The sequence below is a fragment of the Micromonospora sp. DT229 genome (assembly GCF_049844505.1).
Classification (GTDB): Bacteria; Actinomycetota; Actinomycetes; order Mycobacteriales; family Micromonosporaceae; genus Micromonospora.
Genome location: NZ_JBNCLD010000009.1, coordinates 1 through 55,247 on the forward strand (window position 1 = coordinate 1; position 55,247 = coordinate 55,247).

56 protein-coding genes, 3 tRNA genes and 1 pseudogene (1 of these 60 running past the window's edge) are annotated in these 55,247 nt (G+C 70.8%); 28 read left to right on the forward strand and 32 right to left on the reverse strand.

Annotated elements, in window-relative coordinates:
- From ACLQ2T_RS16090 to ACLQ2T_RS16115, 6 genes are all read right to left on the reverse strand, one after another.
- Positions 1-548 (reverse strand): adenylosuccinate synthetase (locus ACLQ2T_RS16090; RefSeq protein WP_425766986.1); only part of this gene is annotated, 548 nt, incomplete at its 3' end.
- Positions 545-1,504: a hypothetical protein gene (locus ACLQ2T_RS16095; RefSeq protein ID WP_425766987.1), complete on the reverse strand. Its 960-nt coding sequence runs from the start codon at positions 1,502-1,504 to the stop codon at positions 545-547. The genes ACLQ2T_RS16095 and ACLQ2T_RS16090, both read right to left, overlap by 4 nt.
- A gap of 10 nt (positions 1,505-1,514) precedes the next feature.
- On the reverse strand, positions 1,515-2,489 hold the full coding sequence (locus ACLQ2T_RS16100) for a serine/threonine protein kinase (RefSeq protein WP_425766989.1): 975 nt from the start codon (positions 2,487-2,489) through the stop codon (positions 1,515-1,517).
- A complete protein-coding gene (locus ACLQ2T_RS16105; RefSeq protein WP_425766990.1) occupies positions 2,486-3,238 on the reverse strand; it encodes an NUDIX hydrolase in 753 nt (250 codons plus the stop codon). Before ACLQ2T_RS16105 ends, ACLQ2T_RS16100 begins: the two co-directional genes overlap by 4 nt.
- An 85-nt stretch (positions 3,239-3,323) precedes the next feature.
- Complete coding sequence (locus ACLQ2T_RS16110; protein WP_425766991.1) at positions 3,324-4,415, reverse strand: MaoC/PaaZ C-terminal domain-containing protein; 1,092 nt, start codon at positions 4,413-4,415, stop codon at positions 3,324-3,326.
- Entirely contained in the window at positions 4,415-5,788 is a 1,374-nt protein-coding gene (locus ACLQ2T_RS16115; RefSeq protein WP_425766992.1) for a 3-oxoacyl-ACP reductase, read from the reverse strand. The genes ACLQ2T_RS16110 and ACLQ2T_RS16115 overlap by 1 nt, the downstream gene beginning before the upstream one ends.
- Before the next feature lie 54 nt (positions 5,789-5,842).
- Between ACLQ2T_RS16115 and ACLQ2T_RS16120 the strand changes: the two genes are divergently transcribed.
- On the forward strand, positions 5,843-7,135 hold the full coding sequence (locus ACLQ2T_RS16120) for an acetyl-CoA C-acetyltransferase (RefSeq protein ID WP_425766993.1): 1,293 nt from the start codon (positions 5,843-5,845) through the stop codon (positions 7,133-7,135).
- Between the two features lie 13 nt (positions 7,136-7,148).
- Here the strand turns inward: ACLQ2T_RS16120 and ACLQ2T_RS16125 are convergent, their stop codons facing one another.
- Positions 7,149-7,646: a hypothetical protein gene (locus ACLQ2T_RS16125; RefSeq protein WP_425766994.1), complete on the reverse strand. Its 498-nt coding sequence runs from the start codon at positions 7,644-7,646 to the stop codon at positions 7,149-7,151.
- 455 nt (positions 7,647-8,101) lie between these two features.
- Here ACLQ2T_RS16125 and ACLQ2T_RS16130 point away from each other — a divergent pair, with 455 nt between their 5' ends.
- The 4 genes from ACLQ2T_RS16130 to purB all read left to right on the forward strand — a co-directional run bounded on the left by ACLQ2T_RS16130 (position 8,102) and on the right by purB (position 11,683).
- Positions 8,102-8,950 (forward strand): helix-turn-helix domain-containing protein, encoded by an 849-nt coding sequence (locus ACLQ2T_RS16130; RefSeq protein ID WP_425766995.1) that lies wholly within the window; start codon positions 8,102-8,104, stop codon positions 8,948-8,950.
- Positions 8,951-8,956: 6 nt separating this feature from the next.
- Positions 8,957-9,184 carry a DUF397 domain-containing protein gene (locus ACLQ2T_RS16135; RefSeq protein ID WP_425766997.1) on the forward strand — a complete coding sequence of 76 codons (228 nt, stop codon included), beginning with the start codon at positions 8,957-8,959 and terminating at the stop codon, positions 9,182-9,184.
- 121 nt (positions 9,185-9,305) lie between these two features.
- The gene (locus ACLQ2T_RS16140; RefSeq protein ID WP_425766998.1) at positions 9,306-9,929 is read left to right on the forward strand and encodes a hypothetical protein; all 624 of its coding nucleotides are present in this window, start codon (positions 9,306-9,308) and stop codon (positions 9,927-9,929) included.
- Positions 9,930-10,258: 329 nt separating this feature from the next.
- Entirely contained in the window at positions 10,259-11,683 is a 1,425-nt protein-coding gene (gene purB / locus ACLQ2T_RS16145; protein ID WP_425766999.1) for an adenylosuccinate lyase, read from the forward strand.
- 139 nt (positions 11,684-11,822) lie between these two features.
- Here purB and ACLQ2T_RS16150 read toward each other — a convergent pair.
- Positions 11,823-12,416: pseudogene (locus ACLQ2T_RS16150) on the reverse strand (YbjQ family protein).
- Positions 12,413-13,093: a S1 family peptidase gene (locus ACLQ2T_RS16155; RefSeq protein ID WP_425767000.1), complete on the reverse strand. Its 681-nt coding sequence runs from the start codon at positions 13,091-13,093 to the stop codon at positions 12,413-12,415. Before ACLQ2T_RS16155 ends, ACLQ2T_RS16150 begins: the two are co-directional and overlap by 4 nt.
- A 458-nt stretch (positions 13,094-13,551) precedes the next feature.
- Here ACLQ2T_RS16155 and purS point away from each other — a divergent pair, with 458 nt between their 5' ends.
- From purS to ACLQ2T_RS16175, 4 genes are all read left to right on the forward strand, one after another.
- Positions 13,552-13,815: a phosphoribosylformylglycinamidine synthase subunit PurS gene (gene purS, locus ACLQ2T_RS16160; RefSeq protein WP_425767001.1), complete on the forward strand. Its 264-nt coding sequence runs from the start codon at positions 13,552-13,554 to the stop codon at positions 13,813-13,815.
- Complete coding sequence (purQ, locus tag ACLQ2T_RS16165; RefSeq protein WP_425767002.1) at positions 13,812-14,495, forward strand: phosphoribosylformylglycinamidine synthase subunit PurQ; 684 nt, start codon at positions 13,812-13,814, stop codon at positions 14,493-14,495. The genes purS and purQ overlap by 4 nt, the downstream gene beginning before the upstream one ends.
- Positions 14,496-14,562: 67 nt before the next feature.
- The gene (gene purL / locus ACLQ2T_RS16170) at positions 14,563-17,247 is read left to right on the forward strand and encodes a phosphoribosylformylglycinamidine synthase subunit PurL (protein ID WP_425767003.1); all 2,685 of its coding nucleotides are present in this window, start codon (positions 14,563-14,565) and stop codon (positions 17,245-17,247) included.
- A gap of 1 nt (position 17,248) precedes the next feature.
- Positions 17,249-17,995 carry a 2-phosphosulfolactate phosphatase gene (locus tag ACLQ2T_RS16175; protein WP_425767004.1) on the forward strand — a complete coding sequence of 249 codons (747 nt, stop codon included), beginning with the start codon at positions 17,249-17,251 and terminating at the stop codon, positions 17,993-17,995.
- Positions 17,996-18,114: 119 nt separating this feature from the next.
- On the opposite strand, the gene ACLQ2T_RS16180 is transcribed toward ACLQ2T_RS16175, so the two are convergent.
- A complete protein-coding gene (locus ACLQ2T_RS16180; protein ID WP_425767005.1) occupies positions 18,115-20,418 on the reverse strand; it encodes a carboxypeptidase regulatory-like domain-containing protein in 2,304 nt (767 codons plus the stop codon).
- A gap of 206 nt (positions 20,419-20,624) precedes the next feature.
- Here ACLQ2T_RS16180 and ACLQ2T_RS16185 point away from each other — a divergent pair, with 206 nt between their 5' ends.
- The 5 genes from ACLQ2T_RS16185 to amcA all read left to right on the forward strand — a co-directional run bounded on the left by ACLQ2T_RS16185 (position 20,625) and on the right by amcA (position 25,445).
- Positions 20,625-20,987 (forward strand): sterol carrier family protein, encoded by a 363-nt coding sequence (locus tag ACLQ2T_RS16185; RefSeq protein WP_425767006.1) that lies wholly within the window; start codon positions 20,625-20,627, stop codon positions 20,985-20,987.
- A 160-nt stretch (positions 20,988-21,147) separates the two neighbouring features.
- Positions 21,148-22,749 carry an amidophosphoribosyltransferase gene (gene purF / locus ACLQ2T_RS16190; protein ID WP_425767007.1) on the forward strand — a complete coding sequence of 534 codons (1,602 nt, stop codon included), beginning with the start codon at positions 21,148-21,150 and terminating at the stop codon, positions 22,747-22,749.
- 61 nt (positions 22,750-22,810) lie between these two features.
- Positions 22,811-23,965: a phosphoribosylformylglycinamidine cyclo-ligase gene (gene purM, locus ACLQ2T_RS16195; protein ID WP_425767009.1), complete on the forward strand. Its 1,155-nt coding sequence runs from the start codon at positions 22,811-22,813 to the stop codon at positions 23,963-23,965.
- A gap of 168 nt (positions 23,966-24,133) precedes the next feature.
- The gene (amcB, locus tag ACLQ2T_RS16200; RefSeq protein ID WP_425767330.1) at positions 24,134-25,240 is read left to right on the forward strand and encodes a cyclophane-forming radical SAM peptide maturase AmcB; all 1,107 of its coding nucleotides are present in this window, start codon (positions 24,134-24,136) and stop codon (positions 25,238-25,240) included.
- Positions 25,209-25,445: a multiple cyclophane-containing RiPP AmcA gene (gene amcA / locus ACLQ2T_RS16205; RefSeq protein WP_425767011.1), complete on the forward strand. Its 237-nt coding sequence runs from the start codon at positions 25,209-25,211 to the stop codon at positions 25,443-25,445. Before amcB ends, amcA begins: the two co-directional genes overlap by 32 nt.
- A gap of 140 nt (positions 25,446-25,585) precedes the next feature.
- Here amcA and ACLQ2T_RS16210 read toward each other — a convergent pair whose 3' ends face one another.
- Both ACLQ2T_RS16210 and ACLQ2T_RS16215 read right to left on the reverse strand, forming a co-directional pair.
- Positions 25,586-25,798 (reverse strand): DUF3073 domain-containing protein, encoded by a 213-nt coding sequence (locus ACLQ2T_RS16210; RefSeq protein ID WP_425767013.1) that lies wholly within the window; start codon positions 25,796-25,798, stop codon positions 25,586-25,588.
- A gap of 297 nt (positions 25,799-26,095) precedes the next feature.
- Positions 26,096-27,178 carry a Glu/Leu/Phe/Val family dehydrogenase gene (locus ACLQ2T_RS16215; RefSeq protein WP_425767014.1) on the reverse strand — a complete coding sequence of 361 codons (1,083 nt, stop codon included), beginning with the start codon at positions 27,176-27,178 and terminating at the stop codon, positions 26,096-26,098.
- 205 nt (positions 27,179-27,383) lie between these two features.
- Between ACLQ2T_RS16215 and ACLQ2T_RS16220 the strand changes: the two genes are divergently transcribed.
- A complete protein-coding gene (locus ACLQ2T_RS16220; RefSeq protein ID WP_425767015.1) occupies positions 27,384-28,226 on the forward strand; it encodes a hypothetical protein in 843 nt (280 codons plus the stop codon).
- Positions 28,227-28,503: 277 nt separating this feature from the next.
- Positions 28,504-28,713, forward strand: a complete 210-nt coding sequence (locus ACLQ2T_RS16225; RefSeq protein WP_007073996.1) for a BldC family transcriptional regulator — start codon at positions 28,504-28,506, stop codon at positions 28,711-28,713.
- Between the two features lie 174 nt (positions 28,714-28,887).
- Here ACLQ2T_RS16225 and ACLQ2T_RS16230 read toward each other — a convergent pair whose 3' ends face one another.
- A complete protein-coding gene (locus ACLQ2T_RS16230; protein ID WP_425767017.1) occupies positions 28,888-29,274 on the reverse strand; it encodes a PPOX class F420-dependent oxidoreductase in 387 nt (128 codons plus the stop codon).
- A gap of 54 nt (positions 29,275-29,328) precedes the next feature.
- On the opposite strand from ACLQ2T_RS16230, the gene ACLQ2T_RS16235 reads away from it, so the two are divergent.
- On the forward strand, positions 29,329-30,108 hold the full coding sequence (locus tag ACLQ2T_RS16235) for a class I SAM-dependent methyltransferase (RefSeq protein ID WP_425767019.1): 780 nt from the start codon (positions 29,329-29,331) through the stop codon (positions 30,106-30,108).
- A 57-nt stretch (positions 30,109-30,165) separates the two neighbouring features.
- Here ACLQ2T_RS16235 and ACLQ2T_RS16240 read toward each other — a convergent pair whose 3' ends face one another.
- Positions 30,166-30,456, reverse strand: a complete 291-nt coding sequence (locus ACLQ2T_RS16240) for a hypothetical protein (protein ID WP_425767021.1) — start codon at positions 30,454-30,456, stop codon at positions 30,166-30,168.
- 193 nt (positions 30,457-30,649) lie between these two features.
- On the opposite strand from ACLQ2T_RS16240, the gene ACLQ2T_RS16245 reads away from it, so the two are divergent.
- A complete protein-coding gene (locus tag ACLQ2T_RS16245; protein ID WP_425767022.1) occupies positions 30,650-31,561 on the forward strand; it encodes a 3-hydroxyacyl-CoA dehydrogenase family protein in 912 nt (303 codons plus the stop codon).
- On the forward strand, positions 31,558-32,304 hold the full coding sequence (locus ACLQ2T_RS16250) for an enoyl-CoA hydratase/isomerase family protein (protein WP_425767023.1): 747 nt from the start codon (positions 31,558-31,560) through the stop codon (positions 32,302-32,304). Before ACLQ2T_RS16245 ends, ACLQ2T_RS16250 begins: the two co-directional genes overlap by 4 nt.
- A 75-nt stretch (positions 32,305-32,379) precedes the next feature.
- On the opposite strand, the gene ACLQ2T_RS16255 is transcribed toward ACLQ2T_RS16250, so the two are convergent.
- Positions 32,380-33,717 carry an ABC transporter substrate-binding protein gene (locus ACLQ2T_RS16255; protein ID WP_425767024.1) on the reverse strand — a complete coding sequence of 446 codons (1,338 nt, stop codon included), beginning with the start codon at positions 33,715-33,717 and terminating at the stop codon, positions 32,380-32,382.
- Positions 33,718-33,870: 153 nt separating this feature from the next.
- Here ACLQ2T_RS16255 and ACLQ2T_RS16260 point away from each other — a divergent pair, with 153 nt between their 5' ends.
- Entirely contained in the window at positions 33,871-34,260 is a 390-nt protein-coding gene (locus tag ACLQ2T_RS16260; protein ID WP_327023344.1) for a hypothetical protein, read from the forward strand.
- A gap of 139 nt (positions 34,261-34,399) precedes the next feature.
- Here the strand turns inward: ACLQ2T_RS16260 and ACLQ2T_RS16265 are convergent, their stop codons facing one another.
- Complete coding sequence (locus ACLQ2T_RS16265; RefSeq protein WP_425767026.1) at positions 34,400-35,077, reverse strand: class I SAM-dependent DNA methyltransferase; 678 nt, start codon at positions 35,075-35,077, stop codon at positions 34,400-34,402.
- A 26-nt stretch (positions 35,078-35,103) separates the two neighbouring features.
- On the opposite strand from ACLQ2T_RS16265, the gene ACLQ2T_RS16270 reads away from it, so the two are divergent.
- On the forward strand, positions 35,104-35,430 hold the full coding sequence (locus ACLQ2T_RS16270) for a hypothetical protein (RefSeq protein WP_425767027.1): 327 nt from the start codon (positions 35,104-35,106) through the stop codon (positions 35,428-35,430).
- Positions 35,431-35,540: 110 nt separating this feature from the next.
- Here ACLQ2T_RS16270 and ACLQ2T_RS16275 read toward each other — a convergent pair.
- The 8 genes from ACLQ2T_RS16275 to ACLQ2T_RS16310 all read right to left on the reverse strand — a co-directional run bounded on the left by ACLQ2T_RS16275 (position 35,541) and on the right by ACLQ2T_RS16310 (position 41,170).
- Positions 35,541-35,614, reverse strand: a tRNA-Phe gene (locus ACLQ2T_RS16275).
- A gap of 102 nt (positions 35,615-35,716) precedes the next feature.
- Positions 35,717-35,790, reverse strand: a tRNA-Asp gene (locus ACLQ2T_RS16280).
- Positions 35,791-35,823: 33 nt separating this feature from the next.
- A tRNA-Glu gene (locus ACLQ2T_RS16285) sits at positions 35,824-35,896 on the reverse strand.
- A gap of 154 nt (positions 35,897-36,050) precedes the next feature.
- Positions 36,051-36,833: a polysaccharide deacetylase family protein gene (locus ACLQ2T_RS16290; protein ID WP_425767028.1), complete on the reverse strand. Its 783-nt coding sequence runs from the start codon at positions 36,831-36,833 to the stop codon at positions 36,051-36,053.
- A gap of 94 nt (positions 36,834-36,927) precedes the next feature.
- The gene (locus ACLQ2T_RS16295; RefSeq protein ID WP_425767029.1) at positions 36,928-37,878 is read right to left on the reverse strand and encodes a MerR family transcriptional regulator; all 951 of its coding nucleotides are present in this window, start codon (positions 37,876-37,878) and stop codon (positions 36,928-36,930) included.
- Positions 37,868-38,458, reverse strand: a complete 591-nt coding sequence (gene idi / locus ACLQ2T_RS16300; protein ID WP_425767031.1) for an isopentenyl-diphosphate Delta-isomerase — start codon at positions 38,456-38,458, stop codon at positions 37,868-37,870. Before idi ends, ACLQ2T_RS16295 begins: the two co-directional genes overlap by 11 nt.
- Before the next feature lie 55 nt (positions 38,459-38,513).
- The gene (gene crtI, locus ACLQ2T_RS16305) at positions 38,514-40,016 is read right to left on the reverse strand and encodes a phytoene desaturase family protein (protein ID WP_425767032.1); all 1,503 of its coding nucleotides are present in this window, start codon (positions 40,014-40,016) and stop codon (positions 38,514-38,516) included.
- Complete coding sequence (locus tag ACLQ2T_RS16310; RefSeq protein WP_425767033.1) at positions 40,016-41,170, reverse strand: polyprenyl synthetase family protein; 1,155 nt, start codon at positions 41,168-41,170, stop codon at positions 40,016-40,018. The genes crtI and ACLQ2T_RS16310 overlap by 1 nt, the downstream gene beginning before the upstream one ends.
- 64 nt (positions 41,171-41,234) lie before the next feature.
- Here ACLQ2T_RS16310 and ACLQ2T_RS16315 point away from each other — a divergent pair, with 64 nt between their 5' ends.
- From ACLQ2T_RS16315 to ACLQ2T_RS16340, 6 genes are all read left to right on the forward strand, one after another.
- Entirely contained in the window at positions 41,235-42,146 is a 912-nt protein-coding gene (locus ACLQ2T_RS16315) for a phytoene/squalene synthase family protein (RefSeq protein ID WP_425767034.1), read from the forward strand.
- Between the two features lie 59 nt (positions 42,147-42,205).
- Positions 42,206-43,420, forward strand: a complete 1,215-nt coding sequence (locus ACLQ2T_RS16320) for a CapA family protein (RefSeq protein ID WP_425767035.1) — start codon at positions 42,206-42,208, stop codon at positions 43,418-43,420.
- A 168-nt stretch (positions 43,421-43,588) separates the two neighbouring features.
- A complete protein-coding gene (locus tag ACLQ2T_RS16325) occupies positions 43,589-45,751 on the forward strand; it encodes a HAMP domain-containing protein (protein ID WP_425767036.1) in 2,163 nt (720 codons plus the stop codon).
- Between the two features lies 1 nt (position 45,752).
- Positions 45,753-47,030 (forward strand): poly-gamma-glutamate synthase PgsB, encoded by a 1,278-nt coding sequence (gene pgsB / locus ACLQ2T_RS16330; RefSeq protein ID WP_425767037.1) that lies wholly within the window; start codon positions 45,753-45,755, stop codon positions 47,028-47,030.
- Positions 47,027-47,512, forward strand: coding sequence for a poly-gamma-glutamate biosynthesis protein PgsC/CapC (locus ACLQ2T_RS16335; RefSeq protein WP_327023332.1), 486 nt, complete (start codon positions 47,027-47,029; stop codon positions 47,510-47,512). The genes pgsB and ACLQ2T_RS16335 overlap by 4 nt, the downstream gene beginning before the upstream one ends.
- A 25-nt stretch (positions 47,513-47,537) precedes the next feature.
- The gene (locus tag ACLQ2T_RS16340) at positions 47,538-48,587 is read left to right on the forward strand and encodes a C40 family peptidase (protein ID WP_425767038.1); all 1,050 of its coding nucleotides are present in this window, start codon (positions 47,538-47,540) and stop codon (positions 48,585-48,587) included.
- A gap of 22 nt (positions 48,588-48,609) precedes the next feature.
- Here the strand turns inward: ACLQ2T_RS16340 and ACLQ2T_RS16345 are convergent, their stop codons facing one another.
- Positions 48,610-49,404 (reverse strand): hypothetical protein, encoded by a 795-nt coding sequence (locus ACLQ2T_RS16345; protein ID WP_425767039.1) that lies wholly within the window; start codon positions 49,402-49,404, stop codon positions 48,610-48,612.
- Between the two features lie 320 nt (positions 49,405-49,724).
- Here ACLQ2T_RS16345 and ACLQ2T_RS16350 point away from each other — a divergent pair, with 320 nt between their 5' ends.
- Positions 49,725-50,576 (forward strand): Rieske 2Fe-2S domain-containing protein, encoded by an 852-nt coding sequence (locus ACLQ2T_RS16350; RefSeq protein ID WP_425767040.1) that lies wholly within the window; start codon positions 49,725-49,727, stop codon positions 50,574-50,576.
- 93 nt (positions 50,577-50,669) lie between these two features.
- On the opposite strand, the gene ACLQ2T_RS16355 is transcribed toward ACLQ2T_RS16350, so the two are convergent.
- The 7 genes in view from ACLQ2T_RS16355 to ACLQ2T_RS16385 are tightly spaced (at most 36 nt apart) and all read right to left on the reverse strand, a layout consistent with a single transcriptional unit that may run on beyond the window.
- Positions 50,670-51,935: a LysM peptidoglycan-binding domain-containing protein gene (locus tag ACLQ2T_RS16355; protein ID WP_425767041.1), complete on the reverse strand. Its 1,266-nt coding sequence runs from the start codon at positions 51,933-51,935 to the stop codon at positions 50,670-50,672.
- Positions 51,936-51,950: 15 nt separating this feature from the next.
- Positions 51,951-52,376: a pilus assembly protein TadG-related protein gene (locus tag ACLQ2T_RS16360; protein ID WP_425767043.1), complete on the reverse strand. Its 426-nt coding sequence runs from the start codon at positions 52,374-52,376 to the stop codon at positions 51,951-51,953.
- Entirely contained in the window at positions 52,373-52,840 is a 468-nt protein-coding gene (locus ACLQ2T_RS16365; RefSeq protein ID WP_425767044.1) for a TadE/TadG family type IV pilus assembly protein, read from the reverse strand. The genes ACLQ2T_RS16360 and ACLQ2T_RS16365 overlap by 4 nt, the downstream gene beginning before the upstream one ends.
- Positions 52,825-53,235, reverse strand: a complete 411-nt coding sequence (locus tag ACLQ2T_RS16370) for a TadE family protein (RefSeq protein ID WP_425767046.1) — start codon at positions 53,233-53,235, stop codon at positions 52,825-52,827. Before ACLQ2T_RS16370 ends, ACLQ2T_RS16365 begins: the two co-directional genes overlap by 16 nt.
- A gap of 36 nt (positions 53,236-53,271) precedes the next feature.
- Positions 53,272-53,508 carry a hypothetical protein gene (locus ACLQ2T_RS16375; RefSeq protein WP_425767047.1) on the reverse strand — a complete coding sequence of 79 codons (237 nt, stop codon included), beginning with the start codon at positions 53,506-53,508 and terminating at the stop codon, positions 53,272-53,274.
- A 28-nt stretch (positions 53,509-53,536) separates the two neighbouring features.
- Entirely contained in the window at positions 53,537-54,400 is an 864-nt protein-coding gene (locus ACLQ2T_RS16380) for a type II secretion system F family protein (RefSeq protein ID WP_425767048.1), read from the reverse strand.
- Positions 54,397-55,247, reverse strand: the 3' portion of a protein-coding gene (locus tag ACLQ2T_RS16385) for a type II secretion system F family protein (RefSeq protein WP_425767050.1). 52 nt of this gene lie beyond the right edge of the window; only the last 851 of its 903 coding nucleotides appear in the window; its start codon lies beyond the right edge, outside the window; it ends in the stop codon at positions 54,397-54,399. Before ACLQ2T_RS16385 ends, ACLQ2T_RS16380 begins: the two co-directional genes overlap by 4 nt.

Consider the following 55,247-nt stretch of genomic DNA (forward strand, 5'->3'; position numbering starts at 1 on the left):
CCGCTACCCGGACCCCCTGGACTGGCTACTGGCCCCCCTGACCGCCAACGCCACCCTCGTCCTCTGCGCCCAACCCGCCCCCCCCCCCCCCCCCCCCCCCCCACCCCCAGCCCGCAGGAACCGTGCCGGTCGGCTCCCCGGGACAACTCCCGTGCCCGGTTGGCGGCCCGGTGGTACGGGGTGGCCAGCAGGGCCTCCCCGTCCACCGTCAGCCGGTCGAGGGCGTCGGGCACCCCGAGTTCGGCAAGGTGATCAGCCTCGGCGGCCAGGGCCAGCGGGTCGACCACGACGTGCCGGGACAGGTGGGTCCAGACCCCGGGGTGGAAGGTGCCGGCGCCGAACTGGGCGAAGGTGTGATGCCGTCCGTCGGGCAGGACGACATTGTGTGCCGCCTGCGCGCCCCCGTTGAACCGGACGACCATCTGCACCGGCCGGGTGGCGCAGAGCCAGTCCACGACCGTGCCCTTCCCGGCGTCGCCGTAGCCGAGGTCGACCACGATGGTGTGCTCGCCATCCGACCCGGGCAGCCCGGTGATCAGCTCGGTCATAGCCGTACCACCCCGCCGCGGTTGCGGATGGCCGGCAGCCGGCTCGCCTCGGTGCGTCGGCCGGTGTCGCCGATGCGGGCCAGCGCCTTCGACACCGTGCCGGTGGCCGTCGAACCGGCCCGGTCCAGGTCACGAAGGCCGGTGTCGAGGTCGATGGCCTGCTCGCCGAGACCGACGGTGAGGGCGATGGTCTCGCAGACCGCGTCCAGGTCGTCGAGTTCCAGGGTGTTCTGCCCGAGCAGATCGCGCCAGAAGTCGAGCACCTTGCGGTTGCCGGCGTAGTGGCTGCCGGCCGGGAGCAGGTAGTACGTGTCCCAGCGGCTGGTCACCTCCTCGACGATCTGCTTCAGCGGCACGTCCTCGCGCAGGTTGCCGCCGAGCAGCCGGGTCACCTCGGCCGCCTTCACCTTCGGGTACGCCAGTTCGTCGCCGATGATGAACAGGTAGCCGCGCCGACCGCGCTTGGACCAACTGTCCGTGACGGTGTGCCGGGCCATGAAGTACAGCGCCAGTTCGTACGACTCCATCATCTGGCCGCCACCGCCGCCCTCCAGCACGATCCGGCCGAGGTCGTCGTCCATCCGGTTGTCGGACTCGAACTGGCCCACCTGCAAGGGCACCCGGTCACAGGTGGCGTCGCCGATCGCACCGAACATGATCTGGGGATCGCGGGCGTACCCCTGGCGCAGCAGCAGCCCCAGCAGTTTCGGCAGCTTGGCCTGGAGGGTGCGGGGCACGTGCCCCATCGAGCCGGTCACGTCGAAGAGCACCGCGACCGGGGTCGACTGCGGGTGCTCGTCGGAGTCGCGGCTCTCCCGCATCGCGTCGCGGGGGTCCAGCGCCGGGTGCACCTTCCGGGCACCGCTGTCGCTGTAGGCGAACGCGCTGGTGCCGGTGGCCCGGCGGTACCGGTCGGCGGCGTCGTACACGTCGGTGGACCACATTCCGCTGCCCATGGCAGCCTCCTTACGGGTTGAGGGTGAAGGGTCGGAAGGTGCGGGGGCCGTAGAGGCGTTCCAGCACCTCGTCGAGTTCGCCGAGCAGTCGCCAGGCGTCGTCCGGGCGAGCGGCCAGGTGGGGCTGACGGCAGCCCTTGATGAAGGCCCGCAGCTCCGCTGGGGCGTGTCCGTCCATCAGCCAGGCCATGCAGTGGGCGGCCATGGCGATGTCGGTGCCGGGTCCGGCGGGCTGGCCACCGGTGACCTCGGGCGGGTACCAGTCCTGGTAGTCGGGCACCATCGCCGGCACGACCCCGCCGGGCTCGGTGGAGAAGCACCAGTCGACCAGGACGACACCGTGCGCCTCCGGCTCGATCAGCACGTGCGGCGGAAGTACCGCGCCGTGCACCACCCCGGCCCGGTGGGCCAGGCCCAGCGCCACCAGCAGCCGTCGCCACATCCAGGCCACGTCGCGGGCGTCCAACCCGTCCGGGTACGCCTGGCGCACCTCGACCAGGCTGTGCAGGCCGGGTGCGGTGGCCAGGACGTTGATCCGCCGCTCGGCCCCGGTGGCGGTGTCCTGGTGGGCGAAGCTGTCGACCAGCCGGGGCACGTACGGCAGCCAGCGCGGGTCGCCGCGCTCGGCGAGCTGACGCAGTGCGCGTTCCTCGCGGAGCATCAGGTCGTTGTCGTGCGGGGCCCGGGGGAGCTTGAGCAGCCGGTCCTCCCCGACGTCGTACAGGTCGGCCAGGTCGCCGGAGTGCACCGGTTGGCCGCAGCGGTAGCCGCGCAGCTCGGTCACCTGGCGGTTGCGCCAACGGGTGGTGACCTCGACGAAGGCCGCGGTGGCCTCGGCCCGTACCGCGGGCCCGGTCGAGCCGAGCCGGTCGGGGTGCAGGGCGGCGACCAGTTCCCGGTAGCGGCTCTGCGGCGCGTCCAGGCCGAACAGTTCGTCATCGTCGCGGGCCCCGCCGACCAGGCGGATCGCCTCGTCGGTCCTCATCGCACCGCGTCCTCTCGGGTCGGCCGCAGCAGGGCCGGGTGCAGCAGTTGGGCGTCACCGGCCCGGTAGAGCCGGGCCCGTGGGCCGCCTCGGCTGCCGCCGCGCTCGGTGCTCGTGCCGGTGCTCTCCACGAACCCGGGCACCGAGAGCACCTTGCGGTGGAAGTTGCCGGCGTGCAGGGGTTGCCCCCAGACCGTCTCGTAGACCGACCGCAGCTCACCGATGGTGAACTCGGGCGCCAGGAAGCGGGTGGCCAGCGGGGTGTATTCCAGCTTCGACCGGGCCCGCTCCAACCCGTCGGCGACGATCTGGCGGTGGTCGAAGGCGAGGTCCCGGTTCGGCAGCTCGGCGACCGGTAGCCAGAGGGCCTCCTCGGCGTCCGTGCCGGGGGTCGCGTCGGGCAGGTCCGGGGCGAAGGCGAGGTGCGCCACCGAGAAGACCCGCATCCTGGGGTCCCGCTCGGGGGCGCCGTAGCTGGCCAACTGCTCCAGGTGGACCCGGCGCAACCGGTCACCGCCCAGGCCGGTCTCCTCGGCCAACTCCCGCTGGGCGGCGGCGGCCAGGTCCTCGTCGGGTCGGACGAAGCCGCCGGGCAGCGCCCAGTGGCCCGCGTAGGGCTGCTCGGCGCGGCGGATCAGCAGCAGGTGCAGCGCGTTGTCCCGGATGGTGAGGGCGACCACGTCGACGGTGACCGCGGTGGCGGGGTAGGCCGTCGGGTCGTACGCGGCGAGGAAGTCCTGCTCGTTCATCGACAATCACTCTCACTTTGAGAACATCTCTATGTGAGAACAACTTAGCGCGAAAACGAGGGCCGGGCAAGTGCCCGGCCCTGGTTCAGCGGATGGAGCCCACCAACTGCGGGCGTCCCCGCTGGTCGTGCAGGGAGAAGTCCCAGTCGTCGCCGGAGCGCTCGGCGTGGAAGGCGACAGTGCTGGGCAACGGCACCGGAAGTTTGAACGCCACCTGCACCGTGTACCCCTGCGGCAGCCGGTTCTCCAAGGCGGCCAGGCACCGGGCCTTGCTCCACATGCCATGTGCGATCGGCCGGGGGAAACCGAACAGCCGGGCACCCAGCCGGGAGGTGTGGATCGGGTTGTGGTCCCCGGAGACGCGGGCGTACTCCGTACCGATGCGGGGTTCGACCCGCCAACGGGCGGAAGTGGCTGGCGGTGCGGGCCGTTCCGGCCGGTCGCGCCGCTCACCGTCGCCCGGAGTGCGCTGCCTCCCCAGGTACGTCGAGACGCCGCGCCACACCTCCTCCCCGTCGACCGACCCGACGAGTACGACATCCACCTGCCGCCCACGATCGTGCGGCCGCAGGTTCTCCGCCCATGCGGTGAAGTCCAGCCGATCCGCCACGGTGACCGGCCGATGCACCGTGATCCGGTTGCCGACGTGCACCACCCCGGTCAGCGGGATCGGGAACTCCGAGGCGGTGATCAGGCGCAGGGCCAGGGGGAAGCCCATGACGTGCGGGAAGGTCGCCGGCAGGGTGTCGGCTAACCGGAACCCGCACACCCGGTCGTAATCGGCCAGGCGCTGCGGATCCACCGCCACACCCCTGACCGCCAGTTCGACCGCCGGCAGGTCCGCACCCCGCCGACCGCCCAGCCCCGGCACCGCCCCCAGCAGCGCCCGGCGGTACAACGGCCCCGGCGCGGGCAGTTGGGACAGTTCAACCCGCTCCCGACCCGCAGGCCCCACGACCGAGGCGGCGGCACTGGTCAGATCCTGGGTGACCCCGGCATCGTGGCCCTCCCCGACGCGCGCGGCGGCGCTGGTCAGGTCCTGGGTGGCCGCCGGATCGCGGCCCTCACCGGCGAGCGCGGCGGCCAGGACCTCCCGGTTCAGGATCTCCGTGGGCCCGTCGATCAACTCCCCGACGGAAAGGTCGTCGGGCTCCTCGTGCGGACTGCGTCGGACCATCACGCCCCCAGCAGGCTCTGGCCGCAGACCCGGACCACGTTGCCGCTGATCGCGCCGGAGGACGGCCAGGCCAGCCAACCGATCGTCTCGGCCACGTCCACCGGCAGCCCGCCCTGGGCCAGACTGTTCATCCGCCGACCGGCCTCCCGCACCACCAGCGGGATCCGGGCGGTCAGCCGGGTCTCGATGAACCCGGGAGCCACCGCGTTCACGCTGATCCCTCGCTCCCGCAGCACCGGGGCCAGCGAGTCGACCAGCCCGATCACCCCGGCCTTGCTGGTGGCGTAGTTGGTCTGCCCCCGGTTGCCGGCGATCCCGGCGATCGAGGAGACCCCGACGATCCGCCCACCGGCCGGAATCAGCTTCCGCTCCAACAGCAGGTCGTTGATCCGCTCCTGACTGGACAGGTTGACATCGATGACCTGGTTCCAGCGGTCGGCGTCCATCCGGCCCAGGGTCTTGTCCCGGGTGATGCCGGCGTTGTGCACCACCACATCCACCCGCCCGTGCCGACCGGCCAGATACTCCGCCAGCCGGGTCGGGGCGTCCGCAGCGGTCAGGTCGAGCTGCACCGCGCTGCCGCCGATCTCGTTGGCCACCGAGGCCAACTCGTCCCCGGCCGCGGGGATGTCCAGGGCCAGCACGGTCGCCCCGTCGCGGGCCAGCACCCGGGCCAGGGCCGCACCGATTCCCCGGGCCGCGCCGGTGACCAGCACCACCTGCCCGTCGAGTGGACGGTCCCAGTCCGCTGGCGCGGTCGCCTGACCGGCACCGACCCGGATCACCTGACCCGAGACGTACGCCGACCGGCCGGAGAGCAGGAACCGCAGGGTCGCCTCCAGACTGGTCCAGGTGCCCTCGTCGGCCTCCCGGGTCACATGGACCAGTTGGGCGGTGATGCCCCGGCCGAACTCCTTGCCGATGCTGCGGGTCAGCCCCTCCAGGGCCCGCTGGGCGGTCGCCTCGCGGGGGGTGGCGCACTCGGACGGTGGGGTACCCAACACGATCACCCGGCCGCTGGGCTGCACCGCCCGGGCCTGCGGGTGGAAGAAGTCGTAGAGCTGGCTCAGCCCGGTCGAGTCGGTGATGCCGGTGGCGTCGTAGACCAGGGCGGCGTTGTCCGGCGTACGGCCGGTCGTCGGGTCGGGCACGGCGTCGGCCGGATCGCGCAGGGTCAGCCCGGCGGCGGCCAGGATCTTGCCGACCGGCTCCGCCAGGCGGCCACCCGAGGCGCTGCCGAGCAGCACCGGCCCGGGGAGAATCGGCTCACCGGGGGCGTACCGGCGCAGCCGCGGCGGATCGGGCAGGCCGAGGCGCTTGACCAGCGCCCTACCGGCGCCCGACTGGACGAAGCTCGCGTACCTGTCGCTCATAGGCGTAGCCTACTGGTGAGTAAGGTGCGGGCAACACTTTCGAGGAGGCGGATAGTGCAGAACGTTCGACGGGTCGCGGTCATCGGCGGCAACCGCATCCCCTTTGCCCGCTCCAACTCCCGCTACGCCAGCGCCAGCAACTCCGACATGCTCGGCGCCGCCCTGGACGGCCTGATCGCCCGATTCGGCCTGGCCGGGCAGCAGGTCGGTGAGGTGGTCGCGGGTGCGGTGCTGAAGCACTCCAAGGACTTCAACCTCACCCGTGAGGTGGTGCTCGGCTCCAAACTCGACCCGCGCACCCCGGCGTACGACATCCAGCAGGCCTGCGGCACCGGCCTGGAAGCCGCCATCCTGATCGCCAACAAGATCGCCCTTGGGCAGATCGAGGTGGGCATCGCCGGTGGCGTCGACACCACCTCCGACGCCCCCCTCGCGATCAACGAGGACCTGCGTCGCACCCTGCTCAAGCTGAACTCCGCCCGGACCATGGGCGAGCGCCTGAAGATCGCCGCGAAGCTGCGTCCGGGCCAAGCCTTCAAGCCGGAGATCCCCCGCAACGCCGAGCCGCGTACCGGCCTGTCCATGGGGGAGCACACCGCACAGACGGCGCTGCGCTGGAACATCGACCGGCAGGCCCAGGACGAGCTCGCCCTGCGTTCCCACCAGCGGCTGGCCGCCGCGTACGACCGGGGTTTCTTCGACGACCTGATGACCCCCTACCTGGGGCTGACCCGCGACCAGAACCTCCGCCCCGACACCACCCGGGAGAAGCTCGGCACCCTCAAGCCGGCCTTCGGTGCCAAGGGCCCGGACGCCGAGCGGGCCACCATGACCGCCGGTAACTCCTCCCCCCTGACCGACGGCGCCTCCACCGTGCTGCTGGCCAGCGAACAGTGGGCCGCCGAGCACAACCTGCCCGTGCTGGCCTGGTTCTCCTGGTCGGAGACGGCCGCGGTCGACTTCGTACACGGTGACGAGGGACTGCTGATGGCACCCGCGTACGCGGTACCCCGGCTGCTCGCCCGAGCCGGGCTGACCTTGCAGGACTTCGACTACTACGAGATCCACGAGGCGTTCGCCGCCCAGGTGCTGGCCACCCTGGCCGCCTGGGAGTCGAAGGAGTTCTGCGCCGAGCGGCTGGGCCTGGACGCCCCGCTGGGCGCGATCGACACCGACAAACTCAACGTCAACGGCTCCTCGCTGGCCGTCGGGCACCCCTTCGCCGCCACCGGCGGACGGATCGTCGCCACCCTGGCCAAACTCCTAGCCGAGAAGGGCAGCGGTCGCGGACTCATCTCGATCTGCGCCGCCGGCGGCCAGGGCGTCACCGCCATCCTGGAACGCTGATCGCCGGGTCAGCTCAACTCGCCGCCGACCCGGTCGGACCGTCGTCGCCCGGGTCGGGCAGCCAGCCCAGGAACCGCCCGTAGAGGTGCGCGGGCGGCACCTGGTGCAGGTCCGACACCGCATCGACCAACTGGGTGGCGAGGTAGACCGCGAGGGCTACCCGCTCGCCCGCGTACCGATCCAACAGCCGACGCCGCCGTTCAGGGCACGGCCACGGCCGTCCGCAGCCGGTGCAGTCCCAACCGGGTCGGGCCGGCACATGCGCGACCCAGGCGGGGGCGACACTGAGGCGTACGGCGTCGAACCGGGCCAGCACCCGACGCTGCCGTGGGCCGCGTGGGTCGCCGAGATCGACACCGCGTAGGCGGACCCAGATCCCGTCGCTGTGCCGCTCCCGGCGACCGATCTCCACGATCCGCAAGGTGAGGGTGCCCAGGCCGTAGCAGTAATGCTGTTCGGGCACTTCCACCACCACGCCGACCCGCAAGGGTGGCCCGCCAGTCAGTCCCATCTTTCCCACTCCCGTCAGGCGAGGGGCGGGCGCACGGCATCGCCACCGGACCGCAGGGGGAATTGCGGCCATAGGCGGGGGCTGCCGGGCGGCGGGCGTGCGCCCACCCCGTCACGGACCGGTGCGGGCAGGCTCAACCCGACACCGGAGTACGACCGGGAGCGGCCACCATGGACACGCCACGCCCATCACCGGGTACGCGCCGAGCGCGTTCGGTGGTAGACAGAAGGGGAGTCGATCCCCGAGTGCGTCCAGCGTGACTGCTCCCTTCGACTCGTCTCGGACCGGGAGTGGGAGAGGCCGCCAAACCGCCCCACCCCGGTCCACTCTTTCGTTGGCGACGGTGACGCCGCCATCACGGTACGTACAAGCAGCATGCATGCAGAGCGACGTCTGTGCAAGCTTGCATTTTCCGCGTTTCTCGCTGAGTCTTAGGTGGGAGCCGAGGAGGCGACATGGTGAAGGCGGCGACGCTACGCGCTCAGTGGCTCGGCCAGCAGCTCCGGGAGATGCGCGAGTCAGCCGGGCTGACCCTAAAAGACGTGGGCGACTACATCAATCGCAACGCCTCGACCGTCAGTCGCCTTGAGTCCGGTGTCGTGGCGGCCCGGGTGCCCGAAGTGCTCGCCTACCTCGACATCTGCGGTGTGGACGATGGTCGGCGTCGCGCCGACCTGACCACCATGGCGAAGGACGTCTGGCAGAAGGGCTGGTGGGACGGCTTTGCGGCCGACGTTGTCGGCTCGCTGATCGACTGGATCTGGTTGGAGAGTCGGGCGACGGAGATCTACTCCTTCGACGTCGCCGTGCTCCCCGGCCTGCTGCAAACCAAGGCGTATGCCGAGGCGATCATCCGCGCGGTAGACATCGACGCCACCGAGGAGCAGATCAACCGCTATGTCGAGATCCGGCTCGCCCGTCAGCGCCGACTCGACGGTGATGAGCCGGTGAAGCTCTCCGTCGTCATCGACGAGGGCGCTCTTCGTAGAACCGTGGGTGGGGCCACCGTGATGCGGGCGCAGCTTGAGCATCTGTCCGTGATGGCCGCGCGGGACCACGTCGAGCTGCTGGTGTTGCCGTCCGCCGCAGGCGAGCATCCGAGCCCTGAGGGAAGCTTCAACCTCTTCCAGATGCGTCCGCCGTATCCGCTTGCCGGGTGCATCTGGACGCCTGCCGGCAACATCGTGATCGAAGGTGGCATGGCGGAGTCCTTGCTCCGGACCTACGATCGGCTGCGCGGGCTGGCTCTCCCCGCGCAGACAGGGCTCGCACTCGTGTCTGACCTGATCGATCAGTTGGAGTAGACGGCGATGAGGCACAAGGCGGCATCCGCGCTACTCCTGCCGCCGGTGGCCTGGCATGTGAGCACGAGGAGCCCGAGCGGCGGCGGCAACTGTGTCGAGGCCGGACCGATCCTCGATGGCAGTGGCCGGGTGGCTGTCCGCGACACCAAGGACCGCACTGGTCCGGTACTCGTCTGTGCGTACGACAGCTGGAACAGCTTTCTTTCTGCGGTCCGCAACGGTCATTTTGCATAGCGCGCCACGAGAGTTGCCGATGCCCGACTTTGACCTGGTCGGAAGCTATTGTTAGTCGTCTCTACCGTGGACCACAGCCTGTGCCCCGGAGCCACCGGCGGTGCGCTACCAAGGAGTGGTCATGACTGGTCAAGCCCTGCTCCGCACCTCCATCGTCGCCCTGACTGCCGCGCTTGTGGCCAGCGGCTGCACGTCTGCTGACAGCAGCTCCGAGTCCGCCTCCAACGCTGCCCCCAGCGCGCCCGCAACTGCTGAACCGACCGCACTCTCCGACCCCACCTCCGCTGCCGATCCGACCCCCGCCTCCGCGCCCACCGCAGCCGATGCGACCAAGGGTGGTTCGACCGGCGGCGGCTCCACCGGCAACAACTCGACCGGCGGCGGCTCGACCGGCGGGGGACAGTCCGGGACCAAGTCGGGTAACGGGCCCACCATCACCTACTTCCGGGTCGCCCAGAAGCCCTCCTGCCCGGCCGGGACGAACGTCAACCCGATCCCCGGCACGCCGGTCGTCCTGGAGTGGAAGGTCAGCAACGTCGACTCCGTCGCCCTCTCCATCGACGGCCAGGGCGTGTACGCCGACAACTACCCGCCCACCGGCAGCGAAACCCTGACCTTCCCCTGCGAGGGAGCCGGGAGCGACGTGCAACGGCACACCTACCAGCTGACCGTACGCAACTCTCACGGCAAGCAGACGAAGACCCTGGCGGTGACCGCGACCGTGAATGAGGTGCCGGAGGTGTGATCCGGCCGCACGGTGACGTGATCCGTTTGCGCTAGCAGCTCGACAGGAAGTGCGATGCAGGTACGCGAGGCTCAACGCCACCCCGGATCCCGCCGCCAGTCGGTCTACGACGACGTTTCATCTTTGAAAGCGGTAGGGGCTGGTGCAGAAAGCGAAGAGGGCCACCGGTTCGGGTGGCCCTCTTCGAGGTCTTAACCCCAGCGGTTTGGCCTGCCGACACGCGACTACCAGGGACCGCTCTGAAGGCACCGGGCCCGCCTCCACCGGGAACCGTCACTGCTGGTGAGGGGCGGTCGAGGGCTGGCTGGTGGGTGCCGGAGAATGGGCGGGTGACGACGATCCCGAACGTGCTCGCCAACCGGTACGCCTCGCCCGAACTGGTCGCCCTCTGGTCCCCGGAGGAGAAGATCCGCCTGGAGCGGCAACTCTGGCTCGCCGTGCTCCGCGCCCAGCGGGACCTCGGCGTGTCGGTACCCGACGGGGTGGTCGAGGCGTACGAGCGGGTGTTGGACGACGTCGACCTGGACTCGATCGCGGCGCGGGAGCGGGTGACCCGCCACGACGTCAAGGCGCGCATCGAGGAGTTCAGTGCGCTGGCCGGGCACGAGCATGTGCACAAGGGCATGACCTCTCGGGATCTCACCGAGAACGTCGAGCAGCTTCAGGTACGCCGGTCGCTGGAGCTGATCCGGGACCGGGTGGTGGCGACCCTGGCCCGGCTGGCCGGGCACGCCCACGAGTACTCCGAGGTGGTGATGGCCGGGCGGTCGCACAACGTCGCGGCGCAGGCCACCACGCTGGGCAAGCGCTTCGCGTCGGCCGCCGAGGAGCTGATCATCGCGTACGAGCGGCTGACCGACCTGATCGACCGCTACCCGCTGCGCGGGATCAAGGGGCCGGTGGGCACCGCCGCCGACCAGCTGGACCTCTTCGACGGCGATGCCGAGAAGGTGGCCGAGTTGGAGCGGCGGGTCGCCGAACACCTCGGCTTCAACCGGGTGTTGGACAGCGTGGGGCAGGTCTACCCGCGTTCGCTCGACTTCGACGTGCTCTCCGCGCTGGCGCAGACCGCTGCCGCACCTTCGTCGCTGGCCACCACGATCCGGCTGATGGTCGGGCAGGAGTTGGCGACCGAGGGCTTCAAGCCCGGCCAGGTCGGCTCCAGCGCGATGCCGCACAAGATGAACACCCGCTCCTCGGAACGGGTCAACGGCTTCGCGGTCATCATCCGGGGGTACCTGTCGATGGTCGGTGAGCTGGCCGGCGACCAGTGGAACGAGGGCGACGTCTCCTGCTCGGTGGTGCGTCGGGTGGCCCTGCCGGACGCCTTCTTCGCCGCCGACGGGCTGTTCCAGACCTTCCTCACCGTGCTGGACGAGTTCGGGGCCTACCCGGCGGTGATCAACCGGGAGTTGGAGCGATTCCTGCCCTTCCTGGCCACCACGAAGATCCTGGTGGCGGCCGTCCGCCGAGGCGTCGGCCGGGAAACCGCCCACGAGGCCATCAAGGAGCACGCCGTCGCCGTGGCCCTGGCCATGCGCGAGAAGGGCAGCCCCGACAACGACCTCTTCGACCGCCTGGCCGCCGACTCCCGCCTGGGCCTGTCCCGCCCCGAGATCGACGCCCTGGTAGCCGACCGCGCCGCCTTCGTAGGCGCCGCCCCCGCCCAGATCCAGGCGGTGACCACCCGCATCTCCAAGATCGTCCAGTCCCACCCCCAAGCCGCCACCTACACCCCACCCCCCATCCTCTAACCCCCTCCACCCCCACGCCCTGCCCCGCACGCCCCCATCCCCGCCCGTCGATCTTGCACTTTCTGTCGGGACATAAGCTGATGAAAGCCTCATATCGGCGACCAAAAGTGCAAGATCGGCGCGAGCAGCGTTGTGTGGGTCAGCCGTCGCGGGTGGGGGTTTCGGGGGCGGTGCGGAGGTTGGGGGCGCTGGCGGGTTCGGCGATGCCGCCGGGAGTGTCGGCGAAGGCAGGGTCGTTCGCGGTTTCGGCGGCGATCAGTGGCTGGTCGGGGGGCATGACGTCGGGGACCTTGGGGGCCACGATGACGGCGGTGCCGTAGGCGCAGATCTCCATCCACATCTCGCCGCAGTCGCGGCTGTCGAACCGCATCCCCACCACGGCGTTCGCGCCGAGCCGGCGGGCCTCCTCGCCGAGTCGGGCCACCGAGTCGGTACGCCACCGGGTCAGGTTGTCCGGCGCCATCGGGTCGTACGCGCCGCCACGGAGGTTCTTCACCCCCTCGCGGTACGGGTTGCGGGTCCTGGCCATGGAGGAGACCACCTCGCCGAGGATCTGGCGGATCTCGTAGCCGGGAAGTTGATCCGTCGTCACGACCAGCACGTTTTGATGCTGGCAGGCGCCGTCACCGAGTAACGCGAGCCTTGTTCACCTGCTCGGATGCTGCAAAACGACGCGGCGCGGACGGCGGGCGCGTAGCCCACCTTCCGCGCCGCATCGGACGCTTTTCGTCAGACACCGGCCACGGAGGTGATCCAGGCCCGGTTGTACGCGACACTGCCGTAGTTCTGGATGCTCTGGCCGTCGGCGGTGGAGGCGACCCCCACCTGGGCGCCGTTGTAGAACTGCGGGCCGCCGGAGTCGCCCCGCCAGGCGTTGCCGTTGACCCGGGTGCTCCGGATCGCCTGCCCGCCGTACGCGTCGGTGACGCTGTTGCTGGTCACCCGGACGGACGCGGTCTTGAGCTGGGTGGAGGCCGAGCAGCCGCTGTAGCAGGTCATGCCCCAGCCGAAGATGGTGTTTGTGGAGTTGAGCGGCGGGTTGCTGCTGGCCAGCGTGACGTAGCTGGTGCTCACCGAGCTGGACAGGCGCATCAGGGCCAGGTCGTAGCGGCTGTAGGTGGCGCTGACCGTGCGGGTGACCCCGCCGGAGGTGCGGTTGACGCTGCCCACCCGGACGGACATGGTGCCGCCGAGGCAGTGCCGGGCGGTGAGTACCCACTGCGGGGCGATGATCGTGCCGGAGCAGGTGAACGAGCCGTTGCTGAGCACCGCTGCGGCCCACGGCGCGGAGGAGACGGTCCCGCCGCCGATGATGTACGGGCCGACGGGGGCGGCGACGGCGCCGGAGCTGGCGCCGAGCACGCCAGCCAGGGCTGTGGCGAGGACCGCGAGCAGGGATCGGATGCGCATCGGTAGGGCTCCTTCGGGGGTCGCGGGACCCGGGTTACCGGGTCGACCTGCGGCGACGGGTAGGGGGTGGCCCGTCGCCGCTACGTCGATAAATCGACGTCTGACGATGTACCGTAGAGCCGGGTGAGGTGTTTCACAAGAGGTACATAGAAACAGAGTGATGTAACAGTCGGATTTCCCGAAGGCGGCCCGCCCGGCCACCCGCCGCCCGGCTTCCGACCGGCTCTGCCGAACCGTCCCGGATGACCCGTTACGCAACGCGCCGGGAGATCCGACAACAAAGCCGTATCGGGACAGCAACGAACCCGTATCGATCCTGAAAGGGCCGAGCGGGCGGCCACCGGCAGTGTCCGACGCCCCTCCCACCGGTGCGTCCGGTGCGACTCCTGCCAGGTAGGCTGGCTGCGCTCGCCCGTTGTGGGTCGGCACCCAACTGCGTACACAGTCAGGAGTGCCCAGTGCCTCGCGTCGTCGTCGACGTCATGCTCAAGCCCGAGATCCTCGATCCGCAGGGCCAGGCCGTCGCAAACGCGCTGCCCCGGCTCGGCGTCGAAGATGTCGCCTCGGTACGGATCGGCAGGCGAATCGAGATCGACTTCACCGGTGAACCGGATCTGGACCGGGCCCGGGAGATCGCCGACAAGCTGCTCGCCAACCCGGTCATCGAGGACTTCACCGTCCGCCTGGTCGAGGCCGCCGAGCCTGCGGAAGCCCGGTCGTGACCGCGCGGGTCGGTGTGGTGACCTTCCCCGGCTCGCTCGACGACGGGGACGCCGCCAGGGCGGTCCGGATCGCCGGCGCCCAACCGGTACGTCTCTGGCACGGAGATCCGGAGTTGCACGGGGTGGACGCGGTCGTCCTGCCCGGGGGCTTCTCCTACGGTGACTACCTGCGCTGCGGGGCCATCGCCCGGTTCGCCCCGGTGATGGAGACCATCATCGACGCCGCCGCCGGCGGCCTGCCGGTGCTCGGCATCTGCAACGGCTTCCAGATCCTCTGCGAGGCCCACCTGCTGCCCGGCGCGCTGACCCGCAACCAGCACCTGCACTTCCGCAACCGCGACCAGATCCTGCGCATCGAGTCGGCGGGCACCGCCTGGACGAACACCTTCCAGCCCGGCCAGGAGGTGCTGATCCCGGTCAAGAACGGCGAGGGTTGCTACGTCGCCGACACCGCGACCCTGGACGCCCTCGAAGCCGAGGGTCGGGTGGTCGCCCGGTACGTCGGGGTCAACCCGAACGGTTCGCAGCGGGACATCGCGGCCATCACCAATTCGGCCGGCAACGTGGTCGGCATCATGCCGCATCCCGAGCACGCGGTGGAGGCCCTCACCGGCCCTTCCCTCGACGGCCTCGGCTTCTTCACCTCGGTGCTCAAGCACCTGGTGGGGGCGCCGGCGTGACCGTCCGCGTCGGGATCATCGGTCGGCTCATCCGCCCCTACGGCGGCGAGCGCAACGAGGAGAGGTCATGACTACGCATCCGGACCCGGTACGGGAGACCCCGGAGGCAGTCCCGGCCACGCCGGCACAGCCGGTCCAGCCATATCCGGCCGTCGCGCCGGCCCGGCACGCCTCCGGGCAGGCCGAGTGGGCGGATCGGGTGGACACCGTGCCGCGCGCCGAGGGCACCCCGGAGGAACTCCAGCCGTACGCCGAACTGGGGCTCCGGGACGACGAGTACGACCGCATCCGGCACATCCTGGGCCGCCGGCCCACCCAGTCCGAGCTGGCGATGTACTCGATCATGTGGAGCGAGCACTGCTCCTACAAGTCCAGCAAGGTGCACCTGCGCCAGTTCGGCGAGAAGGCCCCGCCGAGTGACCGGCTGCTCGCCGGCATCGGGGAGAACGCCGGTGTGGTGCAGGTCTCCGACGAGCTGGCGGTGACCTTCAAGGTCGAGTCGCACAACCACCCGAGCTTCGTCGAGCCGTACCAGGGTGCGGCCACCGGGGTCGGCGGCATCGTCCGGGACATCCTCGCCATGGGCGCCCGTCCGGTCGCCGTGATGGACCCGCTGCGCTTCGGCGCGGCCGACCATCCCGACACCGCCCGGGTGCTGCCCGGGGTGGTGGCCGGCGTCGGCGGGTACGGCAACTGCCTGGGCCTGCCCAACATCGGCGGCGAGGTGGTCTTCGACCCCTGCTACCAGGGAAACCCCCTGGTCAACGCGCTCTGCCTCGGCGTACTGCCGGTGAGTCGGTTGCAGAACAAGGCCGCCGTCGGCCCCGGCAATGTCGTGGTGCTGATGGGCGCCAAGACCGGGCGCGACGGCATCGGCGGCGTGTCGGTGCTGGCCAGCGCGACCTTCACCGAGGGCAGCGAGCAGCGTCGCCCCTCCGTGCAGGTCGGTGACCCGTTCATCGAGAAGCTGCTGATCGAGGCCTGCCTGGAGCTGTACGACGCCGAACTGGTCGCCGGCATCCAGGACCTCGGCGGAGCCGGGCTGACCTGCGCCCTCACCGAGACCGCCGCAGCGGCCGGCACCGGCATGCGGGTCTGGTTGGAGCGGGTGCCGCTGCGTGAGCCCTCGATGGACCCGCACGAGATCCTGGCCAGCGAGTCCCAGGAGCGGATGCTGCTGGTCGTCGAGCCGGCCAAGCTCGAGACCGTCCTCAAGACCTGCGAGAAGTGGGGGGTGCTGGCCACCGCCATCGGTGAGGTCACCCCGCCCGAGCCGAACGGCCAGCCGGGTCGACTGCTGATCACCTGGCGGGACCACCTGGTGGTCGACGTACCGCCGGGCTCGCTGGTGGACGACGGTCCGGTCTACGCCCGCCCGATGCGGGAGCCGGCCGACCTGATCCTGCTCCAGGCCGACCGGGCCGAGACCCTGCCCCGGCCGGCCGACCCGGAGGCGCTGCGCGAGACCGTGCTGCGCATGATCGCCTCGCCGAACCTGTGCGACAAGACCTGGGTCACCGAGCAGTACGACCGCTACGTGCTGGGCAACACCGTGCTCGCCCAGCCGGAGGACTCCGGCGTGATCCGGATCGACGAGCGGACCGGCCTGGGAGTGGCCCTGTCGGTAGACGGCAACGGCCGGTACGCCCGACTCGACCCGTACCACGGCGCCAAGCTGGCCCTGGCCGAGGCGTACCGCAACGTGGTGGTCACCGGGGCCACCCCGATCGCGGTCACCGACTGCCTGAACTTCGGTTCCCCGGAGGACCCGGGCGTGATGTGGCAGTTCGCCGAGGCGGTACGCGGCCTCGCCGACGGCTGCGCGGAGCTGGGCATCCCCGTCACCGGCGGAAACGTCAGCTTCTACAACCAGACCGGGGCGGCGGCCATCCACCCGACCCCGGTCGTCGGGGTGCTCGGCGTCCTGGAGAACGTCGCCGAGCGGGTGGCGATGGGCTTCGTCCCGCGGCCCAGCGGCGACCACGACCAGCTCTTCCTGCTCGGCGAGACCCATGTGGAGCTCTCCGGCTCGGAATGGGCCTGGGTGACCCACCAGCACCTCGGTGGCGTACCCCCGCATGTCGATCTGGCCCGGGAGAAGCAGCTCGGCGAGCTGCTGGCCGCCGCCGCCCGGGTGGGTCACCTCAGCTCGGCGCACGACCTCTCCGACGGGGGTCTCGCGCAGAGCCTGGTGGAGTCCTGCCTGCGGCACGGCGTCGGTGCCCGGATCGCGGTGCCGGAGCGTTTCGAGGGCAACTCGATGCCCTTCGTCTTCCTGTTCAGCGAGTCCGCCGGTCGGGTGCTGGTCTCGGTGCCTCGGGGCCACGAGAAGGCGTTCACCGCCCTCTGCACCGAGTACGGCGTGCCGGGGGAACCGATCGGGGTCACCGACCCCTCGGGCAGTGCGCTTGAGGTGCACGGCCAGTTCAGGATCGGCCTGGACGAGCTGCGCGAGGCGCACACCGCCACCTTGCCGGCCCTGTTCGGCGGGGTCTCCCCGGTCGAGCTGCCGGCCTCCGACGGCGTGGTCGAGGCCGCGCCGGTGAGCGAGGCCGTGGCGACCGCCGAGGGCGATCAGGCCGGCGCGGCGCCGTCGGAGGAGGACTCCGAGCCGTCCGCACCGGTGGCGGCGGGCGTCGAACCCTCCGTCGAGGAGGTCGAGCGGGCGGCACCGCCGGTCCGCCAACAGACCGGTGACGGTGACCCCACCACCGAGGCGCCGGGAACGCAGCCGACTGCCGACGAACGCTGAGGTGTCGACCGGGCCCGACCTGACCCAATCCGGTGCCGGGGCCCGGTTCGACTGGGGCCTGGCCGGGGCGGCCGAACTCGGCCGGGTCTGTGCCGCGCTGGTGGTGGTGGACGTGTTGTCGTTCACCACCACGGTCGAGGTGGCGGTCGGGCGGGGAATGCGGGTGCACCCCTTCCCCTGGGGCGAACAGGCTGCCGCCTACGCGCATCGGGTCGGCGCGGTGTCCGCAGTCGGTCGTCGACAGGTCACCGCAGAGCATCCCTGGTCGCTGTCGCCGACCGCGATGAGCCGAGCACCGGTGGTGTCCGACCTGGTGCTGCCCTCTCCGAACGGTTCGGCGATCAGCGCGGCCGCCAGCGCCACCGGCCTACCGGTGGTCGCGGCCAACCTGCGTGTCGGGCACTGGCTGCTGAGCCAGGGGTACGGCTCGACCACCGCACCTATCGGTGTGATCGCGGCCGGGGAACGCTGGCCGGACGGCTCGCTGCGCCCAGCGGTGGAGGATCAACTCGGTGCGGCGAGGGTGCTCGATGCGCTGTCCGGGGTGGCCGGCGGTCTCTCCGTCGAAGCCGCCGTGGCACTGGCCGCGCTGGCCAGCATCCCGGACGTGCCGGCGGCGGTCCGGGGCTGTGTCTCGGGCCGTGAACTGACCGAGGGCGGCTTTGCCGAGGATGTCGAAATCGCCGTACGCCTGGACACCTCGGCCGTGGTCCCGTTGCTGCGGCAGGGCGTCTTCACCCGGGCCTAGCGAGGGCGTCTTCACCCTCGGGCCAGTGACACCAGGCCGGACGCGCCGGGGACGACGGCGGGTGGCGGCGGCAGATGATGCCCGCCGTCACCGCGCCGTCGTCCTCCGCGGGCGTCGCTTCAGTCGTCCAGCCAGTCGAGTCGACGTCCGCCGCGCTCTCCCGGGCCGGCTTCCGGACGGGCACGGCCGGCCTGTGCCGGATCGGCGCCGTAGCCGCCGCCCTGCTCGTAGCCGCCGTCGTAGCTCTCGCGCTGGCGTGGCGGCTGCTCCGGGCCGTACCCGCCGCTCTGCTCGTAGCCGCTGCCGTAGCCGCCGCGCTGCTGCGGGGTCTCCTGGCCGTAGCCGCCGCCCTGGCCGTAGCCGCCGTAGCGGCCGGCATCGTCGTACCCGCTGGCCTGGCCGTAGCCCTCCGCCGGTTGTCCGTACCCAGCGGGCTGCGCAGGGTAGCCTCCGGTCGGCTCGACCTGGCCGTACCCGCCGGCGGGCTCACCCCGGCCGTAGCCGGTCGGCTCGCTCTGCCCGTAGCTGGTCGGTTCACCCTGGCCGTAGCTGGTGGGCTCGCTCTGGCCGTAGCTGGTGGGGGTGGTGCTGGGGGTGTATCCGCCCGCTGTCCCAGCCTGGCCGTACCCGCCGGTCGGCTCACTCTGGCCGTAACCGCCGGTGGCTGCGCTGCCGTAACCGCCGGTCGGCTCGCCCCGGCTGTAGTCCGGCTCCGCCGAACCGTAACCGCCGGTCGACCCGGCCTGGCCGTACCCGGGCTGGTCGGCCTGGCCGTACCCGCTCGTGGGCTCGGTCCGGCCGTATCCGGCGGTCGGTTCGGTCTGGCCGTAGCCCCCGGCCTCACCTCGGCCGTAGCCGCCGGTTTCCCCCCGGCCGTAGCCGGTGGGTTCGCTCTGTCCGTAGCCCTGGCCCGTGCCCTGCTCGTACAAGCCGGTCGCGTAGGGGTCGGCGGGCGCGGGGTAACGGGTCTCGTCGCCGGTGTAACGCCCGGTCGGCTCGTCGTACCGCTCGCCGTAGCCGGCGCCGCCACCGGCACCGGCCGGCGGGTAGTCCGCCCCGGCACCGCCGGCACCGTAGTCACGGCCGCCGTAACCGGCACCCGAGGACGGGGTGCTGCCGTAACCGGCACCGGAGGATGGAGTGCTGCCGTAACCGGCACCCGATGACGGGGTGTTGCCGTAGCCGGGGGTGCCGTAGCCGGCGGGCTCGTCGCCGTAGCGACCGCCCGACCATGCCTGGCCGGCTCCGCCCGCAGCGCCGTAGGGCTGTACGGGCGCGGCGTACGGGTCCGGGGGAACGTCGTCGACGACCGGCTGGTGCATCATCGTCGGCGCGTTGCTGATCCCGGCACCGGCGACCATGGTCGGGTCGGGCGTGGTGCCGACCCGGTTGACCACGCGGGTCTGGTCGTCCGCGCTGACGAAGTTGCCTCGGGCCGCCGGAACCGCGCCAGCGGGGGCGGCGGCGGGGGCGTCCCCGTCGACTTCGCCGTCCTCGTTCTCTTTGCGCCTCATCCACAGCAGCACGATCGTGCCGACACCGACGGCCACGAACAGGCCGCCGAGCAGCACCAGCAGCCAACTGCCGAAGCCACCGGAGTCCTCGTTGCTGGCCTGGGCCGGTGGGGCCGCCGGCTCGCCGGGGGTGGTCTCCTCATCCTCGGCGAACTCGTCGTCGAAGGGGTCCTCCGTCGGCACTGCGGACTCGCTGGCGGAGGGGGTGGGACTCGGGCTGTTCGACGCCTGGATCGCCAGGGTGATCCGCTGTCCGGTGACGCTCTGACCGGCGTTCGCCGTGAAGCTCACGACCTCCCGGACGCTGTTCGAGCTGGCACCGATATCGATCCGACCCGGCGCGATGGGGCGGTCGTTGCTGCCGGTGAAGCGGAAGTTCCCGTCGGAGTTCGTGTTGGTCTCGTACTGCTTGCCGGCGCTGTCCTTGAGCAGGACGTACGCGTTCGCCACCCCGTCACCGGCCTGGTTGACCACCTTGCCGGAGATCGACCGGACCGTCTGCGGCGCCTGAGTGGTCGGCGGCGGGTTCGGCCCCCGCACGGTCATGTCGCGCTCGTCGCCGCCCTGGTCGCCGCCGGCGCGGGCGGACACCCGCACCCGACCGGAGCGCTCCTGACCGGCCGGCACGTCGCCGGCGACCAGGTTCACCGTGAACGAGGCCTCTTCACCCGGCGGGATCAGCCGAGCCGGGATGTTGCACTCGCCCTGGCAGCTGAGGCCGTTGAAGGTGCTGACGGCGATGCTGAAAGCGGTGGGCAGCTCGTTGTTGTTCTTGACGCTGAACGTCATCGAGGTCTGCTGACCGGCTTGCAGGTTGCCGTTCGGCAGGTTGGTGATCGCCACGTCCGGGTTGGCGGCGAGAGCGGGTGTGGCGGGGACCGCGAGCAGGGCACCCACAATCAGCGCCACGACCACACCGGCCCGCGTTCGCCAGGCTCGTCGGTGTGTTGACACGTCCACCGCCTTCCGGACTGATCTTCCCTGGCCGGCGGGGTGCCGAGCCTGGGGAACATCACGGTACGAATACGCCGTCGGCAACTATGCCTTGTCGGGGCGGATCGGCGCGACCCAGGGCCAGCGTGATGCGTGGCGGGGCGAGGCCGTATCGTCCCGTCGTGTCCTCTCCGTGCGATAAGTCCGCCGCGGTCGCGGCGGCGATGGCGGCGCTCGATGAGGGCCGCACACCTGAACGGTCGGTCTTCCGTGAGGCGGTCAGGGCCTTGTTGACCACCCTTGCGGATCGTGCCCCCGGCCGATCGGTGGAGGTGCGCGTCCCACCTTACGGTGCAGTTCAGTGCGTTCCGGGTCCGCGACACACCCGCGGTACGCCCCCGAACACGGTCGAGATGGATCCGCAAACCTGGCTCGCGCTGGCCACCGGGCGACTCGACTGGACCCAGGCGGTCACGGAGGGTCGCGTACGGGCGAGTGGCAGTCGTGCGGACCTCTCCCCGTACCTGCCCCTCGAACTGGAGTGACGCATGGTTCGGCTGACCTATAGCGGTGACAACGTGACTGTATGTGGCGACTTGGATTCGCGTACACTGTCAGGCGACGACAGTGTGGTCCCGGCCGATCAGCGGAGCAGGCCCTTTGGGGTTCCGCCAGGCCAGTCCAGACCAGCAAGAGGGAGCGGTAGTGCCCCGAGGTGACGGCCGGCTGAGCCACGACCTTGATCCCCAACGACCTGGCCCCCAGGACGCCTGTGGCGTCTTCGGCGTTTGGGCGCCTGAGGAAGAGGTCGCCAATCTGACCTACTTCGGGCTGTACGCACTACAGCACCGGGGGCAGGAGGCGGCCGGGATAGCGGTCAGCGACGGCTCCGGCGTGGTGGTCTACAAGGATCTCGGCCTGGTGGCCCAGGTCTTCGACGAGCCGACCCTGGCCAGCCTGCGCGGGCATCTCGCGATCGGGCACACCCGCTACTCCACGACGGGTGGTTCCACCTGGGAGAACGCCCAGCCGACCATCCGGGCCACCAGCGCCGGCACCACGATCGCCCTGGCGCACAACGGCAACCTGGTCAACACCGCCGAGCTGCAGCGTGAGGCGGCCGAGCGGGGTCTGAGTGCGGACGGGTCAACCAACGACACCTCACTGGTCACCATGCTGCTGGCCAGTCGACCGGATCTCTCCGTGGAGGCGGCGGCCCTGGAGGTCCTGCCGCGCCTGCGCGGCGCCTTCAGCTTCGTCTTCATGGACGAGAACACCCTCTACGCCGCCCGCGACCAGCACGGCGTACGCCCTCTGGTGCTCGGCCGGTTGGAGCGGGGCTGGGTGGTGGCCAGCGAGACGGCGGCGTTGGACATCGTGGGTGCCAGCGTGGTCCGTGAGGTCGAGCCCGGCGAGCTGATCGCGATCGACGCCGAAGGGCTGCGGTCCACCCGGTTCGCCGCCCCCGAGCCCAAGGGCTGCCTCTTCGAGTACGTCTACATCGCCCGTCCGGACGCCACCATCGCCGGTCGCAACGTGCACGCGGCCCGGGTGCAGATCGGCCGGCAGTTGGCCAAGGAACACCCGGTCGAGGCCGATCTGGTCATCCCGGTTCCGGAGTCGGGCACCCCGGCGGCGATCGGCTATGCCGAGGAGTCCGGCATCACCTACGGCGCCGGCCTGATGAAGAACCCGTACGTCGGACGTACCTTCATCCAGCCGTCGCAGACCCTGCGTCAGCTGGGCATCCGACTCAAGCTCAACCCGCTACGGCAGAACGTACGCGGCAAGCGCCTGGTCGTGGTCGACGACTCCATCGTCCGGGGCAACACCCAACGCGCGATCGTCCGGATGTTGCGCGAGGCCGGCGCGCTTGAGGTGCACGTCCGCATCTCCTCTCCGCCGGTGTCCTGGCCATGCTTCTACGGCATCGACTTCGCCACCCGGGCCGAGTTGCTCGCCAACGGTCTCGACAACGAGGGCATCCGGCGCTCCATCGGTGCCGACACACTGGGTTATGTCTCACTGCCCGGCCTGATCGCCGCGACCGAGCAGCCCAAGACCCGCCTGTGCCGGGCCTGTTTCGACGGGGAGTATCCGATCGAACTCCCCGTGGGCAACCTGATCGGCAAGCACGTCCTCGAAGGAATCGGTCGTCGCGTCGCCCACAACTCGGACGACACCGACTCCATCGAGCAACCCGTCCCTCCGCTCGTCGCCGCTGCGGGGGCCGACGACGATCTCAGCCGGGCGCGCCGTACCTCGCGCTCCGACCTGGAGATGTCGGCGACCACAAACCGCCCGTAGCATCGTCCGGTTGCGGTCGGTCACCGTCGACCAGCAGCCGAGAACCACAAAGGGGAGAACCGTGACGCACGTGTCCGAGCGCAGCGGCGCAGGAAGCAGCCCGACCGGCGCTGGCGGCGACCGCCAGCCCTGGACTGCCGGCACCGGCCGTCAGGCTCGCAAACGTTCGGTCTCGTACGCGGACGCCGGCGTGTCGATCGAGGCGGGTGACCGCGCCGTCGAGCTGCTGAAGTCCAAGGTCAAGCAGACTCGCCGGCCGGAGGTGATGGGCGACCTCGGCGGTTTCGCCGGCCTGTTCCGGCTCGACACCACCAAGTACAAGAACCCGATCCTGGCGTCCTCCACCGACGGGGTCGGCACGAAGCTGGTCATCGCCCAGCAGATGAACATCCACGACACGGTCGGCATCGACCTGGTCGCGATGGTCGTCGACGATCTCGTCGCCTGCGGCGCCGAGCCGCTGTTCCTGCTCGACTACATCGCCACCGGCGAGGTCGTGCCGGACAAGGTCGCCGAGATCGGCGCCGGCATCGCCGACGGCTGCCGCTACGCGGGCTGCGCGCTGCTCGGTGGCGAGACCGCCGAGCACCCGGGCGTGCTGCGTCCGGACGAGTACGACATCTCCGCCACCGGTGTCGGGGTGGTGGAGGAGAGCGAGATCCTCAGCCCCGCGCGGGTCGAGGTGGGCGACGTGGTGATCGCCATGCGCTCGTCCGGTCTGCACTCGAACGGCTACTCCCTGGTCCGGCACGTGCTGCTCGGCGCGGGGCGGATGCGGTTGGACGTGGTGATCGACGACTTCGGTCGGCAGCGCACCCTGGGTGAGGAGCTGCTCACCCCTACCAAGATCTACGCCCAGGACTGCCTCAAGCTGATCGCCGAGGCCGAGGTGCGGGCGCTGGCCCACGTCACCGGCGGCGGCATCCCCGGCAACCTGGTGCGGATCCTGCCCGAGCACGTGGACGCGGTGGTCGACCGTTCCACCTGGCGCCCGCAGCCGATCTTCGACCTGATCCAGTCCAAGGGACGGATCGAGGACCCGGAGATGGAGTCGACCTTCAACATGGGGGTCGGCATGTTCGCGATCGTCTCGGCCGAGGACGCCGATCGGGCGCTGGCCACCCTCACCGGCCGGGGGGTCGACGCCTGGCAGGTGGGCGAGGTCATCGAGGGCACCGGCGCGGTGAAGATGGTCGGTCAGCACACCCGCGGCTGAGGTGATCCGATCGCCCGGGCGTCTGGTCCGGGTTCACCCGAGCGGTCGTCGCGGCCTAGCCTGTAGGGCACCCTCAACGCTGCGGGGCCTGACCTGCCGGGGTGTGCCCGGCAGCCTTCTACCGCTACGAGGAGGGCGATGGCTGCACGGGGACGACCGATACCCGGGATGCGCGGCCTGACCGCCGTCCCGTCGTACGTCGTGATGCAGCCCACCACCCTCTGCAACCTGGACTGCGCCTACTGCTACCTGCCGTTGCGGGCGGCCGACCGGCGGATGCCGGTCGAGGTTGCGCAGGCGGTGGCCGCCTCGGTGAACCCCTGGGCGGCCTCGGCCCGGTTCTCCGTGGTCTGGCACGGGGGTGAGCCGCTGGCCGCCGGTCGGGAGCAGTTGGCCGCGCTGATGGCACCGTTCAGCCCGGAGGTGGAGCACCACGTCCAGACAAACGCCACCTTGATCGACGACGCCTGGTGCGAGTTCTTCGTGACCCATCGCATGCGGGTCAGCGTGAGCGTGGACGGTCCCCGTGAGCGCAACGGCGACCGGGTCACCCGCTCCGGCCGGCCCGCGTACGACCGGATCGTCCGGGGTGTGGCGGCCCTGCGTCGGCACGGCCTGCCGTTCTCGGCGTTGGCGGTGGTGAACGACCCGACCCCCGGCCGGGCGGCGGAGCTGTACGACTACTGCCTCGACCTCGGCTGTGAGGTGCTCGGGGTGAACATCGAGGAGACCGAGGGAGTCAACACCCGGGACAACGCCCACGATCCGGCCCTGGTGACCGGGTTCTGGGCCGAGTTGGTGGCCGCTTGGCGCCGCCGGCCGCGGATCCATCTGCGGGAGGTCGAGTGGTCGCTGCGGTACGCCGCCGCGGTGCTGAACGACACCGCTGACGATCTGCTGCCTCGTCGACTCGACCCGATCCCGACGATCGCCTACGACGGCTCGGTAGTGGTGCTCTCGCCCGAATTGGCCGGCTTCACCGATCCGCGTTACGGCGATTTCAGCAGCGGAAACGTGCTCCGCACCCCGCTGCACACGATCCTCGCGGAGGCCACCGAGCGGACGGCCTGGGTCGGCGAGTTCCTCAACGGGGTGGAGGCATGCCGTTCCTCCTGCCCCTACTTCGGATTCTGTGGCGGGGGCCACGCGGCCAACCGGTACTTCGAGCTGGGGCGTTTTGACGGTACGGAGACCGAGCACTGCCGCAACAGCAAGATCCGCTTACTGGAGGGAGTGTTGGAGCATGCCCGAAACCACCAGCCGTCGGGAATCTGAGCAAGCGACCGGAGAGGATTCCGACCAGGTCGGCACCAAGGTGCGGGAGGCCGCTGTCGGGCTCACCGCTCTCCTGCACGAGGCCGATGCCGCGCGACGGTCACGGGCGGAGGTGGCAGGTGGTGACGGCGCCAGCGCGGTCTGCGCCTGGAACCACTTCGAGAACATCCCGACGTTCTACAACTGGAACAACCGGCCACGATGACCGACTGATTCAAGGGCCTGCCACGCTACCGGAGTCTGGTCCGGGCATGGCAGGCCCTTGAATCGTCGGGTGTTGCGCCGCCTTGGCGGGCACATACGTGAGCACGCGGGAGTTGCCGCGTGCTCAGATGCGACCGGGGGTCAGCGGGTCGGACGAACCCACTTGTCCGGGTCGTCCTCGGTATGGTCCTCGTCTTCGTCGACGTACTCGTTGTAGTCGTCGTCGAAGTTGCGGTCCGACTTGCCGCCGCCGCCGAGTTCTCGCTGCAAGGCGGCGAGGTCGGTGTTCGGGGAGTGATACTTCAACTCCCGGGCCACCTTTGTCTGCTTGGCCTTAGCACGGCCGCGCCCCATGGCTCGACCCCCTCGCACAGAATGCGGGGCAGCCCGAAGGCGGGCCCCGATGACGTCAGGCATCTCTCGTGGCTCTTACGGTACATGGGGATGCCACCGTTCGGCACCTCGGGTTACCGTCGACCGCCCCCGCGCGTTGCGGCCGGTGGTCGTCACCCACTGTACCCGGTAAGGAGCGGTGCCGGGAACGGTCGTGACAGGGGGCGAAACCTAGCGAATGCGTCGTGTTCCCAGCGTAACCGGGATCGACCGGCCGGGGCGGGCGGGATCGGCCCACCCGCCCCTACCGGAGAGTCGTCAGCGCAGGTGGATGGCGCGCAGTCGGCCGATCTCGGCCATCCGCCGCTCGGCCAACCGGTCGGCTGCCACGGCGGGCGGAACGCCCTCGTCGTCGGCGAGCCGGAGGATCTGCCGGGTGGTGTCGTAGATCCGGGTGGCGCGCAGCTTGGCCCGCTCGAAGTCGAAGCCCTCGATCTCGTCCGCGACCTGGATCACACCACCGGCGTTCACCACGTAATCGGGGGCGTAGAGGATGCCGCGGTCGGCCAGCAGCTTCTCGACGCCCGGGTGGGCCAGCTGGTTGTTGGCCGCACCGGTGATCACCTTGGCGCGCAGGGCCGGCACGGTGTCGTCGTTCAGCGCACCCCCGAGGGCACACGGGGCGTACACGTCGATGTCGGCCGCTACCAGCGCGGAGGCGTCGTCCAGCAGCGAGACCTGGGGGTGGGTCGTGCGGGCCCACTCCAGGGCCTGCGGGCTGACGTCGGTGGCCACCACCTCGGCGCCGTCCTCGATGAGGTGGCCGACCAGGTACTTGCCGACCTTGCCCAGACCGGCCACACCGACCCGCTTGCCGTGCAGGGTCGGCACCCCCCAGACGTGCTCGGCCGCAGCCCGCATGCCCTGGAAGACACCCCAGGCGGTGAGGATCGAGGAGTCACCGGCCCCGCCGTGCTCCACACTGCGGCCGGTGACGTACCGGGTCTCGCGGGCGATCACGTCCATGTCCGGCACGTAGGTGCCCACGTCGCAGGCGGTGTAGTAGCGCCCGCCCAGGGACTCCACGAAGCGGCCGTACGCCCGCAGCAGCCCCTCGGTCTTGATCTGCGCCGGGTCGCCCCAGATGACCGCCTTGCCGCCGCCCAGGTCCAGACCGGCCAGGGCGTTCTTGTACGCCATGCCGCGAGACAGATCGAGGACGTCCGCCAGGGCCGCCTCTTCGCTGTCGTACGGGTAGAAACGGGTGCCACCGAGGGCGGGGCCCAGCGCGGTGGAGTAGATGCCGATGATCGCCTTGAGGCCGGTCTGCTTGTCCTGGCAGAACACGACCTGTTCGTGACCGGTGGATTCCGGATCGTCGGTGCTGGCGAATACGCCCATGACTGACTCCTGTGTCGGCGGGCGCCCTCGTGGGACGCGGACCTGGTCTACGCCGGCGGGGATGCTGCCGGTGCTGCGAAGCCTAGTATCGGCCTGGCCCGGGGTGCCCTCGCCAGCCGTCCGTCCCGTCCAGCGGGCACCCACCGGTGCAGGCCACGGTGACGCCGAGCAACGCTCGGCTTGCGATTCGTGGGAGGATCGCGCCGTGCCGTCGTCGCTCTTCGCTTCATACCTTCGCGTGTACGAGCCGTTGACCGCCTTCGACCGGGACCGCCAGGCGTACTGGCGACGCTATGTCGAGCAGGGGCGGGCAGTGGCACCCGTGGAGGGGCCTGGCCGACAACGGACCTCGGTGATCGAGGCGCTCGGCGCCGGTTGGACCCGGCTGCCCGATCTGCCCGAGGAGGCGTACGTCCTGGAGGCCGACGAGACGCTGCTGGTGTGCCCGTGGAACCTGCGGATCCGGGTGGCCGAGGCGGCGTTGAGCGCCCGGGACGGAGTGCCGCCGGTGCTGGCGGACGCCTTCGTCCCACCCGTGCTGGCCGGGCAGGCCAAGGCGGTGGTGGAGGACTGGCGCAGCGGTGCCCGGGTGCTGGAGCGCGGGGTGCCCCGGGTGCACGAGCAGATCGCCACCTGGGGGGTGCCGCTGCGCTGGTTCGTGCTGTTCGATGCCCAGGAGCGGCAGCACGTCACCGAGCCGGATCGCCGGGCACTGCGGTTCCGTACGGAGATCTCCAAGGCTCGGCGTCGCTCCTCCCGGGCGCTGTCCGTACTGCGCAAGTCGGTCGGGGACGCCCCGATCACCGAGGCGGTCGAGGAGGCGGCCCGGTGGCTGGAGGAGTTCCACCCGCGATCCGTGGTCGAGCTGGACTACGGCGGCCTGGTGGAGTTGCTCTCGGACGAGACCCTGGCCGAGGACGATTCGCCGGAACTGGTCGCGGCGGGACTGGCCGGGCTGTCGCAGGGCGAGGCCGAGGAGGCCTCTGCGGCGTACGACAAATTGGTCGCTCGGTGGCGTGCCGTGCAGCTTCTGGAGCGGTGTAACTAGTCCGACATTGTCCGGGCAACTCATCCGACAATGCCCGACAATGTCCGTTCACAATCTGAGGTTCCTTCGTAGTTGATGCATCACGAACCGTGATCATGAGTCCGAATAAGGTAGGTTCTGGCGTGTAAAGGTGGTATAAATCGGGCATGGTTCATCCGTCCGTCTAGGGACGTTCGGCCGTTCGGCCCATGTCGGACATCGGGGACTAGCCGGACCATGGGAGACGCGTCGGCCGGCGGGACCCCGGCCGATGTCTATACATGTGGAGGAGTGACCGATGGCATCGCGAACGCACGAACCAGAGCCGCTACTTACACCGGCCGAGGTGGCGTCGATGTTCCGTGTCGACCCGAAGACGGTGACCCGTTGGGCTAAGGCTGGCAAGCTCAGTGCCATCCGGACCCTCGGCGGCCACCGCCGTTACCGGGAGTCGGAGGTCAGAGCGCTGCTACAGGGGCAGATCCCGCAGCAGCGTCAAGGGGACTGACCGGTCGACAGATAACGAAGCTCGCCTGAAGGGCGGCGGATCTGATGATCTGCCGCCCTTCAGCTCGTCCAGGCCGGGAGAACCCGGTGTCCTGGGGTCGAGACCTCGACTTACGGCCGCCCGGCGGCTGACTGGCCGCTCAGCCGGTTTGCCGGGCTCGTCAGATCGGGACGCTCAGTCCGAGTCGGTCAGTTCGAGTCGGATGCCGATCGTGCCGCCCTGGCCGCGACGCAGCCGGCTGCCGAGCAGGCTCAACCGACCCAGCACCCGGTACTTCTGCTTGATCAGCCCACGGATGCGCTCCATGGCGCCGGGGTCGTAGAGGGTCGCCGTGGCCGGTACCGCCGCGCCGTGTGGCCGACCACGGACGTCGCAGGGCGCAACCGTGACCTTGCCGCTGCGCCGGATCCGTTTCACCTTGCCGGCGTCCGCGGCGGTCCACACCGCCAGGGCGTCACCGTCGCGGACCGCCCAGACCGGGGTCGGCACGGCCCTGCCGTCCTTGCGGAAGGTCGTCAGGAGGATGTACTTCTCCGCCGCGAGGCGATCCAACGTGGTCACCCCCTCAGAGTACGGGCGTCCGCGGGGTATGAGCAGGCCGATAGCGTGGCGGATGTGACGACAGAACCGCGAATCGGTGACGTCTTCGGGGAACTGCTGCGCGACGCGCTGGCCGTGGCGACCGGAGTCGGCCCCCGTCCGCTGGCCGGCGGGCGCCTACCCCGCCCGGTCATCGAGATCATCGAGAGGGACGACGGACTGGTCAACGGAGCGCCCGCCGCCCAGTACCTCGAGGAGCCGTCGCAGTGGCAGCCCCACGATCACCGGGCGGTGGAGCGGGTACGCGGTGCCACCCTGGACATCGGTGTCGGCGCCGGACGGATCGCGCTGCTGCTCCAGGAACGTGGTGTAGCCGTCACCGGGTTGGACGTCTCGCCGGGCGCGCTGGCGGTGTGTCGTCGTCGGGGCGTACGCGACCTGGTGCTCGGCACTGTGGACGAGCACGCCGCCAGTGGGCGGCGGTATGACACCTTCCTGCTGCTCGGCAACAATCTGGGGCTGCTGGAGGGCCGTGAACGGGCACCGGCCTTCCTCGGCGCGCTGGCCGCGATGGCCAACCCGGGGGCGCAGGTGATCGCCCAGGGCACCGATCCCTACGGCACCCGCGATCCGGTGCACACCGGCTACCACGAGGCCAACCGGGGTCGGGGCCGCCTCGGCGGGCAACTGCGGCTGCGGTTGCGCTACCGGGAGTTGAGTACCCCCTGGTTCGACTACCTGGTCTGCTCCCCGACCGAGCTGGCCGACCTGGTCCGGGGCACCCCGTGGCGACTGGCCGACATCGACGACCGCGACGCCCCGTACTACCTGGCCACCCTGCACCTGCCCGGCTGAGCGGGCGGAACGTCAGGAAGGGCCCCTGCTGTGCCGCAAGGAGCCCTTCCGTACCGCTCAGACCTGGACGGTGGGGGGGAGCTGCTCCGGGGGGAGGCCGCCGTCGCCGTCCACGACCTCGTCCGGCTGGCCGTCCTCGTCGATGTCGACCATCGTGACGTCCACCTTGCCGTCGCCGTCGGTGTCGAACTGGAACAGGTCGGCCTTGCCGTCGCCGTCGGTGTCGACCACCCAGACGTCCGTGCGGCCGTCGTTGTTGGTGTCGGCGCGCAGCAGTTCGACACGCTCGTCGCCGCGCGTCTCGACGGTCTCCTTGGCCTCCGTACCGGTCTCCGGTGCCTGGCTCATCAGTTCGTCCCTTCCCTTGGTTGTCAGCGGTCCTACCCGATCTCGGCCGCCCCCACGCAACCGACGATGATCGTGCTGCATAGGGTCGCACCATGACTGAGCGGAGGGTACGGGCCAGCTTCGGCGTGGCGGTGATCCCGCGCGCCAACGGCGAGGCGGAAACCGATGGACGTCACGGTGCGGTGATGTGCCGATGACGCAGCGATTCGTGGTGGTCGGTGCCGGCACGATGGGCCTGGGCATCGCGTACGTGGCCGCCGGTGCGGGGTACGCCGTGGAACTGGTCGAGGTCGACCGGGCCCGGGGTGCCGCGGCCGTCGAACGACTCGGCCAGCTTTGGGACCGGGCGGTGCAGCGCGGCAAGTCGACCGCCGAGCAGGCCGCCACCAACCGGGCTGCGGTGACCCTGCGGGCCGGGCTGGGTGAGGTCGCCCCCGCACCGGACGTGATCGTGGAGGCGGTGCCGGAGCGGTTGGAGCTCAAGCGGGCCGTGCTGGCCGAGGCGGAGCGACTGGAGCCGGCCCTGCTGGGCAGCAACACCTCAAGCATCTCCATCGCCGACCTGGCCGCCGGACTGGCCCGACCGGAGCGGTTCTGCGGGTTGCACTTCTTCAACCCGGTCTGGGTCATGGCCCTGCTGGAGATCGTGGTCGGCCCGGCCACCGCCGAGGAGACCACCGAGGCGGCCCGCGCGCTGGCCGGTCGGCTGGGCAAGGACCCCGTCGTCGTACGCGACATGCCCGGCTTCGCCACCTCCCGGCTCGGGGTCACCCTGGGGCTGGAGGCCATCCGGATGCTCGCCGACGAGGTGGCCAGCCCGGCCGACATCGACAAGGCGATGGTGCTCGGCTACCGGCACCCGGTGGGGCCGCTGGAACTGACCGACCTGGTCGGTCTGGACGTACGCCTGGACATCGCCCGCACCCTTCAGGCCGCCTACGGCGACCGGTTCGCCCCGCCACCGCTGCTGGTGGAGATGGTCGCGGCGGGTCGCCTGGGCAAGAAGTCCGGCCACGGCTTCTACCGCTGGGTCGACGGTGCCCGCAGCGACGGTACCGAGTGGACGGCCCCGGGGTCGGATCCCTCGACGGGAGCGGCGCAGTGAGCGGCGGGCTGCGGATCGAGGAGCACCCGGACCGGCTGGTGGTCACCCTGGACCGGCCGGAGAAGCGCAACGCCATCGACGCCGACCTCATCGCGGCCCTGCACGAGGTCTGCGCCGAGTTGGAGGCCCGTCCCCGGATGTTGCTGCTGACCGGCGGCACCGAGGGGATCTTCGCGGGCGGGGCGGACATCGCCCAACTGCGCGAGCGGGGCCGGCTGGACGCCCTGGCCGCGATCAATTCGGCGGCCTTCGCCCGCATCCGGGCGCTGCCGATGCCGACCGTCGCGGCCGTCGACGGCCCGGCGCTCGGCGGAGGTGCGGAGCTGGCGTACGGCTGCGATCTTCGGGTGTGCACGGAGCGGGCGGTGTTCGGCCAGCCCGAGGTGCGGTTGGGCATCCTGGCCGGGGCCGGCGCCACCCACCGCCTGCCGGCGCTGGTCGGTGAGGCCCGGGCCAAGGAACTGCTGTTCACCGGGCGGCGGGTGGACGCCGCGGAGGCGCTGCGGATCGGCCTGGTCAACCGGGTGGTGGCGACCCCGGAGGAGCTGTTGCCGGCAGCCCACGAGCTGATCGACGAGATGGCCAAGGGTTCCGCGCTGGCACTTCGGTTGACCAAGCTGGCCGTCGACGCCGCGCCGGCCGCGCACCCGCACCTGGACCTGGTCAGTCAGGCGGTGCTCTTCGAGGACGAGGAGAAGCGTCGCCGGATGACGGAGTTCCTGGACCGCCGACGCGGACGCTGAGACAACCGGAAAGGTCCGCACCGACCAGGTCGGTGCGGACCTTTCCGTTGTGTCGTCAGGCCGGTGCGGGCGCGCTCAGCGGCCCAGCGCCGCCAGGGGTACCTCCGCGTCCGCGAGCGCCCGGATCACCGCGGCGGACTCGCCGAAACCGATGATCAGGACGGCGTCGGCACCGAAATCCTTGATCTCCTTGGCGCCCTCGCTGAAGTCGATCGGGGCGGCGTTGGCATCCTCGCCGGGTTGGTAGTTGAGCAGCTTCACCCGGTCGCCGCCGAACCCGGCCCGTTCCAGCTCACCCTGGACGACCTTCTGCAGGCCCTCACCGTAGGAGTCCTTGCGGGCCACGATCGCGATCTTGTGCGGGCCGTCCCGCAGGATCACGTCTGCCAGGGCCCGGCCCTGCAGCCCGTCCGGCGGAGCGGTGCGGAAGTAGAGCCCTCGGTCGTCCACCTCGGTCAGGCTTGCCGCCGTGTTCGAGGGAGAGAACAGGATCCGGCCCGCCTTGACCACGTCCTCCAGGACGGCGGCGGAGATCCCGGAGCCGCCGGCACCGATCATCACGTGGACCCCGGCCCTGACGTGCCGGGCCACGGTCGCCTTGGCGATCGCCGGATTGGTGCCGTCGTCGCCGTCGACCCAGACCACCTCCTCGCCGAGCACTCCACCTGCCGCGTTGATCTCCCGGATCGCCAGTGCCGCACCAGCGGCCAGGGGCGGGTACGCGATCGCCAGGTCGCCGCTCTTGGGCAGCAACCCGCCGAAGACCAGTGGTGCGCCACTGGACTCGGCGCTGCCGCGCGGAGGCCGCTTGTCACTGGCGGCGGACTCGTCACCGGCGCCGACGAACTCTGTCTTGGCGTCGTTGAGCTGCTGCCCGTCGAAGTGCTGGGTGGCGTAACTGGCGGTCGCCGGCTCACCGGCGTCGGTGAACCCTGCCCGGGTGATCGAGACGCTGCGGTACTCGATGTCCTCACCGTCGCGGATCAACTGGAGGCACTGGTCCACCGTCCCGCAGCGGGTGCCGTGGTTGGTGACCCCGACGATCTGCCTGGCGATGGCCGGCGGATCGGTGGTGCCGGCGAGTTCCGCGGCGAGAGCACTGATCACCACCGCGTCGTACGCCTCCGCGGAGTAGAGGAAACCGTCCAGACTCGGATCCACGGACAGTAGCCGCTTCTTGAAGTTCTCCGGCAGCGGTGTGAGCGGGATCGTGCCCTTCATACCGTCGACCAGGTTGGCGCGATCTCCCAGCTCCTCCGCGTACGAGTTCGACATGTTGCCGTCGGTGCCGTAGAGCCGCACCTGTTGGGCGGTCGTCTCTTCGGGCTCATCGTCCCCGCAGGCGCTGGTGGCGAGCAGGACCGTGGCGCAGACCGCCAGAACAGCGCTCCGCGTGCCGCGTGACATGTGCATTGTCGTCCTTCCTCCGCGAAGGTCCGCTGCGCAGACTAACGTGCCGCGACGGGTGACGGGACCGTGGAGGGCCGTCTATCCGCAGGTCGCCTCCCGTATGCGCGGAGAGTGACACAAGCGGGTTCCTTGACCAGAGCGAATACTGTGCGGTGCGTGACCGACTCGCCACAGCAGACGCTTGCCGACGCCACCGCGATCCTCAGCTCGGCGCTCGACGGAGACTCCGACGCCGTGGTGGGGACCTTCGACGCGGTCGTCGACCGGGACGGCCTGACCGGTGCGTACGACGTGGCCTGGTGCCTGGCCGCGACCATGGTCGGTGACCCGGTGCCCCCGGGAGCCTGTGCCCTCGACTTCCCCGGCATCGACCAGGCCGAGTACGACGCCCGGTGGGTGGCCCGCTTCGTCAGCGCGTACGCCAACTCCGACCTGGAGACGGGACGGGCGCTGTTCGGTGCGGCGGCGGCCGACGGACTCCTGCCGGACTGCCTGTTGACCCTCGCCGGATCGACCATCGCCACCCTGCGGCACCGATCCACCTGACCGCTCACGGCCCGGCCTCACTCCCGGGCGTCGGCGACTGTCGCGGCGAACCGGGAGAGCAGCTCGGACCAGCCGGCGGCGAGCGCCTGCCGGTAGCCCTCGGCCGCCTCGCCATGCCCGGTCGAAGTCCATGTCACCGTCAGGTCGGGTGTGCAGGTCTGCGGGCGAGCAGGCAGGCCTGTGGCCGGGTGAGCCCTTCCACGGGCTCCTGCACCAGGCTTGCGGTGACCACCAGGCCGGCGTCGTGCAGCAGGTCCGCGACGGTGTCCGGCGACAGCAGTTGGGTGCGGTAGGACACCGGGTGGCCGTACGCCTGCTCGGGACGCAGCTCCTCGTCGCCGACATGGAACCCGACCAGCAGGCTGCCGCCGTGGGCCAGAGCGCGATGGAATCCGGCGAACACCGTCGGCAGCGCCGCACGCGGCAGGTGGTGGATGGACCACCAGGCGACGATGCCACCCAGCTGCCCCTCGGGGAGGTCGAGCGCGGTCATCGAGCCGACCTCGAACCGGAGAGCGGGGTAGGTCTCGCGAGCGATCTCCACCATCCTGGGGGAGAGGTCCATCCCGAAGGCGGGTACCCCGAGCGAGTCCAGGTGGGCGGTCACATGGCCCGGACCACACCCCAGGTCCGCGACCGGCAGCGGACCGTTGGCGCGTACCAGCTCGGCGAAGGCGGCCAGCATCCCCCGGCCGAGCGCATCGGTGGCGAACCGGGCCGGGGCGATCCCGACGTAGGCGTCGGCGACCCTGTCGTACGACTCACGGATGGCACTCAGGTAGGCGGGCTCGACCATGCCGGTGACCGTAGCGGACATCGATCCTTCACTGAATGATGGGCCGCGTGAGTCTTGCCGACCCGGACCCGCTGTGGATCGCCCTCCGCCTGGTGATCGTGCTCCTCAGCCTCGCCCTGCTGGCCTTCGGTGTCCGTGTCGCCGTATCGCGCCGGTTTCCGGCGGCCTGGGTGCGGATCACCCGGCTGGGGGCAACCCGACGGTCGCAGCCGGTCCGCATGGGCGGGTTTCAGGCACTGCTCGGCGGCTCCCTGCTGGCCCAGCAGGTGCCCTTCCTCATCCCGATGCCCTCGGCGGTGGCAAGAGCACTGTTCGGGCTGGCCCTGCTTCTTGTCGGGGCCGCGTTGGGTTGGTATCTCTGGCGACAGGACTAACTGCTCCTGTGACCAACGCAACAGACTGACAAGGCAACAAGCCCACAAACGCAACGCGCCGACCGGCGTTACCGCTGGTCGGCGTCTTGCTAGCCCGGCGAAAGGCTATGTGGCCAGGGGCGGGGTCGAACCGCCGACCTTCCGATTTTCAGTCGGACGCTCGTACCAACTGAGCTACCTGGCCGTGGTGCTCGGGTCATGTTACCCGGTTGGCGGGAGCGCCACCGGACGGGTCACCTGTCCCGATACGCAGAACGCCGCGCGAATGGCGCGGCGTCAGCGCTTGCGGTCCTGACGGGACTTGAACCCGCGACCTCCGCCTTGACAGGGCGGCGAGCACTCCAACTGCTCCACAGGACCTAGCTTGTGTTGCCTCCGGCCGAAGCCGGACCGTGCCCCCAACGGGATTCGAACCCGTGCTACCGCCTTGAAAGGGCGGCGTCCTGGGCCGCTAGACGATGAGGGCGGCCCCGCCATCATTGCACATTCGCAACTCTGTGCGGACTTGCTCCCATCCGGCCCCGCCGGAGGCTTCGAAAGCATACGTGATGTCTGACCGGACGACCAAACCGGTATGCCTCCAGCCGCAGAAGCTCCTGAAACCGCAGGTCAGCGGGGGGTCAGCGGAGCCGGGTGACGCCGTGGTCACGCTTGAGGGCGGCGATCACCTTGGGGCAGGCGGCGAGGGTGGCGGCCCGGTTGCCGCCCCCGTCGTGCAGCAGGACCACCGAGCCGGGCCGGGCAGCCTGCTTTACCCGCTTCTGGATGGTGGCGGCGGTGGGTCGGGTCCAGTCCTGCGGGTCGACCGACCAGTGCAGCGATCGCATCTTCAACTGCTTGGCCACCTTGATCACCTCGGCGGTCCAGCGGCCGCCGGGCTGCCGGTAGTACGGCACCTTCGCGTCGGGCGCCGCGCGCCGGATCTCCCGGTTGGTCCGGGTCAGGTCGGCACGGATCTCGGCGACCGGTCGCCGGGCCAGGTTCAGGTCGTGGTTCCAGCTGTGGTTGCAGAGCTGGTGCCCCTCCCGGACGATCCGCCGGACCAGCTCGGGATGTTTGCGGACCTGGGTACCCACCACGCAGAAGGTGGCCTTGACCTTGGCGGTCTTGAGCAGGTCCAGCACCTTCGGGGTCCAGGCCGGGTCCGGACCGTCGTCGAAGGTGAGCGCCACCTTCGTACCGCCGGTGGTGCGGACCAGGCCGGCGGGCAGCTTGGCGGGCAGCGGCCGCAACCGGGGCTTGGGAGAGGCGGTGGGGCTGGGGGCCGCCGCCTCCGGCGGCAGGGCGGCCGAGGGCGGCGGGCTGGTGGGCGCCGGGGTGGGCTCGGAGGTACCCGGGCCGCAGCCGGCCAGCAGCAGGAGGGTCAGCCCGGTCAGGCAGGTGCGCAGCACACGAGGACGCATCGTTCGCTCCCGAGAGGGGTTCGGGTATGCAAGCCTCGAACGCTAGTTCACCCCTTTTCGGCGGATAGCGGCGGGTAGGGGAGGTGGCGCGGGCTCAGGAGGCGGCCGGTCGGCCCAGCGAGTCGCGTACGGAGATCGCCAGCGAGACCGCCTCGGCCAGATCGCCGGGATGCACCACCCCGGCGGGCAGGGTGTCGACCCGCCAACCCGGCCCGGCGGCGAGCACCAGCAGGGGGCGGCGTGGCGCGCTGAGCAGGGCGCTGAGTTGGGCCGGGTCGGCGGTGGCCCGGGTGTGTGACCAGATCATCACCGCGGCCGGCCCGGTCCGCTCGACCGCGTCCAGCAGGGCCGTCAGCGGCACCCGGGCGCCGAGCATCCGATGGTTGACGCCGACCTCGGCGAGCGCCGCAGCCAGCGCCTCCAGCGGCAGGCTGTGCTGCTCCTCGTCGGCGCAGGCGAGCAGGATGCGGGGTGGTTGCCCGGCCGGGGCGGGACGGGTCGACACGACCGCCGCGAAGGCGGTGGACACGCACCGGGAGATCAGGTGCTCCACCTCGACCAGGGCGGCGGTGGCGGCATGTCGCTCCCCGATGCCGACCAGCACCGGGCGGAGCAGGTCGTCCCAGGTGTCGACCACCCCGTCGGTGGCGATCGACCGGGTGATGGTCTCGCTGATCGCTTCGGCGTCCAGGCGCATCGCGGCTCGGGCCAGGCCGCGGGCCACCGGACCGGCCCGGTGCACCGGGATGGTCGTGCCGCCACCGGCTCGCGCCTTCGTCGACCCCACCGGGCGCGGCGTTCGGGCGGACCCCGGCTCCGGGGCCTGCCGGGCCCAGCGGGCCGCCTCCGCCGGGCTGACGCCGTCCGCGGTGAGTCGCCGCATGACCTCCAGCCGGGCCAGGTCGGCCGTGGTGTAGCGCCGGTGGTGCCCGGGGATGTGTTGGCTGGGCCCCAGACCGTACCGCTGGTGCCAGGTGCGCAGGGTGGTGACCGCGATACCCAATCGTCGGGCGACCGTCCCGGCGCTCAGCGCCTCATCGACCACCCGACCGCTCCGACGCGTCGCTGGCCGGCAACTGGGCCGGGCCCGACGGGTGCAGGAGTCGGTCCAGCACCCCGCCCAGCCACGGGGCGTACGCCTCGGGGTCCTCGATCAGTTGGGCGGAGAGGGTCACCGGATCCGCCCAGCGGAGTTCGGCGACCTCGGAGGGTTGCGGATGCAGGGGTGTCTCCGGCTCGAACTCGCCGCGCAGGACGTGGTCGTACTCCACCTCGACCCGCCCGGTGGCCGGATCCTCGGCACGGTAGATGTGCACACCGACCTCGGTCAGCGGGACCGGCCCGACGCCCAACTCCTCCGCCAGCCGCCGGTTGGCCGCCTCGGCCAGGGACTCACCCGGCTGGGGATGGCCGCAGCAGGCGTTGGCCCAGCGCAGCGGAAACCGGGTCTTCACCGCAGCCCGGCGTTGCAGCAGCACCCGACCGTCCGGTGCCACCAGCAGCACGGAGAAGGCACGATGCAGCCGACCTGGGGGCTGGTGGGCCGTAGCGACAGTGGTCGAGCCGATTGGCTGACCGGTCTCGTCGACCAACTCGACCAGATGGCTCTCCCGGGACGGGGACATCAGTGCATACCTCTGTTCGCGACTTCGGGGCTCGGCTGCGCTGTACCGTACGACCTCACCGGTCGTCCCCGGTGATCCGGCCGGCGGCGAGCTTGCCGGAGATGAGCACCATCGGGACTCCGACGCCGGGTTGGGTGCCGGAGCCGACGAACACCACGTTGGACAGCGACGGGTGCAGGTTCGCGGGCCGGAAGGGACCGGTCTGGAACAGGCTGTGCGCGGCGGCGAAGGGAGTGCCCGCGGCCATGCCCTGTTCCGCCCAGTCCGCCGGAGTGATCGCCTGGAGCACCTCGACCCCGGCGCCGAAGCCGACATAGCCGCGTTCCTCGAGAGTGGCGATCAGTTGGTCGGTGTAGCGGGCGGTGAGGTCGCCGTGCCAGTCGAAGGGTGCCCGGTCGAGGTTGGGTACCGGGGCCAGCACGTAGTAGGTGTGCCGACCGGTAGGCGCCACCGCCGGGTCGGTCCGGCTCGGGTTGGTGACCAGCAGGGACGGGTCCGTCATCAGCTCACCCCGCCGGATGACCTCGTCAAAGGTCCCCTTCCAGGCCCGGCCGAAGTGGATGTTGTGGTGGGCGATCCGTCCGTACCCCTGGGTCGAGCCGACATGCAGCACGACGCAGGACGGCGAGTAGGCCAGCCGACGCCGGCGGGTCGGCGGGAGCAGGTCGCGGTAGGCCACCGGCAGGTCGGGGTTGAGCACCACCGCGTCCGCCGGCACGAACTCTCCGTCGGCGGTCAGCACCCCGGTGGCGCGGCCGTTCGCGGTCTCCACCCGGGTCACCGTGGTGCCGTACCGGATGCGTACGCCGTGTTTCTCCGCCGCCCCGGCCAGGGCCCGGGAGACCGCGTGGACGCCGCCGCGCGGGAAGTAGACCCCCGCGACCGAGTCGAGGTACGCGATCACGGCGTAGATGGCCAGGGCGTCGTGCGGCGACAGCCCGGCGTACATCGCCTGGAAGGAGAAAATGCGTCGGGTACGCGGGTCGCGGAAGAACTGATCGATCTTGGTTTGCAGCCGCCGGAAGGCGCCGGTGGCCATCAGCTTGAGCAGGTTGGCGGTGAGCAGGTCGGTCGGCGCGTCGAAGTTGCGCTCGATGAAGTCGGTCCGCTCCAGCCGCCACAGTTCGCGGGCGAAGTCGACGAACCGCAGGTAGCCGTCGGCCTCCCGGGGCCCGCAGACCCGGGAGATCTCCGCCGCCATCCGGGTCGTGTCGGTGATCACGTCCAGGGTCGAGCCGTCCGGGTAGTAGGCCCGATAGGCCGGGTCCAGGGGGACCAGGTCGAGCCAGTCGGTCAACTCCTCGCCGACCGCCCCGAGCGCGTCGGCGATGAGGTCGGGCATGGTCAGCACGGTCGGCCCGGTGTCGAACTCGTACCCGTCGACACTGAGCCGGCCCGCCCGGCCACCCGGCAGCGGCTCGCGTTCCAGCAGGGTCACCTGCCGCCCGCTGCCGGCCAGGTGCAGGGCACAGGCCAGGCCGCCCAGGCCGGCCCCGACCACGACCACCCGATCCGTACGCCCGGTGACGGTGCGCGCCGCCGATCTCCTGCTGGCCATCATGCCCTCCGGTCGGTGGCTGCGCTGGCCAGGGCGAACAGCGCGGTGCGGGCGGTCTCGTCGATGGTGACCGTGGCCAGCGCGGCCACCGCCTGCTGGACCCGTTCGTCGATCATTCGCTCGATCCGGCCGACCGCCCCGGTGTCGAGCACGATCTCGGCCAGGCGGGCCACCTCCGGCTCGCCGACCACCGAGCCGCTGCCCTCCAGCGCCCGGCGTTGGGCCGGCGAGGCGAGCTCGCGGGCCAGCATCAGCAGGGCCGTCGGTTTGCCGGTGCGCAGGTCGTCACCGGCGGGTTTGCCGGTGGTACGCGGATCGCCGTAGACCCCGAGCAGGTCGTCGCGGAGTTGGAAGGCCTCTCCGACCGCCAGCCCGTAGCGGGTGTACGCGGCGGCCAGTGGGGCGTCGTCGCAGACCCCGGCCAGGCTGGCCCCGAACAGCAGGGGACGCTGGACGGTGTAGCTGGCGGTCTTGTATCGGGCCACCCGCAGGGCCCGCTCGACCGACCAGTTCTGTGGATCGCTCTCGCCCAGGACGTCCAGGTACTGCCCGGCGATGGTCTCCACCCGCATCCGGTCGTAGCCGCGCCGTACCTGCAGCAGGCGCTCCGGGGCCAGCCCGGCACGGGCCAGCAACTCATCGGCCCAGACCAGGCACAGATCCCCGATCAGCACCGCGACGGCCTCGCCGAACCGGCCGGAGTCGCCGCTGCGGCCCGCGGCGGCATGTTGGGCGGCCACCGCCACATGGGCGGTGGGACGCCCTCGTCGGGTGGCGGAGTGGTCCATGACGTCGTCGTGGACCAGGGCGAAGGCGTGCAGAAGTTCCAAGGTGGCCAGCGCGGGTAGTACGGCGTCCAGCGGCTCGGCATCGCCGACCGCGCCACGCCATCCCCAGTAGCCGAAGATCGGGCGGACTCGTTTACCACCAGCGAGAACGCAGTCACGGGCCGTGGCGGCGAAGCCGCCCATCGCCGGATCGATCGCGGCCAACGCGGCCACCTCGGTGGCGAGGAAATCGGCGAGGGCCTTCTCCACCGCGAGGACGAGATCCCGTGTGTACGCGGCCAGGACGGCCGGAATCGGTTCGTCTCCACCGACCGGCTGTTCAGGCAACACGCGAAGGAGGTTACCCGTTAGTCGGTCGTTGGCCATGCGGCTGAGCGTACCCTAGGGTCTCTAGTTGCGTCGATTGGTGCGTCGATTCCTGGGAGGGCGAATGGATCTGGACCTCGCCACCGCTTACGGTCGGTGCCGTGACCTGCACAGACAGCACGGACGCACGTACTATCTCGCCACCCGGCTGCTGCCCGCATGGAAACGCCGACATGTTCATGCCCTTTATGGATTCACCCGGTACGCCGACGAGATCGTCGATCAGACGGAGGCGCTACCGTCGGCCGAGCGCGCGGCCCTGCTGGACGACTGGGGTGGACGGTTCGTGGCCGGGCTGCACGGCGAGCCGGTCGACGACCCGTTGCTGCCGGCGGTGCTGCACACCATCGCCGTCTTCGACCTGGATCGGGAGGATTTCGCCTCGTTCCTGAAGAGCATGGCGATGGATCTGACCGTTACCTCCTACCGCACCTACGGCCACCTGCTGGACTACATGGAGGGATCGGCGGCGGTCATCGGCACCATGATGCTGCCGATCCTGGGCAGCCCGGACCGGGCGGCGGCCCGGGAGCCGGCTCGTCAGCTCGGCTTCGCCTTCCAGCTCACCAACTTCATCCGGGACGTGGCCGAGGACCTCGACCGGGGCCGGACCTACCTGCCGGAGGAGGACCTGGCGAAGTTCGGGGTGACCCGCGACGACCTGCTGGCCTGCCGGGCCGCCGGTCGGACCACCGAGCCGGTGCGCGAGCTGATCCGGTACGAGGTCACCCGGGCGCAGGCCCACTACGCCGCCGCCGCACCCGGGGTGCTCCTGCTGGAGCCCGGCTCGCAGTCCTGCATCCGCACCGCGTACCTGCTCTACGGCGGAATCCTCGACGAGGTGGCCGCGCAGGATTACGACGTGTTCGCCCGGCGGGCCACCGTGCCGCAGCGACGCCGGATGTCGGTCGCGGCTCGGGCCCTGCTCACCCCGACCGGTGCTCCGGTGGCCCTGCCCGGACCTCCGCCGCTCTGATCGATCCCATCCCGCAGGGGTGGGATCGGGTGGCCGGGCTGGCGGTCTAGCCTGTCGCAGTGTCGAGAAGCTCTCAGTCCAGTGGCGGGTTCTCCGGACCGCTTCGGGCGATCCTGGGTTCGGTGACGGCGCTGGCGGTCGCCGCAGGTGCCATCTACGTGTTCGGACCCTGGTCCACCGAGGAGCCCGCGCCGATCGGCACGCCCCGTCCGATCGCCGCCGCGGAGAAGGTCTCCGGTCGCACGATCTCGGTGATCGGCTCCGGCGACATCCTCGTCCACCCGGAACTGTGGGACCAGGCCCGCCGGGACGGAGCCGGCAGCCTGGACTTCGGGCCGATGCTGGAGCACGTACGCGAGACCCTCTCCGCGGCCGACCTGGCCCTGTGCCACCTGGAGACCCCGGTGGCGCCGCCGGGTGGGCCGTACATCGGCTTCCCCAAGTTCAGCGTGCCCCGAGAGATCGTGCAGGGCATCAAGGCCGCCGGGTACGACGGCTGCTCGACCGCCTCGAACCACACCATCGACCAGGGGATGGAGGGGGTCAAACGCACTCTGGACGCCCTCGACGAGGCCGGCCTCGGTCACACCGGCAGCTACCGGACCAAGCGGGGAGCCGGTGCCGCCAAGATCTACGAGGTCAAGGGTGTCAAGGTCGGGCACCTCAGCTACACCAAGAGCTACAACGGTCTGCGTCCGCCCGCCGGCAAGGAGTGGGTGTCGAACCTGATCGACCCGCAGGCCATCCGGCGTGAGGCCGCGGCTGCCCGGCAGTCCGGCGCGGAGATCGTCGTGGTCAGCCTGCACTGGGGCACCGAGTACGAGCACGAGCCCGACGTCGACCAGCAGACCTGGGCGCGCGAGGTCGCCGAGATCGACGATGTGGACCTGGTCTTCGGTCACCACGCGCACGTGGTGCAGCCGGTCGAGCGGATCGGGGACACCTGGATCGTCTACGGCATGGGCAACCACATCGCGCGTCATGCCCAGCCCGTGAACACCAACCGGGACGGGGTGATGATCCGGGCGGTGTTCGGCCCGGCGGGCGATACGAACCGGTGGAAGGTGGTGGCCATGGAGGCCATCCCCACCTTCGTTGATCTCAATCCGGATATCCGTTTGGTTGATCTTGAGCGGAAACTGGCCGACCCTGATCTTCCCCCGGGGCGGCGCACGATCTACGAGGCGGCGGTCGACCGGATCGAGGGCAGCTTGTTGACCAGGGGTGCCGACACCGAAGGGCTGGTCGTCCGGGGGGCCCGACCAGGGTCCTGACCGTAAACGCTGCACCCTGCACGAACGTGAGTTTTGCTAGCATCTGCCGGCCTGGCGTCCCTGCCTGGCATTGAGCTGGGCGGACAGGTCTTCATAGCAGCCTGGCCACCCCCGGAAGGTTGTCCTCAGGTGCGAAGCGGTTCGGCCCAAGGTGCGCCACAGCAGCCGATGGACGGTTCGGTCAACGACCAGGCGCAGCTGGTGGCATGGCGACGCCGTGCTCTGGAACAGCAGCTGCCGGCGGCGGCCTTCCCGGCGGGGACCAACGCCCCCTCGCTGGTCTACCTCCTGGCGACGATGTTCGTCGTCGTCGCGGCCGTCCTGGGCTTCGCGGTGAACGCTCAGCACGGCGCGCTGCCGGCCGTGGTCGACTCACAGCGGGACATCGTCGCCAAGCTGGCCTCCAGCATTCGGCTGGACGCCACGGCCCGACGCGAGGAACTGACCCGGATGGTGCAGACCCGCGGCGAAAGTTCCGACGCCGAGCTGCTGAATCGCCTGATCAGCGGGGGACGCAACATCAGCGGTGCGTTGATCATGGACGCCGGAACCCGGCAGGTGATCACGGCCAAGGGCGCGGAGCTGCCACTTGAGCTGCTGCCCGCGGAACTACCGATCGGCTCCACCCTGGCGGTGACGAACGCCGACGGGCCCCTCATGGTGTACGGGATCGCGCTGGACGAGACCCGGGTCGTCCTGGCCACGCAGCCGCTCACCATGCGGAACCTGCGACTCAACCCGGACGCCGGACACGGCATCCACGCCCTGACCCCGGACGGCACGATCAGCCTGATGCAGGGGGCCAACGCGGTCGAGGCGGCCCACCTGCCGGCGATCTTCGAAGGACTGGTCGAGGCCGGCTCCCGGCAGAGCCGACAGGTCGTCGTCAAGGAATGGTCGGACCGACGACTGCTGGTCTCCTCCGCCCCGGTGGGCAAGTCCGGCCTGGTGATCGTCTCCCTGCTCACCACCGAGGTGAGCACCGGAACCTCGCTGCGCAAGGGCCTGCTGCTGGGGCTCAGCCTGCTGGCCGTCGGCCTGCTCAGCTTCTGGGTCATGCGCAGGTCGCTGTTCCTGCCGGTACGTGTGCTGCTCAGCCAGGCCAAGGCGGACGCCTGCGGCGCCATCACCGCCCGGCGGCCGAAGCTGCGCATCCGGGAGGCGCACCGGATCGCCCGCGCCCTGGCCCTCACCTCCGGTGAACAGTTCCCCACCGACCGACGCTGGCGCCCGACCGTGTTGCAGGGCCTCAGCGTCGCGCTCGTCATCGCCCTGCTCTGGCCGGCGGCGGTCGTCGTGCTCGGACTTCAGGCTCCGGAACCGACCGTTCCGGTGCAACTGATGCGCGACGAGGAGAACCGCGCCGAGGAGGCCAGCAGTGCGCTCGGCAACCTCCTCGACGGCGGACTGGTCACGGTCTCGCGGACCTCGTACGGCTTCAACGTGCAGGATCTGGAGCAGGCCGGCAGGCGACTCGACCGGGAACTCGACACCGACGACCGGTTGCGGGCGCTCTACCTGGTGGATCGGGACGGCAAGGTGCTGGCCGGTGCGGGCCGCCGTCCGCTGCGTACCGTCGAGCCGCTGCCCGGCGAGATCGGCATCCACCTGGACCGGACGGTGCAGCGCCTGCCGGTGGTGTACGCCTACAACCAGATGGCCGACGGCTACTCGATCGTCGGCGAGTTCGACCCGGATCGCCTGCTGGGCCTGGTGCGCCGGGTCAGCGGGCGTACCTATGTGGTCGACGCCGAGCTGCGTACCGTGCTGGATTCCGACGGTTTCCGGGCCTTCCAACCCCTTCAGGGTGACCTGGTCCGGGAGGCCGCGGTGGAGGCCCTGCCGGGCGGGACGGTCGGCCGGTCACGTACCGCCGAGGGGGAGCCCGCCCTGGTCGCCGCCGCCGGTCTGTCCGCGCCCGGGACGGTGGCCCACCTGGAGTGGGCGGTCGTCATCGAGCAGGACACCTCCGGGCTGCGGCTGCCGGAGCTGGTCGAGCAGCGCTGGACCCTGCTGATGGCCGGGGCGGCCGTCGGGGTCATCCTGCTGACCCACGTGTGGCAGCTCTACATCTTCGTCCGGCCCCTGCGTCGGTTGGCGAATGTCGCCGACCGGATGAGCGAGGGCAACGTCGAGCTTCCGGTGCCGCCGCAACGGCACGACGACATCGGTGCGATCGCGATGTGTCTGGAGATCTGCCGCCAGGTCCGGCACACCGGCTCGGCGCGATTCGGCGGGGCCCTGCGGCTGCGGGGCGCCGGGGCCGATCGCACCACCGTCCTGCCGAGGGTGCGTTCGGCGGCGGGCACCGGTCGGGGGACGAAGGGCTGACATGTTCTACCTGTACACCGTCTACAGCTTGTGCTGTCTCGCCCTGGTCGTGGCGGGAGTGATCGAGCAGCGGAACCACTACCGCAACCTGAACACCATCCCGCACCGGGTGCTGGTCAACGGCATTCGGGGCAAGAGTTCCATCACCCGGCTGTGCGCCGGTGCCCTGCGCGGTGGGAACAAGGTCGTGGTGGCCAAGACCACCGGCACCGCGGCCCGGTTCATCTTCCCGGACGCCAGCGAGGAGCCGGTGCACCGCAAGTTCGGCATCGCCAACGTGGTGGAGCAGATCGGCATCGTCCGGCGAGCGGCCGTCTATCACCCGGACGCCCTGGTCATCGAGTGCATGGCGGTCATGCCGGCGCTTCAGGAGATCAACCAGAGCAAGTTGATCCGGTCGAACATCGGGGTGCTGTGCAACGTCCGCGAGGATCACCTGGCCGAGATGGGGCCCACCCTCGACGACGTGGCCCGGTCGCTGAGTCGTTCCATGCCTGAGGGTGGCATCTGCATCACCGCCGAGAAGGACCGGTTGGCCATCCTGGAACAGGAGGCGGCCAAGCGGAACTGCCGACTGATCTCGGTGGACCCGGAGTCGGTGACCGACCAGGAGATGGCCGGCTTCGGCTGGATCACCTTCAAGGAGAACGTGGCGATCGCCCTCGCCGTCGCCGCGGAACTGGGAGTCGACCGGCGCAGCGCCCTGGCCGGGATGTGGGCGGCGCCCCCCGATCCCGGGGTGCTCTCCGTGGCCCGGGTGCTCCACCAGGAGAAGCGGGTGCGCTTCGCGAACATCTTCGCCGCCAACGACCCCGAGTCGACCTTCATGAACATCCAGCAACTGGAGCAGCAGCAGTTGATCAACCGGCCGTTGACCATGGTGATCAACTGTCGTCCGGACCGGGTGGAACGCAACGGGCAGATGGGCACCCTGGCCGGTCGCGTACAGCCGCAGCGGATCGTGCTGATCGGCGAGATGACCCGCAGCGCCCGGGTCAACGTGCCGGCGGACCTGCAAAACCGGGTGGTCGACCTGGGCGGCAAGCTGCCCCCCGAACGGCTGGTCGCCGAGGTGATGGCCGCTACCGCCCCGGACGGCTCGGTGATCGCGGTCGGCAACATCCACGGTCAGGGTGAGGTGCTGCTGCACGAGCTGGCCGCCCTGCCGAGTTGGGAGCCGCGCGGCCGTGACCGCGCCGAATCGATGTTGCGTACGCCGAGCACGCCCGGGTTCGACGTGGACGCCGAGACCGTTTTCCTGGGAGGGATCCGGCGATGATTTTCGGGGGAGAGCTGAGTGCTCAGCTCGCGACCGCATGCCTGGGCATCGGCCTGGTCTTCGCGTTGCTCTGTTACCTGACCACCAACCTGTCCCCGGGCGGGATGATCACGCCCGGCTGGATCGCGTTGGCGCTGATCGAGGACCCGCTCCAGGCCGGGGTGATCGTGGTGATGACCGTGGTCACCTACGGCCTGACCCGGCTGATGCAGCGCATGGTGATCCTCTACGGCAAGCGACTGTTCGCCGCGATCGTGCTGCTCAGCGTTTTCCTTCAGATGACGCTGTTCATCATCGTCCAACGCGATCTACCGTTGCTCTTCGCCCACCAGACCCTGGGCTTCGTCGCGCCGGGACTGATCGCCTACCAGCTCGTCCGGCAGCCGCCGAAGGCCACCGTGCTGGCCACCATCATGGTAACCGCCATCACCTACGGGGTCGCGGTGAGCGGCGTCGTGGCCGGCTTCGTGCCGGTCACCTGATCACCGATCGAAGAGGTAACGGGGAATGAACTACCGGACCTACTCGCGCAGCCAGGCGGCGCTGATGGTGATCGCCGCCTTCACCCTGCTGGTCGGCGGCGGCACCTTCACCTATGTAGCCGTCCGGCACTCCATACCGGCTCCGCTCGAACTGAGCCTCGGTCCGCAGGCCGCACAGGCCGCCACCCCGGCGGCGACCAGCGGGCTGCGCTACATCCGGCTGACCGCCCCGGACCGGACCCAGGTGCTCGACGACAAGGGCAAGACCATCGCGATCATGACCGACGGCTCCCGTACGGTCCATCTGATCGGCAAGAAGCGGACCTTCGCCGAGCCTCGGTTCACCAAGGCCAAGCTGCACTCCGAGTTCTGGGTACGGCTGGCCCCCCGACAGTGGCGGGCCGGGGCGGAGAAGGAGAAGTGGTTCATCGACTGGTTCGCCAAGGCGCGTAAGGACCGGTCGGCGGACATCCTCGCCCTGGCGATGGAGTACACCTACCTGGGCCAGCCCAAGCGGGACCGGGAGGGTCGGCAGTACTCCGGGGACGCGGCCTTCGGCCCCCTGTCGAACATCGACCCGGACGGTCGGGCGGAGAACTCCGACTTCTACGACTACCTGGGGATCTCGTGGAGCTTCCCGGACAAGGAGGAGCGGCCCAGTCCGTCGCACTTCCTCAGTCTGGACTGCTCGGGCTTCGTCCGGATGGTGTACGGCTACCGGGCCGGCTACCCGCTGCTCGGCACCAACAACGCCGGTCCCGGGCTGCCCCGCCGGGCCACCGCGATGGCCTCGGTCGGACCGGGCACCCAGCTGATGCCGAACACCGGCAAACGGGCCCGCGAGCTGGACCGTCTGCTCCCGGGCGACATGCTCTTCTTCAACGCCGGCCCGATCCAGGGCGCGAACATCGAGCACATGGGCATCTACCTCGGTGTCGACGACCGTGGTCACCACCGCTTCATCTCCAGCCGTACCACCGCCAACGGGCCGACCATGGGTGACCTGGGCGGCGAGTCCATCCTCGACGGCACCGGCTACTGGGCGCTGCGGTTCCGGACCGCCCGCCGAGTGTGAGCTTCGCGGCGGCTCGTCGGGGTCAGCCCTCGGCGAGCCGCTCCGCCAGCGCCGCCACCACCCGGTCGCCGGTGGCCGAGTCGCTGCGGATCGACCAGTTCAACTCCAGGTGGACGAAGACGGTCCCGGCCTCGGCGGCGGCGCGTCCCTGCTCGTTGGTGCGTCCTTCCAGTTGACCGCAGCGGCGTACCCAGGACCGGCAGGTGCGCAGACCCAACTCGGAGAGGCTGTCGGCGATCCGGCGGGCCAGCCGGTTCGTCGGTGCCGAACCGGTCGACACGACGACGTCCGAGGAGGGCAGGTTGCGGTCGGCGAAGCCGTGCAGCTGGATCTCGTCGAGACCGGCCTCGGCGAAGGCCACGGCCAGACTGTGGAACAGCGAACGGTTGTTGTGGGCCACGTCGGCGGCGCCGGCAGCGGCCTGCCGGTGTGCACCGGCGACGAGGAGCACACTGCCGGGGACCCGGCGGTGCAACGCCAGCCCGATCTTCTCGGTGTTGATGTCGAATCCGGGATGCGGCACCTCGATCACCGTGCGGGGGGTGGTCGACCGGTCGACCAGTACCGCCCCCCAGGTCCGGCTGTCGGAACCGCCGGCAAGGTAGCTGCTGCACTCCCGACCGGTGGCCGGATCGACGCCGTGCCGGGCCGCAAAACCCAGGTCGGCGAAGAGCCGGTCGGCATCCTCCGTCTTGTCGCCCCCCGCCACCAGCGCCCGGGCCGCCTGCGCGGCCGTACGCCGTTCCGCCGAATCCGGATCACGGTACGGCCCTCCAGCCGACAACGACCCGGTCAACTCGTCGACAAGCCCCGCCACATCCAATTCGCTGGTGCCTGACGAAGGGCCAGAACCACACCCCCCGCTGAGCAGCCCGACCGCCGTAGCCGCAGCCAACACCGTCCGTCGGCTAGGACCCACGCCCCCCGGCTCATTCCCCACCCGAAGCAGGCTAGCCCACCCACCCCCACCCCGCCTCTCCCCGTCGATCTTGCACTTTCTGCCTCGACAAATCAGGTCAGAAGGGCCATATAGGCGACCGAAAGTGCATGATCGACGCGGAGATGCGGGTGAAGGAGTGGGGGAGATTAGGAGGCGGGGGGCGGTTTGGGGGGGCGTGGGGTGGGAAGTCGGTAGTCGTGCGAGAGCTATTGACGAAGATTGAGCAGAACTCCCGCCTTGACCGGTTCGGCGACCGGTTGCAGCGCGCGGTACAGGGCACCCTGCGGGGGCAGCGGGTCCGGGACCTGCTGCACGGGGTCTGGCTGGGGCATCCGCTGCACCCGGCGATGGTGCAGGTCACGGTCGGTTCCTGGATGAGTGCGGCCGTACTGGATCTGCTGCCGGGTCAGCGGCGGGCCGCCACCGCCCTCATCGCGGTCGGCACCGCCAGCGCCGTGCCGTCCGCGGTGGCGGGGCTCAACGACTGGGCGGCCCTGGCCCGTGACCAGCGCCGGGTAGGCCTGGTGCACGCCGCCTCGAACAGCGTGGCCCTGGTGTTGTACGGGGGCTCGTTGGCCGCCCGGCTGTCCGGCCGCCACGGCTTCGGCCGCACCCTGGGCTTCCTCGGACTCAGCGCCGCGAGCGCCGGGGCGTACATCGGTGGGCACCTGGCCTACAAGCAGGGTGCCCAGGTGAACGTCAGCGTCTCCGACCTGCACCTGATCGGCGAGGGGTGGCACCCGATCGGCGAGATGGCCAGCCTGCCCCAACGGGAACTGGTCACCCGCAAGGTCGACGACGTCTCGGTGATTCTCTACCGGCACGGCGAGGACGTGACCGTGATGCTGGAGCGCTGCCCCCACCAGAGCGGGCCGCTCGGCGAGGGCGAGGTACGCGAGATCGACGGGCACGCCTGCGTGGTCTGCCCCTGGCACGGCAGCACCTTCCGCCTCAACGGCGGCGAGGTGGTGCACGGCCCTTCCTCCAACGACCAGCAGATCCTGCCCACCCGCGTGGTGAACGGCAGGCTTGAGGCACGCCTGCCCTGACCCGCAAGCCGGCAAGCACGCCTGCCGACCCGCAGGCCGGCGAGGCGCGCCTGCCCTGACCCCCTGACCTGCAAGCCGCTGGACGGCAGTTCCTCAGTCCTTGCGGTGCCGGCCGGAGGGAAGTTCGCGGGGCGCGCTGCTGCGCCGGTGCTGCCAGGTGCTGGCCGAGGTGGTGACGGGTCGTCGGCGCAGGCCCAGCACGGCGCCGATCTGTGCGCCGACGATGCTGGCCACGGCCAGTACGGCGGAGATGGCCAGCGGACGGTTCACCCGGTCGGGATCGCCGGCCCGGGCCGCGCCCACGGTCACCACCGGCGGCTGGTCTTCGGAGGCCTCGTCGCGGGGTGCGGTCGGCTGCCGATCCTCCGGCGAGACAGGCACCGTTGTCGCCGACCCCGGCTGCGGCGTCGTCCCACCCGGCTGCGGCGTCGTGCCGCTCGGCTGTGGAGTCGTGCCGCTCGGCTGTGGCTTCGTCCCGCTCGGCTGCCCGGAGGCGCCACCTTGCGGGGCCTCGCTCGGTCCCGTCCCGCCCGGTCCCGTCCCGCCCGGCTTCGTCGGAGTGGGCGTCTCCGCGCCGCTGTCCGGGGCGGCCGGCTGCGGCGAGGGCCGGGCCGGTGTCGCCTTCGGGGTGACCAGCCGACCGGTGGCGTGGGCCCGTACCCCCTGGTCCTGGGCCTGAGTCGGGAGCTTGATCAGTTGGCCGGGGCGGATCTGGTCCGGGTTGCGCAGCCCGTTGAGGGTGGCCAGTTCGCGGTAGTCCTCGAAGCCGTCCAGGTACCGGTCGGCGACCTTGCCCAGGTAGTCGCCCTTGGCCACCTGATAGATCGGGGTGTCGGCCGTGGCCCGGTCCGCCCGTACCGTCGCCCGGGTGTCCGACCCCATCGCCGTCAGGCCGGTCGCGGAGGAGGCGTACGCGACCGCTGCGGTGGGGGTGGCCTGGTACGGCCCGGTGGTGTACGCGGCGGTGGCGGCGGCGGCCGGGCTGGCGACGAGGATCAGCGCGACCGAGCCGACCAGGGCGGCGGCGGCCCGCTGCTGCCGGCCCATCCCGGGCAGCCGGGGGGCGGGTCGGCGCAGGGTCTGGGCGCCCAGTTCCACAAGCACCGAGAGGGCGAAGGTGGCCCAGCCGAACCAGCCGACCAGGGCCAACGCCCGCAGGAACAGTTGGCCGTCGTCCCGGCTGGTCAGGGTGGTGCCGATCTCCGCCAGGGTGGGTACGTGGTCGGGCAACGGGTTGCCGGCGAAGGCCAGCAGGGCGATCGGCCCGCCGACCAGCAGGCCGACCAGCACGACCAGGGCACCGATGCCGGTCAGGATGCGACCGAAGCGCCGTAGGGCGGTACCACCCGATGCGGCCATGACGACCTCCTTCTCTCAGGGGAGCCCGGTCAGCGGCCGCGCGGTCGCCTCACCGGAGACGGTGACGGTGTTGGAGAAGCCGAAGAGGCCGAGCATGGCCCGGCGGTAGGTGACCGTGACGCGTACCCGGATCTGGGTTTCGCCGTCGACCACCGGGAAGTTGACGGTGTGGCCGCTGGCCCCGGCGGCGGCCAGGTAGTCCGCCACGGCGAGACGGGCCTGCCGCTGGTTGATCTGCTTGGGGCCACCCTCGATGGCGGCAGCCCGGTCGATGGCCTGGCCGCCCGCCCGCGCCGCCTCGGCGGCCAGGTTCTCGGCCCGCTGGAGGGTACGCAGTTGTCCCGCGCCGTCGAAGGCCATGCCGATGATGGCCAGTACCCCGACCATGGCGACGGCGAGGAAGATGCTCACCCGCCCGGCGTCGCCCCGGCCGGCGGTCATCCCCGGCTCCGGTAGCGGTCCAGGGGGGAGGTGAACGAGGCGGTGATCCGGTTGCCCGTCGGCGTCCTGTTCAGCACCGGAAGCCTGATGTCCTGGTAGGACACCGTGCAGGCGAGTTCGACCGTGACGGAGGCCTCCTGCCCGACCCGGCTGCGGAAGGCCGCGTTGAAGGTGGTGGACCGGCCGTCGACCGTGCCCCGGAAGGTGAGCTGTGGGGCGCCGGTGCAGGACACCCCCCGCCAGTCGAGTTGCTGCCGTACCGCCTCCCGGGCCTCCCGGCGGGCGGTGGGGGCGTCCCGGGAGATCGAGGCCGCGCGGGCGGCGTCGTGGGCGGCGGCCTCCAGGGCTTCACTGGCCACGGCGGTACGACCGGCGACCCCGGCCAGCACCATCAGCGCGACGAAGGCCGGTGCCAGTACGGCCACCTCGATCGAGACCGAGCCCCGGCTCATGGAGTGGTCCATCGTTCCACCGTCCCGTGTGCGCTCTGCCGGACGGAGAAGGTGACGCCCGGTACGACCGACAGGGCTCGACCGGTCACCGTGCAGGTCACCTCGGTGGCCGTGGTGACACAACTCGGCCCCGGCTCCTTCCACCCGACCAGCCAGTCGCCCGCCTGGTTGAGGAAGGTCGTCGCCCGTTGGGCACCGGCGTCCGGGGCGGCATCGTGCAGCCGTTGGGCGTTGACGCCGCTCTGCGCGGCGTTGAGCGCGGTCGAGCGGGCCACGAAGACTGCGGCGACCTGGATTGCGGCGAACAGCATCAGCAGGATCGCCGGCAGGGTCACAGCCAACTCGACCGGGTTGCCACCCCGTTCGCCGTCGCCCGACAGCCGGTGGTGCCGGATGGCCGTGACCATCCGGCACCCTGCGGCGGTGAGAGCGCGGCGCATAGGTCAGCGCGTCGTCGGGTCTTGGTGGGTGGGGATGTTGTCCATCCAGTCGTTCGCCGCGCCGAGCGCGGCGGCGGTCACCGCCATCGCCACGGCCACCAGGCCGAAGATGATCACAGCGGTGGGCACCGGGCTGTCGCCCCGGTCCCCGCGCATTTCCGTCAGGCGGGTCTGAAGCGCCACCTGTAGCTGGGTCACTCGCGCGTTCAGCGCGCCCGGCAGTGTGGTGAGGACGGACATGGTCTGCTCCTTCGCTTGCGGGTCGGATTCAGAGGCGGGCAAGGAACGGATAGATGGCGAAGCCGAGCAGGACGAAGACCAGCAGCGCGCCCGGGATGTCGAGCCGACTGGTCACTCCCTCGGCCCTGGCCAGGTTGTCGGTGCGGATCTGGTCGCGCAGCGAGTCGGCCCGGCTGCGCAGGGTCTCGTGCACCTGGGCGCCCTCGCTGCCGGAGGAGCGCATGATCGCCCCGACATCGCCCAACTCCGGGATACCGATCCGGTCGGCCAGGTCACGCAGCTCGTCCCAGGGTGAGTGCATCTGCATCTGGGCCATCCGCAGCGCCTCGGAGATCCGGTCGAAGACCCAGCCCTCGCAGATCGCCGCGGCTCGTTCCAACGACTGCACCGGCCCGTGCGCGGCGGCCAGCTGCAACGCCACCAGGTCCAGGTAGGTGCAGACCGCCTGGCGGAACTCCTCCCGGGCGGCCTCGGCCCGGGTCAGCACCGCCCGGTGCGCCACCAGGGCACAGAGGGCCGCCAGGCCCAGGCTGCCCAGCACCGGTACGGCCACCGGCAGCGAGATGCCGACGGCGAACAGGGTGAAGCTGAGCAGGGCCGGTGCGGCCAGCCCGATCAGGGCCGACAACACCATGGAGAGGGCGTACTGCTCCGGGGTGCGGTCCAGCAGGGCCAGCTGTCGGTGCGGGGGGCGCAGCCAGCGGGCCAGACCGGTGAGCCAGTCCAGTCGCCGGTCGACCGGGGTGGGGCGGGCGGCTCCGGCCGGCGGGTGCAGCCGACGCAACGCCGGGCCGAGCGCGGGGGTGGCCGGCACCAGTTCGCGTACCACCAGGAACACCCCCAGCCCGACCGCCGCTCCGGCGACCACGGCGATGGTGAGATGCAGGTTCACGCCACCACCTCGTGGGGATCGGGGGCGGGCAGGAAGCGGGCCGGTCGGGGCGGTTGGCTCATCGAGCGCACCCAGGCCAGCAGGCCGACGAAGGCGGCACCCAGCACCGCCATCACCAACTGCCCGAAGAAGGTGCCGTACGGCTGCACGTACTCGGCGTTGAACAGCCCGTACGCGATGGTGGCCAGGGTCATCCCGGTGAGGAACCGGACCGCGAACCGGGGCTGGGTGCGTTTGGCCTCGATCTCCCGCCGGGTGGTGACCTCGGCCGCCGCCGCCGAGGCGATCGAGCCGAGCACGTCGCCCAGCCGTTCACCCCGGTCGGTCAGGTGCAGGATGAGGGCCGCCACCACCTGGTCACAGACCGGGTCGCCGATCTCGTCGGCGAAGGCCAGCAGGGCGGAGCGGGCCAGCCAACCGGCCTGGAGCCGGGCGGCGAGCAGCCGTACCTCCTCCTGGATCTCCTCCGGCGCGGTGCCGACCGTGCCGATGATCGCCTGCTGGAGTCCCTGCCCGGTGGCGGAGACGTCCTTGAGTCGACGGGTCCACTCACCGACCGCCTCGATCCGGGCGATGGCCCGCTGCTCGGCCCGGCCGACCGAGAACAGCCACGGGGTGCCCGGCACCGCGATCGCCACCAGCAGACCGACCACCGGCAGCCCGGTCAACAGGAAGGCCAGGGCGCCCGCGACCACCGCGCCGATCAGCAGAGTCTGGTGGGCCTGCTGCTCGCGGGCGGTGGTGCCGGAGCCGCGCCACAACCGGCCGATCCCCGGGCCCGCGCCCGGTGCCGGGCCGGGCGGGCGGCGGGTGCCGACCAGGGCCACGACGGTCAACACCAGCCCGG

Coding starts and splice junctions, on each gene's coding strand:
- ACLQ2T_RS16095 (WP_425766987.1), bottom strand. CDS start 1,504: ATGGGCAGCGGAATGTGGTCCACCGACGTGTACGACGCCGCCGACCGG.
- ACLQ2T_RS16100 (WP_425766989.1), bottom strand. CDS start 2,489: ATGAGGACCGACGAGGCGATCCGCCTGGTCGGCGGGGCCCGCGACGAT.
- ACLQ2T_RS16105 (WP_425766990.1), bottom strand. CDS start 3,238: ATGAACGAGCAGGACTTCCTCGCCGCGTACGACCCGACGGCCTACCCC.
- ACLQ2T_RS16110 (WP_425766991.1), bottom strand. CDS start 4,415: ATGGTCCGACGCAGTCCGCACGAGGAGCCCGACGACCTTTCCGTCGGG.
- ACLQ2T_RS16115 (WP_425766992.1), bottom strand. CDS start 5,788: ATGAGCGACAGGTACGCGAGCTTCGTCCAGTCGGGCGCCGGTAGGGCG.
- ACLQ2T_RS16125 (WP_425766994.1), bottom strand. CDS start 7,646: ATGGGACTGACTGGCGGGCCACCCTTGCGGGTCGGCGTGGTGGTGGAA.
- ACLQ2T_RS16130 (WP_425766995.1), top strand. CDS start 8,102: ATGGTGAAGGCGGCGACGCTACGCGCTCAGTGGCTCGGCCAGCAGCTC.
- ACLQ2T_RS16135 (WP_425766997.1), top strand. CDS start 8,957: ATGAGGCACAAGGCGGCATCCGCGCTACTCCTGCCGCCGGTGGCCTGG.
- ACLQ2T_RS16140 (WP_425766998.1), top strand. CDS start 9,306: ATGACTGGTCAAGCCCTGCTCCGCACCTCCATCGTCGCCCTGACTGCC.
- ACLQ2T_RS16155 (WP_425767000.1), bottom strand. CDS start 13,093: ATGCGCATCCGATCCCTGCTCGCGGTCCTCGCCACAGCCCTGGCTGGC.
- purL (WP_425767003.1), top strand. CDS start 14,563: ATGACTACGCATCCGGACCCGGTACGGGAGACCCCGGAGGCAGTCCCG.
- amcB (WP_425767330.1), top strand. CDS start 24,134: ATGCGCGGCCTGACCGCCGTCCCGTCGTACGTCGTGATGCAGCCCACC.
- amcA (WP_425767011.1), top strand. CDS start 25,209: ATGCCCGAAACCACCAGCCGTCGGGAATCTGAGCAAGCGACCGGAGAG.
- ACLQ2T_RS16210 (WP_425767013.1), bottom strand. CDS start 25,798: ATGGGGCGCGGCCGTGCTAAGGCCAAGCAGACAAAGGTGGCCCGGGAG.
- ACLQ2T_RS16215 (WP_425767014.1), bottom strand. CDS start 27,178: ATGGGCGTATTCGCCAGCACCGACGATCCGGAATCCACCGGTCACGAA.
- ACLQ2T_RS16225 (WP_007073996.1), top strand. CDS start 28,504: ATGGCATCGCGAACGCACGAACCAGAGCCGCTACTTACACCGGCCGAG.
- ACLQ2T_RS16240 (WP_425767021.1), bottom strand. CDS start 30,456: ATGAGCCAGGCACCGGAGACCGGTACGGAGGCCAAGGAGACCGTCGAG.
- ACLQ2T_RS16245 (WP_425767022.1), top strand. CDS start 30,650: ATGACGCAGCGATTCGTGGTGGTCGGTGCCGGCACGATGGGCCTGGGC.
- ACLQ2T_RS16255 (WP_425767024.1), bottom strand. CDS start 33,717: ATGCACATGTCACGCGGCACGCGGAGCGCTGTTCTGGCGGTCTGCGCC.
- ACLQ2T_RS16265 (WP_425767026.1), bottom strand. CDS start 35,077: ATGTCCGCTACGGTCACCGGCATGGTCGAGCCCGCCTACCTGAGTGCC.
- ACLQ2T_RS16290 (WP_425767028.1), bottom strand. CDS start 36,833: ATGCGTCCTCGTGTGCTGCGCACCTGCCTGACCGGGCTGACCCTCCTG.
- idi (WP_425767031.1), bottom strand. CDS start 38,458: ATGTCCCCGTCCCGGGAGAGCCATCTGGTCGAGTTGGTCGACGAGACC.
- crtI (WP_425767032.1), bottom strand. CDS start 40,016: ATGGCCAGCAGGAGATCGGCGGCGCGCACCGTCACCGGGCGTACGGAT.
- ACLQ2T_RS16310 (WP_425767033.1), bottom strand. CDS start 41,170: ATGGCCAACGACCGACTAACGGGTAACCTCCTTCGCGTGTTGCCTGAA.
- ACLQ2T_RS16315 (WP_425767034.1), top strand. CDS start 41,235: ATGGATCTGGACCTCGCCACCGCTTACGGTCGGTGCCGTGACCTGCAC.
- ACLQ2T_RS16325 (WP_425767036.1), top strand. CDS start 43,589: ATGGACGGTTCGGTCAACGACCAGGCGCAGCTGGTGGCATGGCGACGC.
- pgsB (WP_425767037.1), top strand. CDS start 45,753: ATGTTCTACCTGTACACCGTCTACAGCTTGTGCTGTCTCGCCCTGGTC.
- ACLQ2T_RS16335 (WP_327023332.1), top strand. CDS start 47,027: ATGATTTTCGGGGGAGAGCTGAGTGCTCAGCTCGCGACCGCATGCCTG.
- ACLQ2T_RS16340 (WP_425767038.1), top strand. CDS start 47,538: ATGAACTACCGGACCTACTCGCGCAGCCAGGCGGCGCTGATGGTGATC.
- ACLQ2T_RS16355 (WP_425767041.1), bottom strand. CDS start 51,935: ATGGCCGCATCGGGTGGTACCGCCCTACGGCGCTTCGGTCGCATCCTG.
- ACLQ2T_RS16360 (WP_425767043.1), bottom strand. CDS start 52,376: ATGACCGCCGGCCGGGGCGACGCCGGGCGGGTGAGCATCTTCCTCGCC.
- ACLQ2T_RS16365 (WP_425767044.1), bottom strand. CDS start 52,840: ATGGACCACTCCATGAGCCGGGGCTCGGTCTCGATCGAGGTGGCCGTA.
- ACLQ2T_RS16370 (WP_425767046.1), bottom strand. CDS start 53,235: ATGGTCACGGCCATCCGGCACCACCGGCTGTCGGGCGACGGCGAACGG.
- ACLQ2T_RS16375 (WP_425767047.1), bottom strand. CDS start 53,508: ATGTCCGTCCTCACCACACTGCCGGGCGCGCTGAACGCGCGAGTGACC.